56 protein-coding genes are annotated in these 57,539 nt (G+C 55.3%); 36 read left to right on the top strand and 20 right to left on the bottom strand.

What is annotated here, in order from left to right; all coding sequences use genetic code 11:
* The coding region (locus VGK48_09865) for a LysM peptidoglycan-binding domain-containing protein (protein ID HEY2381470.1) at positions 1 to 335 on the bottom strand (335 nt) is incomplete at its 3' end.
* A 70-nt stretch (positions 336 to 405) separates the two neighbouring features.
* On the opposite strand from VGK48_09865, the gene cysK reads away from it, so the two are divergent.
* The 27 genes from cysK to galE all read left to right on the top strand — a co-directional run bounded on the left by cysK (position 406) and on the right by galE (position 23,613).
* Positions 406 to 1,350, top strand: coding sequence for a cysteine synthase A (gene cysK / locus VGK48_09860; GenBank protein ID HEY2381469.1), 945 nt, complete (start codon positions 406 to 408; stop codon positions 1,348 to 1,350).
* Position 1,351: 1 nt separating this feature from the next.
* Complete coding sequence (locus VGK48_09855) at positions 1,352 to 2,722, top strand: type I 3-dehydroquinate dehydratase (protein HEY2381468.1); 1,371 nt, start codon at positions 1,352 to 1,354, stop codon at positions 2,720 to 2,722.
* A 6-nt stretch (positions 2,723 to 2,728) separates the two neighbouring features.
* Positions 2,729 to 3,640 carry a homoserine kinase gene (thrB, locus tag VGK48_09850; GenBank protein HEY2381467.1) on the top strand — a complete coding sequence of 304 codons (912 nt, stop codon included), beginning with the start codon at positions 2,729 to 2,731 and terminating at the stop codon, positions 3,638 to 3,640.
* The gene (gene asd, locus VGK48_09845) at positions 3,640 to 4,695 is read left to right on the top strand and encodes an aspartate-semialdehyde dehydrogenase (protein HEY2381466.1); all 1,056 of its coding nucleotides are present in this window, start codon (positions 3,640 to 3,642) and stop codon (positions 4,693 to 4,695) included. Before thrB ends, asd begins: the two co-directional genes overlap by 1 nt.
* A 4-nt stretch (positions 4,696 to 4,699) precedes the next feature.
* Positions 4,700 to 5,782, top strand: coding sequence for an ATP phosphoribosyltransferase regulatory subunit (hisZ, locus tag VGK48_09840; GenBank protein HEY2381465.1), 1,083 nt, complete (start codon positions 4,700 to 4,702; stop codon positions 5,780 to 5,782).
* Entirely contained in the window at positions 5,773 to 6,417 is a 645-nt protein-coding gene (gene hisG, locus VGK48_09835) for an ATP phosphoribosyltransferase (protein ID HEY2381464.1), read from the top strand. Before hisZ ends, hisG begins: the two co-directional genes overlap by 10 nt.
* Complete coding sequence (hisD, locus tag VGK48_09830; protein HEY2381463.1) at positions 6,414 to 7,703, top strand: histidinol dehydrogenase; 1,290 nt, start codon at positions 6,414 to 6,416, stop codon at positions 7,701 to 7,703. The genes hisG and hisD overlap by 4 nt, the downstream gene beginning before the upstream one ends.
* Complete coding sequence (gene hisC, locus VGK48_09825) at positions 7,666 to 8,742, top strand: histidinol-phosphate transaminase (GenBank protein HEY2381462.1); 1,077 nt, start codon at positions 7,666 to 7,668, stop codon at positions 8,740 to 8,742. Before hisD ends, hisC begins: the two co-directional genes overlap by 38 nt.
* On the top strand, positions 8,743 to 9,327 hold the full coding sequence (gene hisB, locus VGK48_09820; protein ID HEY2381461.1) for an imidazoleglycerol-phosphate dehydratase HisB: 585 nt from the start codon (positions 8,743 to 8,745) through the stop codon (positions 9,325 to 9,327).
* 100 nt (positions 9,328 to 9,427) lie between these two features.
* A complete protein-coding gene (gene hisH, locus VGK48_09815) occupies positions 9,428 to 10,024 on the top strand; it encodes an imidazole glycerol phosphate synthase subunit HisH (GenBank protein ID HEY2381460.1) in 597 nt (198 codons plus the stop codon).
* 4 nt (positions 10,025 to 10,028) lie between these two features.
* Positions 10,029 to 10,751 carry a 1-(5-phosphoribosyl)-5-[(5-phosphoribosylamino)methylideneamino]imidazole-4-carboxamide isomerase gene (hisA, locus tag VGK48_09810; GenBank protein HEY2381459.1) on the top strand — a complete coding sequence of 241 codons (723 nt, stop codon included), beginning with the start codon at positions 10,029 to 10,031 and terminating at the stop codon, positions 10,749 to 10,751.
* On the top strand, positions 10,741 to 11,496 hold the full coding sequence (gene hisF / locus VGK48_09805) for an imidazole glycerol phosphate synthase subunit HisF (GenBank protein ID HEY2381458.1): 756 nt from the start codon (positions 10,741 to 10,743) through the stop codon (positions 11,494 to 11,496). Before hisA ends, hisF begins: the two co-directional genes overlap by 11 nt.
* The gene (gene hisIE, locus VGK48_09800) at positions 11,493 to 12,119 is read left to right on the top strand and encodes a bifunctional phosphoribosyl-AMP cyclohydrolase/phosphoribosyl-ATP diphosphatase HisIE (GenBank protein ID HEY2381457.1); all 627 of its coding nucleotides are present in this window, start codon (positions 11,493 to 11,495) and stop codon (positions 12,117 to 12,119) included. Before hisF ends, hisIE begins: the two co-directional genes overlap by 4 nt.
* Positions 12,120 to 12,121: 2 nt before the next feature.
* Positions 12,122 to 13,564, top strand: coding sequence for an anthranilate synthase component I (trpE, locus tag VGK48_09795; GenBank protein ID HEY2381456.1), 1,443 nt, complete (start codon positions 12,122 to 12,124; stop codon positions 13,562 to 13,564).
* On the top strand, positions 13,561 to 14,118 hold the full coding sequence (locus VGK48_09790; GenBank protein HEY2381455.1) for an aminodeoxychorismate/anthranilate synthase component II: 558 nt from the start codon (positions 13,561 to 13,563) through the stop codon (positions 14,116 to 14,118). Before trpE ends, VGK48_09790 begins: the two co-directional genes overlap by 4 nt.
* Entirely contained in the window at positions 14,115 to 15,122 is a 1,008-nt protein-coding gene (trpD, locus tag VGK48_09785; GenBank protein ID HEY2381454.1) for an anthranilate phosphoribosyltransferase, read from the top strand. Before VGK48_09790 ends, trpD begins: the two co-directional genes overlap by 4 nt.
* Positions 15,119 to 15,910 (top strand): indole-3-glycerol phosphate synthase TrpC, encoded by a 792-nt coding sequence (gene trpC / locus VGK48_09780; GenBank protein HEY2381453.1) that lies wholly within the window; start codon positions 15,119 to 15,121, stop codon positions 15,908 to 15,910. The genes trpD and trpC overlap by 4 nt, the downstream gene beginning before the upstream one ends.
* Complete coding sequence (locus tag VGK48_09775) at positions 15,907 to 16,548, top strand: phosphoribosylanthranilate isomerase (GenBank protein ID HEY2381452.1); 642 nt, start codon at positions 15,907 to 15,909, stop codon at positions 16,546 to 16,548. Before trpC ends, VGK48_09775 begins: the two co-directional genes overlap by 4 nt.
* Complete coding sequence (gene trpB / locus VGK48_09770) at positions 16,545 to 17,720, top strand: tryptophan synthase subunit beta (GenBank protein ID HEY2381451.1); 1,176 nt, start codon at positions 16,545 to 16,547, stop codon at positions 17,718 to 17,720. The genes VGK48_09775 and trpB overlap by 4 nt, the downstream gene beginning before the upstream one ends.
* Positions 17,707 to 18,504: a tryptophan synthase subunit alpha gene (gene trpA / locus VGK48_09765; protein ID HEY2381450.1), complete on the top strand. Its 798-nt coding sequence runs from the start codon at positions 17,707 to 17,709 to the stop codon at positions 18,502 to 18,504. Before trpB ends, trpA begins: the two co-directional genes overlap by 14 nt.
* Complete coding sequence (gene pheA, locus VGK48_09760) at positions 18,501 to 18,773, top strand: chorismate mutase (protein HEY2381449.1); 273 nt, start codon at positions 18,501 to 18,503, stop codon at positions 18,771 to 18,773. Before trpA ends, pheA begins: the two co-directional genes overlap by 4 nt.
* 101 nt (positions 18,774 to 18,874) lie before the next feature.
* Positions 18,875 to 19,648 carry a prephenate dehydrogenase/arogenate dehydrogenase family protein gene (locus VGK48_09755; protein HEY2381448.1) on the top strand — a complete coding sequence of 258 codons (774 nt, stop codon included), beginning with the start codon at positions 18,875 to 18,877 and terminating at the stop codon, positions 19,646 to 19,648.
* Entirely contained in the window at positions 19,645 to 20,349 is a 705-nt protein-coding gene (locus VGK48_09750; protein HEY2381447.1) for a CoA transferase subunit A, read from the top strand. The genes VGK48_09755 and VGK48_09750 overlap by 4 nt, the downstream gene beginning before the upstream one ends.
* Complete coding sequence (locus tag VGK48_09745) at positions 20,346 to 21,011, top strand: CoA transferase subunit B (GenBank protein HEY2381446.1); 666 nt, start codon at positions 20,346 to 20,348, stop codon at positions 21,009 to 21,011. Before VGK48_09750 ends, VGK48_09745 begins: the two co-directional genes overlap by 4 nt.
* Before the next feature lie 24 nt (positions 21,012 to 21,035).
* A complete protein-coding gene (locus VGK48_09740) occupies positions 21,036 to 21,341 on the top strand; it encodes a hypothetical protein (GenBank protein ID HEY2381445.1) in 306 nt (101 codons plus the stop codon).
* A complete protein-coding gene (locus VGK48_09735) occupies positions 21,338 to 22,639 on the top strand; it encodes a UDP-glucose/GDP-mannose dehydrogenase family protein (GenBank protein HEY2381444.1) in 1,302 nt (433 codons plus the stop codon). The genes VGK48_09740 and VGK48_09735 overlap by 4 nt, the downstream gene beginning before the upstream one ends.
* Positions 22,636 to 23,613 (top strand): UDP-glucose 4-epimerase GalE, encoded by a 978-nt coding sequence (gene galE / locus VGK48_09730; GenBank protein ID HEY2381443.1) that lies wholly within the window; start codon positions 22,636 to 22,638, stop codon positions 23,611 to 23,613. Before VGK48_09735 ends, galE begins: the two co-directional genes overlap by 4 nt.
* Here galE and VGK48_09725 read toward each other — a convergent pair.
* Genes VGK48_09725 through VGK48_09705 form a run of 5 tightly spaced genes read right to left on the bottom strand, consistent with a single transcriptional unit; the run spans position 23,591 to position 28,848 of the window.
* Entirely contained in the window at positions 23,591 to 24,025 is a 435-nt protein-coding gene (locus VGK48_09725; GenBank protein ID HEY2381442.1) for a hypothetical protein, read from the bottom strand. The genes galE and VGK48_09725 overlap by 23 nt on opposite strands.
* Before the next feature lie 32 nt (positions 24,026 to 24,057).
* Positions 24,058 to 25,620 carry a DHA2 family efflux MFS transporter permease subunit gene (locus VGK48_09720; protein ID HEY2381441.1) on the bottom strand — a complete coding sequence of 521 codons (1,563 nt, stop codon included), beginning with the start codon at positions 25,618 to 25,620 and terminating at the stop codon, positions 24,058 to 24,060.
* Positions 25,620 to 26,828, bottom strand: coding sequence for an HlyD family secretion protein (locus VGK48_09715; GenBank protein ID HEY2381440.1), 1,209 nt, complete (start codon positions 26,826 to 26,828; stop codon positions 25,620 to 25,622). The genes VGK48_09720 and VGK48_09715 overlap by 1 nt, the downstream gene beginning before the upstream one ends.
* Positions 26,828 to 28,234 carry a TolC family protein gene (locus VGK48_09710; protein HEY2381439.1) on the bottom strand — a complete coding sequence of 469 codons (1,407 nt, stop codon included), beginning with the start codon at positions 28,232 to 28,234 and terminating at the stop codon, positions 26,828 to 26,830. The genes VGK48_09715 and VGK48_09710 overlap by 1 nt, the downstream gene beginning before the upstream one ends.
* Entirely contained in the window at positions 28,234 to 28,848 is a 615-nt protein-coding gene (locus tag VGK48_09705; GenBank protein ID HEY2381438.1) for a TetR/AcrR family transcriptional regulator, read from the bottom strand. The genes VGK48_09710 and VGK48_09705 overlap by 1 nt, the downstream gene beginning before the upstream one ends.
* A 181-nt stretch (positions 28,849 to 29,029) precedes the next feature.
* Between VGK48_09705 and VGK48_09700 the strand changes: the two genes are divergently transcribed.
* The gene (locus tag VGK48_09700; protein HEY2381437.1) at positions 29,030 to 29,689 is read left to right on the top strand and encodes a hypothetical protein; all 660 of its coding nucleotides are present in this window, start codon (positions 29,030 to 29,032) and stop codon (positions 29,687 to 29,689) included.
* A gap of 93 nt (positions 29,690 to 29,782) precedes the next feature.
* Here VGK48_09700 and VGK48_09695 read toward each other — a convergent pair whose 3' ends face one another.
* Both VGK48_09695 and VGK48_09690 read right to left on the bottom strand, forming a co-directional pair.
* Entirely contained in the window at positions 29,783 to 30,421 is a 639-nt protein-coding gene (locus tag VGK48_09695; GenBank protein ID HEY2381436.1) for a fibronectin type III domain-containing protein, read from the bottom strand.
* Positions 30,422 to 30,900: 479 nt separating this feature from the next.
* On the bottom strand, positions 30,901 to 31,065 hold the full coding sequence (locus VGK48_09690; GenBank protein ID HEY2381435.1) for a hypothetical protein: 165 nt from the start codon (positions 31,063 to 31,065) through the stop codon (positions 30,901 to 30,903).
* A gap of 347 nt (positions 31,066 to 31,412) precedes the next feature.
* On the opposite strand from VGK48_09690, the gene VGK48_09685 reads away from it, so the two are divergent.
* Positions 31,413 to 31,952 (top strand): four helix bundle protein, encoded by a 540-nt coding sequence (locus tag VGK48_09685; protein ID HEY2381434.1) that lies wholly within the window; start codon positions 31,413 to 31,415, stop codon positions 31,950 to 31,952.
* 308 nt (positions 31,953 to 32,260) lie between these two features.
* Here VGK48_09685 and VGK48_09680 read toward each other — a convergent pair whose 3' ends face one another.
* The 8 genes from VGK48_09680 to VGK48_09645 all read right to left on the bottom strand — a co-directional run bounded on the left by VGK48_09680 (position 32,261) and on the right by VGK48_09645 (position 41,852).
* Positions 32,261 to 32,827: a hypothetical protein gene (locus VGK48_09680; protein ID HEY2381433.1), complete on the bottom strand. Its 567-nt coding sequence runs from the start codon at positions 32,825 to 32,827 to the stop codon at positions 32,261 to 32,263.
* A gap of 37 nt (positions 32,828 to 32,864) precedes the next feature.
* Positions 32,865 to 37,511 carry an RHS repeat-associated core domain-containing protein gene (locus VGK48_09675; protein ID HEY2381432.1) on the bottom strand — a complete coding sequence of 1,549 codons (4,647 nt, stop codon included), beginning with the start codon at positions 37,509 to 37,511 and terminating at the stop codon, positions 32,865 to 32,867.
* A gap of 8 nt (positions 37,512 to 37,519) precedes the next feature.
* On the bottom strand, positions 37,520 to 38,266 hold the full coding sequence (locus VGK48_09670; GenBank protein ID HEY2381431.1) for a hypothetical protein: 747 nt from the start codon (positions 38,264 to 38,266) through the stop codon (positions 37,520 to 37,522).
* 3 nt (positions 38,267 to 38,269) lie between these two features.
* Complete coding sequence (locus VGK48_09665; GenBank protein HEY2381430.1) at positions 38,270 to 39,556, bottom strand: fibronectin type III domain-containing protein; 1,287 nt, start codon at positions 39,554 to 39,556, stop codon at positions 38,270 to 38,272.
* A gap of 536 nt (positions 39,557 to 40,092) precedes the next feature.
* On the bottom strand, positions 40,093 to 40,242 hold the full coding sequence (locus VGK48_09660; protein ID HEY2381429.1) for a hypothetical protein: 150 nt from the start codon (positions 40,240 to 40,242) through the stop codon (positions 40,093 to 40,095).
* 163 nt (positions 40,243 to 40,405) lie between these two features.
* Positions 40,406 to 40,861 (bottom strand): hypothetical protein, encoded by a 456-nt coding sequence (locus VGK48_09655; GenBank protein ID HEY2381428.1) that lies wholly within the window; start codon positions 40,859 to 40,861, stop codon positions 40,406 to 40,408.
* An 11-nt stretch (positions 40,862 to 40,872) separates the two neighbouring features.
* Positions 40,873 to 41,670, bottom strand: a complete 798-nt coding sequence (locus VGK48_09650) for a hypothetical protein (GenBank protein HEY2381427.1) — start codon at positions 41,668 to 41,670, stop codon at positions 40,873 to 40,875.
* Positions 41,671 to 41,678: 8 nt separating this feature from the next.
* Positions 41,679 to 41,852: a hypothetical protein gene (locus tag VGK48_09645; GenBank protein HEY2381426.1), complete on the bottom strand. Its 174-nt coding sequence runs from the start codon at positions 41,850 to 41,852 to the stop codon at positions 41,679 to 41,681.
* A 163-nt stretch (positions 41,853 to 42,015) separates the two neighbouring features.
* Here VGK48_09645 and VGK48_09640 point away from each other — a divergent pair, with 163 nt between their 5' ends.
* From VGK48_09640 to VGK48_09615, 6 genes are all read left to right on the top strand, one after another.
* Positions 42,016 to 42,357, top strand: a complete 342-nt coding sequence (locus tag VGK48_09640) for a helix-turn-helix transcriptional regulator (GenBank protein HEY2381425.1) — start codon at positions 42,016 to 42,018, stop codon at positions 42,355 to 42,357.
* A gap of 94 nt (positions 42,358 to 42,451) precedes the next feature.
* On the top strand, positions 42,452 to 43,867 hold the full coding sequence (locus VGK48_09635; GenBank protein ID HEY2381424.1) for a hypothetical protein: 1,416 nt from the start codon (positions 42,452 to 42,454) through the stop codon (positions 43,865 to 43,867).
* Positions 43,868 to 44,445: 578 nt separating this feature from the next.
* Entirely contained in the window at positions 44,446 to 45,384 is a 939-nt protein-coding gene (locus VGK48_09630; protein HEY2381423.1) for a hypothetical protein, read from the top strand.
* A gap of 669 nt (positions 45,385 to 46,053) precedes the next feature.
* Positions 46,054 to 46,437 carry a hypothetical protein gene (locus VGK48_09625; protein ID HEY2381422.1) on the top strand — a complete coding sequence of 128 codons (384 nt, stop codon included), beginning with the start codon at positions 46,054 to 46,056 and terminating at the stop codon, positions 46,435 to 46,437.
* Between the two features lie 124 nt (positions 46,438 to 46,561).
* Positions 46,562 to 47,665: a HEAT repeat domain-containing protein gene (locus tag VGK48_09620; protein HEY2381421.1), complete on the top strand. Its 1,104-nt coding sequence runs from the start codon at positions 46,562 to 46,564 to the stop codon at positions 47,663 to 47,665.
* A 23-nt stretch (positions 47,666 to 47,688) separates the two neighbouring features.
* Complete coding sequence (locus VGK48_09615) at positions 47,689 to 53,466, top strand: putative Ig domain-containing protein (GenBank protein HEY2381420.1); 5,778 nt, start codon at positions 47,689 to 47,691, stop codon at positions 53,464 to 53,466.
* A gap of 382 nt (positions 53,467 to 53,848) precedes the next feature.
* Here VGK48_09615 and VGK48_09610 read toward each other — a convergent pair whose 3' ends face one another.
* From VGK48_09610 to VGK48_09595, 4 genes are all read right to left on the bottom strand, one after another.
* Positions 53,849 to 55,147: a hypothetical protein gene (locus VGK48_09610; protein HEY2381419.1), complete on the bottom strand. Its 1,299-nt coding sequence runs from the start codon at positions 55,145 to 55,147 to the stop codon at positions 53,849 to 53,851.
* 248 nt (positions 55,148 to 55,395) lie between these two features.
* Positions 55,396 to 55,890: a hypothetical protein gene (locus tag VGK48_09605; protein ID HEY2381418.1), complete on the bottom strand. Its 495-nt coding sequence runs from the start codon at positions 55,888 to 55,890 to the stop codon at positions 55,396 to 55,398.
* Positions 55,887 to 56,261 carry a helix-turn-helix transcriptional regulator gene (locus VGK48_09600; protein ID HEY2381417.1) on the bottom strand — a complete coding sequence of 125 codons (375 nt, stop codon included), beginning with the start codon at positions 56,259 to 56,261 and terminating at the stop codon, positions 55,887 to 55,889. The genes VGK48_09605 and VGK48_09600 overlap by 4 nt, the downstream gene beginning before the upstream one ends.
* Before the next feature lie 551 nt (positions 56,262 to 56,812).
* The gene (locus VGK48_09595) at positions 56,813 to 57,040 is read right to left on the bottom strand and encodes a hypothetical protein (protein ID HEY2381416.1); all 228 of its coding nucleotides are present in this window, start codon (positions 57,038 to 57,040) and stop codon (positions 56,813 to 56,815) included.
* Between the two features lie 31 nt (positions 57,041 to 57,071).
* Here VGK48_09595 and VGK48_09590 point away from each other — a divergent pair, with 31 nt between their 5' ends.
* Positions 57,072 to 57,500, top strand: a complete 429-nt coding sequence (locus tag VGK48_09590) for a recombinase family protein (GenBank protein HEY2381415.1) — start codon at positions 57,072 to 57,074, stop codon at positions 57,498 to 57,500.
* The last annotated feature ends 39 nt before the right edge of the window (positions 57,501 to 57,539 follow it).

Genomic DNA, 57,539 nt, shown 5'->3' with positions numbered 1-57,539 from the left:
TTGGCTTCGACCAGAGGAGTAACCGGCCGGATCAGAATTTTGTCATCCGGATAAATCCAGTGCGGATTGATGATGTGTTCGTTCTGCTCCCAGAGCTGAGGCCAGAGCCTCGGATTCTTCAGAGCCTCAGCGGCAATTTGCGATAGCGTCTCACCCTGCTTGACAACATGCACCTCGAACTTATCGGCATCCTTGGGATCACCGTTCGCGCTGACGCGCCCATCCGCGTGAACCGTCAGATCTTTGGGCGGTGCGCCCTGTTCCGGAACCGGTTTGGTTGGAGTTTGGGCCCAGACGGTCGATGCAACGATCAATATGGCAAAGAAAGTCCGCATAGTCCGCTATTACTAGCAGATGCGCATTTGAGCGTCAACTAAATGTGGGGGAAGTAGTTAGAGGCAAGATATGGTATCCTCGTTTATTTCCATGCACGACGGGATTTATGACAACATTTGCCAACTCATTGGAAAGACGCCGGTCGTGCGACTGAACAGGATACCGCAGAACAACTGGGCGGAGATGCTGGTCAAGCTGGAGTCCTTCAACCCGGGTGGCAGCGTGAAGGACCGGATCGGCCTCAGCATGATCGAGGCGGCGGAACGCGAAGGAAAACTCAAGCCGGGCGGGACAATTGTCGAGCCGACCAGCGGAAACACCGGGATCGGCCTCGCCATGGTTGCAGCAGCAAAGGGATATAAGGTCATTCTGACGATGCCGGAAGAATACAGCGTTGAACGCGTCACTTTATTGCGGGCTTATGGCGCGCAGGTGGTGCTGACTCCGCGCGATCAGGCGATGCAGGGCGCCATCGACAAGGCGGAGGAGCTGGTCCGGCAGAATCCCGGCTACTTCATGCCGCAGCAATTCCGAAATCCGGCGAATCCCGAGATTCACCGCAAAACGACAGCCGCGGAAATCCTCGCCGCGTGCGGCGATCAGCTGGACGCGTTGGTGGTCGGGGTCGGAACCGGCGGCACGGCGACCGGTACCGCCGAGATCCTCAAACAGAAGATCAAATCGATCCAGGTCTTTGCCGTGGAACCGGCAGACTCTCCTGTTTTCTCCGGCGGCAAAGCCGGGGCACACAAAATCCAGGGGATCGGTGCAGGTTTCATTCCTGAAATCTTCAACCGGAAAGCCGTCGATCGCTTTATCCCGGTTTCGTACGATGACGCGCGCAACGGCGCTCGCCGTCTGGCGGAGCAGGAAGGAATTCTCTGCGGAATTTCTTCGGGAGCGATTCTTCACGCCAGCTGCATTGTTGCCTCGGAGCTCGGCCGCGGAAAACGCACACTGTCGATCCTTCCGGATACCGGCGAGCGGTATCTCAGCACGGAGCTTTGGTCTTGAAATGGTCAAGCCAGGCGCGCTGTGCGTTTCTCTTACTCCACGGAGTTTGGACGAAGTCTTTTCCTCGGACTTAGCGGGAGCCGACTGCGCCGAAGTTCGCTTCGACTATCTGAGCAACCCTCGCGATTCGCTGACCGCGCGGTGGGACCGCCTGCCCATACCAGTTATTGCAACCTGCCGGGGAAAAGAACGCGGCGGGAAGTTCGAGGGCTCGGCCGCGGAGGAAATCCGGCTGCTCCAACAGGCCGCCGAAAACGGCGCCCGCTTCGTCGATCTGGACTACCGCATTGCCGAGCCGATCGCCGGAACCGACGTCATTGCGTCATTTCATGATTTCGAAAAAACGCCCCGCGATCTGACTGCACTGGTGAACGAAATAGGCGCGAGCCCAGGCCGGATCGGAAAAATTGCCACGATGGTGAACTCCTGGGACGACAATCGCAGGCTGTTTGAGCTGCTATCGAGCAAGGCGCCGAAACCCATGATCGTTATCGGAATGGGCGATATGGCCCAGATCACGCGCGTTCTCGGCCCGTCGCGCGGCTCGTTCCTGACCTATGCCGGTTTGACTCCAAATGCGGCGGCTCCGGGGCAGCTTTCGCTGCGCGAGATGAATGATGTGTACCGTTTCCGCAGCCTGAAGGCATCCACCCGGCTGATCGGCATTATCGGCAACCCGCTCGGACATTCGTTTTCGCCGGTCATCCACAACAAAGCCTTCGCGGCAACGGGACTCGATTTCGTTTTTGTGAAATTCCCGGTGGCCGATGTGAAGGACTTTTTTGAAAACGTCCGGGCCCTGGGAATCGAAGGACTTTCGGTGACGATTCCGCACAAGACCGCGGTGATTCCCTTGCTCGGAAAGTTGACGGCTGAAGCGGCTGAGATCGGGGCCGTCAATACCGTTTCGCTGCGCGACGGCATCTGGACCGGTGATAACACCGACGTCGACGGCGTGCGCGCCTCGCTCGACTCCGCCGGTTTCGATCCCAAAGACAAGGTCGTCGTGATTCTGGGAACCGGCGGAGCTTCCAAGGCGGCGGTTGCCGCCGTCAAGGGAGCGAAGAGGATCACTACGTTGGGACGCCGTGAAGTGCCTGAAGCCAGCCAACATCCTTGCGATTTATTGATCAATGCAACCCCCGTCGGCATGTTTCCGATGGTGGATGCCGCTCCTTTCCAGGGGCCGATTCCGGCGGATGTCGTTATGGATATGGTCTATAATCCACCAATAACGCGCCTGTTGAGATCCGCTCGGGACCAGGGAAAGACGGTCATCCAAGGCACGACGATGTTTCTGGCACAGGCGGCCCGCCAATTTGAAATCTGGACGGGGCATCGCCCTCCCTCAGAAATCTTTGAAGAGAAGTGACCTGACATGAGCCGAAACTATTCATTTCGAGTTCCGGCCGGCACCTCCAATTTAGGAGCCGGTTTCGATGCACTGGGCCTGGCGCTCGAAATCTACCTGCGCGTACGCATCGAAATGGTGCCGAAAATGGAAATCGTGGCGCTCGGAGTGGACGCCGGCGAAATTCCGACGACCTCCGACAATCTTATTCTGCGGGTGGCACGCCGTGTGGCCGAGCGCCGGAACCGCGAACTGCCGCCGTTCCGCATGACGATCGCCAATGAAATCCCGCTGGCGCGCGGCCTCGGCTCGAGCGCGGCGGCGATTATCGCCGGCATCACCTGCTACGAACTGGTGACTCAGGACAGGCTGACGGAGCCCGAAATCTTCAAGTACGCTTTCGAGTTCGAGACGCACCCCGACAATCTTTCGCCGGCGCTTCGTGGCGGACTGATTGCGGCATGCCAGGGCGCCGACAGCGAAGTGTTCATTGCGAATTTGAAGGTGGCTCCCGGCGTCAAATCGGTGATTGTGATTCCCGAATTCGAGATCTCGACGGAAAAGGCGCGGGCCGTTCTACCACAGACGTATTCACGCAAAGACGCGGTCTACAATCTCCAGCGCTCGGCGCTGATCATCGGCGCGCTGACAACCGGTAATTGGACGTTGCTCCGCGAAGCGATGAACGACCGTATTCACCAGCCGTATCGCGCATCTCTGATACCGGGATTTGAAGACATCCTGGCGCTGCGCACACCCGGCATGTACGGAGTGGCATTGAGCGGCGCGGGCCCGACGATATTCGCTCTGGCGGAGCCTTCGAAGGCCGACGGCGTTGGCTGGGACATAACCGCCGCATTTCAGAAGTACGGCGTGAAGGCGCTGCCTCACGTCGTGAATATCGATACTGAAGGAAGGGTCATAGGAGAAGGTTCGTAATGGCAAAGCTTAAGGTTGGAATACTCGGTGCGACGGGGACTGTGGGCCAGCGGATGATTCAATTGCTGGAACAACATCCCTGGTTCGAAGTTTCTGCTGTCGCTGCATCGGACAATTCCGCGGGAAAAAACTATGCCCAGACCACGCGCTGGATGCTCGAGACCGCGATTCCCGCGGCCGTTGCGCGCATGACCGTGCAGTCCTGCCAGCCGGGGCTGGATTGTGATTTCGTTCTGTCGGGCCTGCCGTCATCCGTCGCGGAAGATACGGAATTGCAGCTGGCGAAGGCGGGAATGCCCGTCCTGAGCAATGCATCGAGTCACCGGATGAAGGCCGACGTGCCGCTCCTGATTCCCGAAATCAATCCCGATCACCTCGATGCCCTGACGATGCAGAAGCAGCGGACCGGCAGCCGCGGATTCATCGTGACAAATCCCAACTGCTCGACGATCGGCCTGGTGTTTCCGCTCGCCGCGCTCGAGCGCAAGTTCAAGCTGGAAGCAGTGCACGTCGTGACCATGCAGGCGCTGTCCGGCGCGGGTTACCCCGGTGTCGCATCGCTGGACATTATCGACAATGTTCTTCCTGCCATCGACATGGGAGGCGAAGACCACAAAATCGAGACCGAGCCGTTGAAAATTCTCGGCAAATGGCGCGATGGGAAGTTTGTGGACTCCACGGCGCGGATCAGCGCCATGACGCACCGAGTGCATGTGCGCGACGGGCATCTCGAAGCGGTATCGGTGAAGCTCGCGACAAAAGCGTCCCGGGAGGAAGTCGAAGCGGCGATACGGAACTTCAGTTCTCCGATCGACGAGTTGCAGCTTCCGTCGGCTCCCCGGCCGGCAGTGATTCTGGAAACTCACGTCCAGCGGCCCCAGCCCCGGCTGGATCGCGATCGCGGCAATGGCATGGCCGTCGTGGTCGGCCCGATCAGCCCATGCGCTGTCCTGGATTACAAGTTCCGCGTCCTCAGTCACAACACGATTCGCGGAGCGGCAGGCGCCGCAATTCTGAATGCGGAGTTGATGTATCGGAAAGGCCTTTTAGGTTAACGGGATGAAATCCTATACACAGATTCCTCCGGGGACGCAGATCCTCATCGGCGGCGCGGCGCACCGCCGCCGTCTGCTCGAGCGGGCGATCTGTTCGGTCTTCGAAGGCTGGTCGTATGAAGAAATCATCCCGCCGATCTTCGACTATTACGATGTCTTTGCGAAAGGCATGGGTACCGGCCAGGAAGAACACATCTACCGGTTCATCGATCGCGAAGGCAATATCCTCGCGCTCCGGCCCGAGTTCACCTCGCTCGTCGCGAAGACGGTGGCAACCCGGCTTGCCTCGGCGCCGAAACCGATCCGGCTGTTTTATTCAGGCGAGGTGTTGCGTTTCGAAAAGCCGAAAGGAGGCCGCCAGCGGGAATTCGCCCAGATCGGCGTCGAGCATTACGGCGGCACTCATAAGACGGCCGACGTGGAGATCCTGCTGATCGCCGTCGAAACATTTCAACGCCTGGGCGTTCAAGGTTTCCAGATCAACCTCGGAAGCGTCGACTTCTTCGGCGGAATCGTCGATCGCATGGAATTGCCCGATGATCAGATCGCGGCCATCAAAGATGTTCTCAACATCAAAGACCAGTCCGGCCTCGAAGTTCTGCTTCAAAAGTTGCCGCTCGACGACCGGCGAAAGAAGACCCTGCGAGCCGTGCCCCACCTTACCGGAGGAAAATCCGTGATCACGGAAGCTCGGGCGCTCGTAAAGAATGCAAGGTCCGTAGAGGCGCTCGACCACCTTGAGGAAATTTATTCGATTTTCGAGAAACTGGATCTTGCACAACATCTGACGATCGACCTCGGCGAGATTCGCGGGTTCGATTATTACACCGGAATCCTGTTCCGCGCCTATGTGCGCGATCTTGGTTTCGAAGTCGCCAGTGGAGGCCGCTACGACGGACTGCCTGCCGCCTTCGGCGAGGATATGCCGGCGGTGGGTTTCACCTTCATTCTCGATCGTCTCGAACAGATCGCGACTCCAAACCTGGACATGGGGAATGGAAACCCGACGGCGATCGATGTACAGCAGGGTTTTGCCAAAGCGCTGCAGCTCCGGCAGGCCGGCAAGGCGGTGAAGCTGTGCTTGTGATTGCGCTCTGCAAGGGACGTTTTCTGGAGCCGTCGCTCGAACTGCTGGGGCGGGCCGGCGTTCAATTTACCGATGACGTCTCGTCGTCGCGAAAGTTGATTTTCGAATCGACCGATAAAAGGTTTCACGCGGTGCTCGTCAAGCCCACGGATGTGCCGACCTATGTCGAATATGGCGCGGCGGACATCGGAATCGCCGGCCTGGACGTGCTTCTTGAATCGCATGCGGATGTGCTGCAGCCCCTGGATCTCAATTTCGGTTATTGCAGGATTGCTATAGCCGGCCCGGCGCAGGCGCAGGCTGAAACTCGCGACTACATCGGGCGGTTCGACAGTCCGACGGTTCGCGTGGCAACGAAATACCCGCGAATCACGATGGATCATTTCAACAGTCGTGGAATTCCGGTTGAAATCATTCCTCTTTCGGGATCGATCGAACTGGCGCCGCTCATCGGCCTGGCCGACCGCATTGTGGATCTGGTGGAAACAGGCCGCACGTTAAAGGAGAACGGTCTCGAGATCCTGGAAGTCATCGCGGAAAGTTCTGCAAAACTTCTGATCAATCGCGCGGGCTATCAGACCAAACGGCAGGAAGTTCTGACATTCATTCAAGCACTGGAGAGTGCACGCCGATGAGAGTCATCGATCTCACTACGGAGATGAACCTCGACGAAATCGATGCGCTCCTGGCGCCCGGCGATGTGGAACAGAATGTCGAACAGTCTGTTGCCGGCATTCTGCAGGACGTCCGGCGGCGCGGCGATGCCGCGGTCTGTGAGTACACGAAGCGGTTCGACGAATTCAATCTGACTCCGGAATTGATGCGTGTGCCGGAAGATCAGCTCCGAAGCTACGCGGAAGGCGCCGATGACGAACTCGTCGAAATCATGCGTAAGGCGGCCGGCAACGTCAGGGATTTCCACGAACAGCAGATAGAAGAGTCCTGGGAATATTACGCGGGCGACGGCGTCCGCCTGGGATTGCGGCGTACCCCGCTTGCCAGCGCAGGGCTCTACATTCCCGGCGGAAAGGCGGCATATCCCTCATCCGTGCTCATGAATGCAATACCGGCGCAGGTTGCAGGCGTCGAGCGCATCGCGGTGGTGACTCCTCCGCGCTCGCTGGAGGAAAATCCGCTGGTTGCCGCCGCTCTGAAGATGCTCAATCTGACGGAGGTCTATCGGATCGGCGGAGCACAATCGATCGGCGCGCTCGCATACGGGACGAAAACAATTCCACGGGTTCAGAAAATTGTCGGCCCGGGCAATCAGTATGTCCAGTCGGCCAAGCGGCAGGTTTACGGCGCAGTTGACATCGACATGGTGGCGGGCCCCAGTGAAGTCGCTATTGTCGCCGACGAGACATGCGAACCGTCGTGGATCGCAGCCGATCTTCTTGCTCAGGCCGAACATGATGAAATGGCCGGCGTATGGTTGATCACCTGGTCCCGGGAGCTCGCCGTTGCCGTATTCGATGAGGTTCAGACGCAGCTCAAGTCGCTCGACCGCAAATCGATTGCGAGCACGGCCATTAAGAACAAAGGAATCGCGTTCGTCGTCGCGGATGAACGCGACGCCATCCGTCTCGTGAATCACATCGCGCCGGAGCACGTCGAAGTGCTGATGGCCGAGCCGGAGCACGTCTCCGATAATATTCAAAACGCGGGCGCCGTTTTTATCGGACGGTACGCGCCGACGGTTGTGGGGGACTATTTTGCCGGGCCAAGCCACGTGCTGCCGACAAATCGGACGGCGCGTTTCTTTTCTCCGCTTGGTGTTCCGGATTTCCTGAAACGGACGAGCATCATCCGCTACTCAGGACGTGCCATCGAACGATTCGGCGAAATGATCGAAAAATTCGCCATTGCTGAAGGACTGACCGCACATGCGAGATCTATCACCATCCGGCGTCATAAAGCCTGAGGTCCGCGGCCTCGCCGCGTACACACTCAAGCACTTTGAAGCCGACGTCAAACTCGATCAGAACGAGAATCCGTACGAATTGCCGGCGGACCTCAAGCGGGAAATCGCGGAGCGCGTCCTACGGCGGCCATGGGGACGTTATCCGGCATTCGTGCCGGCAGGTGTCATCAAAGCGCTCGCGACATTCGCCGGCTGGATCGAGGACGGAATTCTGGTCGGCAACGGATCCAATGAATTGATCCAGGCTTCGCTGAGTGTCGCGCTGGGTCCCGGCCGGCGGCTGGCCGTGCCGCAACCGACGTTCACACTCTACAAGCTGATGGCGACAACGCTGCAGGCGGACATCGAACAGGTATTGCTCGACTCCGAAAACATGGCGTTCGACGCGGACAAGCTGATTGCGGCCTCTCGAACCGCGGACGTCATTGTGATCTGCACGCCGAACAATCCGACAGGCACCGTGCTCGACCGCGATGCGTTAACGGCCGTGCTGAAGAGTGCGAAAGGCATCGTGATCGTGGACGAGGCGTATCACGAATTCAGCGGACAAACCGCCGTCCCGCTGCTAGCCGGGCACCGGAACCTTATCGTGCTCAGAACATTCTCCAAAGCGATGGCTATGGCCGGCCTCCGCTTCGGCTACATGATGGCGCACCCCGAAATCGCCCGCGAAGTGAACAAATCCAAGCTGCCGTACAACGTGAACATTTTCACGCTGGCGGCCGCGGAAGTGATCATCGAAAAACATGACGTGCTCAACGCCGGCATAACGGCATTGATACGGGAACGCGAGCGCGTCTTCTCGGAACTGCAGAAACGGCCGGAAATCCGCGCTTTTCCGTCGCAGGCGAATTTCATTTTGATACGGACCGCGAAGTCGGCGCGCGAGCTCTTTGACGCTCTATACAGTCACGGCGTACTGATCCGCGATGTGAGCGCTTATCCCTTGCTCGAGCGCTGTCTGCGGATTTCGATCGGAACTCCGGAAGAAAACAACCGGTGTCTGGCTGCGCTGGACCAGGTCCTGGAGAACAAATAAATGGATGCACGAACATCGATGAAGTCGCGAAAAACGAACGAGACCGATATTCGCGTCAATCTCAATCTCGACGGCACCGGGGAACACCAGCTGGCGACGGGCATTCCGTTTTTTGACCATATGCTCGCCCAGCTGGCGCGGCACGGACACTTCGATCTGGAAATCCATGCCAAGGGCGATCTCGAAATCGACGGTCATCACACCGTGGAAGATGTGGGGTGGGTTCTGGGACAGGCGCTGCGCGAGGCTCTCGGCGAGCGCCGGGGTATCACACGGTTTGGTCACGCCTACGTGCCTCTCGATGAGGCTCTGACACGCGTTGTCGTGGATCTTTCCGGAAGGCCGTACCTCGTCTACAAGGCCGATTTCAAGGCGACGAAGCTCGGCGATCTGCAGACCGAACTGATTGAAGAATTCCTCAAGGCGTTCGTCCAGGAAGGACGCTTCAACCTGCACGTCGAAAACCTGTACGGCAGGAATCAGCATCACATTGCGGAAACCATTTTCAAAGCCACCGCGAGGGCGCTCCACACCGCAACGCGCGTCGGACACACGCAGATTCCGTCGACGAAAGGCGTGCTGTGATGCGCTTTGCACGAACAGTGCTTGTGAGCGACCCCCTGCCGGCCGCGAAGCGGCCGGCAGGGGGTCGCTCACACACCATGTTGAGACGGAGCGGTAAATTGTGATCACCATTGTTGATTACAAGCTGAATAACCTACGGAGCCTGGAGAACACGCTGCGGCGGCTGGGACACAATGTTTGCGTCACATCGAATCCGGATGACATCCGGGCGGCCACCAAGCTCATCCTTCCTGGTGTAGGCGCCTTCGGCGACGGTATGCGTAATCTGAAAGAGCTGGGCCTGGCTGCGCCCTTCATTGAGAAGGCGGAAGCGGGAACCCCCACTCTCGGGATCTGCCTGGGGATGCACCTGCTCTTCAGTGAGAGCGAGGAATTCGGCAAGCATCAGGGCTTGGATATCCTTCACGGTTCGATCGTGAAACTGCCGGCGCACCTCCGAGTGCCGCATATGGGCTGGAATCAGCTGCACCTGAAGCGGACGAATGGCTTGACTGCGGGCGTTACCGAGTGCAGCTTCGTTTATTTCGTCCACTCGTATTATGCGAAGCCTGCATCCGACATCACGCTGGCGACGACAGACTATGAATTGGAATTCCCGGCGATCGTCCACCAAGGAAATATTTGGGCGACACAATTTCATCCGGAGAAGAGTCAACGGATAGGAGAACGGCTGCTGGAGAATTTCGCGCGGTTTTAAAAGTATGAAGGTTTATCCCGCAATCGACATTCTTGGTGGAAAGGCTGTCCGGCTGAAACAAGGCCGGAAAAGTGACGCGACTGTTTACGGCGATCCGTTGGAGATGGCGAATAAGTGGGTCGGCAAAGGCGCAGACTGGCTGCATGTCGTCGATCTCGATGGGGCGTTTGAAGGCGTGCCGAAGAACCTCGCGGTCTTGCGCGAAATGGCGGCTGCGGTTCCCAATGCAAAGATCCAGCTCGGCGGCGGAATCAGAAGCATGGCGGTCATTGATACATTACTGGATGCCGGCATTCAGCGGGTGGTGCTGGGGACCGCGGCGGTTCAGGACCAGGAATTCGTGAAGGCCGCTTTGACGGCCCAGCCGCATAACGTTGCCGTTGGCATCGACGCGCGCGACGGAAACGTGCAGATCGCCGGCTGGACGGAAGACTCGCACATCGCAGCCATCGATCTCGCCCGCCGGCTTCAGAATCTCGGCGCCCGGCTGGTGATCTACACCGACATTGCGCGCGATGGCGTTCTCGAAGGACCCAATATCGAAGCGATGAAGGAAATGCTGGACCACACGGAGCTGTCCGTCATTGCCTCGGGCGGTGTTTCGTCGATCGCCGATGTTCGGCAGCTTGCGCGTCTCGATCACAAGAGACTTGACGGCGTGATCATCGGCAAGGCGCTCTACGAAGGCCGCTTCGAAATCGAGGAGGCCATGGCAAATGCTCGCTAAGCGAATCATTCCCTGCCTCGATGTGAAGGGGGGGCGCGTCGTCAAAGGGATCAATTTCGTCAACCTTCGCGACGCCGGAGATCCCGTGGAAGCGGGCCTCCGATATTCCGAAGAGGGCGCCGACGAACTGGTTTTCCTCGATATCACGGCATCTTCGGACAGCCGCAATATCGTGGCGGAAATGGTCCGGCACGTTGCGGATACCATCAACATTCCTTTTACGGTGGGCGGTGGCCTGAGAAATGTCGGCGATATTCAGGAGATTTTGCGCAGCGGCGCAGACAAAGTTTCATTGAACACTTCTGCGGTCAACGAACCATCGCTGGTGCAGAAAGCGGCGGAGCGCTTCGGCAGCCAGTGCATCGTTGTCGCCATCGATGCCCGGCGGGAAAACAACGGCAGCGCGAAAGTCTATACGCACGGCGGGCGCGAACGGACCGAACTCAACGCGGTCGAATGGGCGAAAACTGTCGCCGGTCTCGGCGCCGGTGAAATTCTGCTGACCAGCATGGACGGCGATGGAACCAAGCACGGCTACGATCTCGATCTGACAAGGAGAATTTCGGAGGCCGTCAACATTCCGGTCATTGCTTCAGGCGGCGCCGGCAACCTTCAACATTTGTACGAAGGCTTGACCGAAGGCGCAGCGAGCGCCGTGCTGGCCGCATCGATTTTCCATTTCCGGGAAGTCACGATCGGCGAAGCGAAATCCTACTTGCGCGAACGGGGGGTCGTCGTCCGATGAACGATATCCTCAAGAATGCCAGATTCGGCGCAGACGGGCTCATTCCCGCAGTGATGCAGGATGCGAGAACCCGCGAAGTGCTCACGGTTGCCTACATGAATAAGGAAGCTCTGCAGCTCACCCTCGAAAAAAAGGAAACCTGGTTGTGGAGCCGCAGCCGCCAGCAGCTGTGGCACAAGGGCGAAACATCGGGCAACTCGCAGAAGGTTACGAAAGTCAGTCTGGATTGCGACAATGATGCTGTCCTGGTCGAAGTCGAGCCGCTGGGACCGGCGTGTCACACCGGTGCGTATTCATGTTTTGGCAGCGAACCGGAGATCGAAGGTGTGCTGCAGGAACTGTACGCCGTCATTGAAGAGCGCAAAGAGCAGCGTCCCGAGGGAAGCTATACGACCTACTTGTTTAATAGCGGGCTGGACAAAATTCTGAAGAAGGTCGGAGAGGAAAGCGCGGAAACGATTATTGCCGCCAAGAACCCCGATGCCGGGAGGCTGGTTTCGGAAACCGGCGATTTGATGTATCACCTGCTCGTCTTGCTGGTCGAGCGGGGTATATCGCTGGACGAGATCAGTCGTGAATTAAAAGAAAGAAGATCGGCCACACAAGGCCCAAAAAAGACATAGGTATGCAGCCAGGTCTCGAAGACGTCAAAAAACTTCAAACGCAGGGGAATGTAATCCCTGTCTATAAGTCGGTCATCGCCGATTTTCTGACGCCGGTGTCTGCGTTTCTGAAACTCGAGAAGGACCGCTCGCATGCGTTCCTGCTTGAAAGTATCGAAGGCGGAGAAAGAATCGCACGCTATTCCTTCCTCGGTGGAGATCCGTTCCTGATCAAGCGATACCGGGACGGCCAGCCCGCGAACTTCATGGACGATCTGCGCGCCACGATGAACCGGTTCAAGTCGGTCAAGTTGCCCAACCTGCCTCCCTTCACCGGGGGCGCGGTCGGCTATTTCGGGTATGACATGGTCCGGACGATTGAGGACATTCCGCAGTCCAGCGTGGATGATCTCGGCGTCGATGATGCTGTTTTAATGTTCTACAAGACCGTGCTGGCCTTCGACCATCTGCGGCATCAAATCCACATCATCTCCAATGTGATTGTCGAAGATTCGGGTGAGTCTGTCGAAGAACAGTACAGGAAGGCGATTGAGGAAATCGAGCATATCGAAACACTGCTGCGCGCGCCGCTGCAGATTCCCCCTGTGACACAAAACGCAACAGACGTTACGGTGAGATCGAACTTCGATAAGCAGGACTATCTCGCCGGCGTCGCAAAGGCCAAGGAATATATCGCGGCCGGCGACATATTCCAGGTCGTTCTCGCGCAGCGCTTCGAAGTGGATCTCCCGACTTCCGCTTTCGAAATTTACCGCGCCCTCCGGATTGTGAATCCCTCGCCGTACATGTACTTCCTCAAGATGCCGGAAACCTCGATCGTCGGTTCGTCTCCCGAAATGCTGGTACGGGTTCGCGAACAGGAAATCGAATACCGGCCGATCGCCGGAACGCTTCCTCGGGGTGGAAACGAGGCCGAGGACGAAGCGAATGCCGAAAGACTGCGTCATGACGAGAAGGAACGGGCGGAACACATCATGCTGGTCGATCTCGGCCGCAATGATCTCGGCCGGGTTTCACAGTACGGTACTGTGCGCGTCGAAGATCTGATGTTCATCGAACGTTATTCGCATGTCATGCATCTCGTTTCATCGCTGCGTGGGAAGCTGCGCGACGGCGTCGATCGCTGGGACACCCTGATGGCCTGTTTTCCGGCCGGCACGGTTTCGGGAGCACCCAAAGTCCGCGCCATGGAAATCATCGACGAACTGGAACCGACAAAACGGGGAGTTTACGCGGGCGCCGTGATGTACGCGGATTTCAGCAATAACCTCGATTCGTGCATTGCCATTCGAACGCTGGTGGTGCGAGGCGATAAAGGATACATCCAGGCGGGGGGCGGCATCGTCGCCGATTCTGTTCCTGAAAATGAATACATGGAGACCGTGAACAAGTCGCGTGCCCTGATTCGCGCGATCAATCTTGCGCAGCGCGGGTTCGAACTATGATTCTGGTTATCGATAATTACGATTCCTTCACCTACAACCTCGTGCAGTATCTCGGCGAGCTGGGTGAGGAGCTGCGCGTTTTCCGTAACGACAAAATCTCGCTTGAAGAAATCGAACGCATGAAACCCACGCGGATCGTGATTTCTCCGGGACCGGGCACGCCGGCGGAGGCGGGAATCACGGAAGATCTCGTCCGCTACTTCCACAAATCGACGCCGATTCTCGGTGTTTGCCTCGGACACCAGGCGATCGGAGAGGTATTCGGCGGCAAAATCGTGCGGGCGCCGACGCTGATGCACGGCAAGGTCAGCGAGATTTTTCATGACAGCAAGGGCCTTTTCGCAGGTTTGCCTCAGGGATTCCCGGCGACACGCTATCACTCCTTAATGGTCACTCAGGTGCCGACGTCGCTCGAAATCAGCGCCGAAACCAAGGATGGCGTGGTGATGGGATTACGGCACCGGGATTATCCGACCGAAGGCATTCAGTTTCACTGCGAATCGATTATGACCGTCGTAGGCAAGAACCTGCTGAAGAACTTCCTCAAATCATGATCGGCGAATTGATCCAGAAGATGATCGACCGCATCGATCTGACCGAGCAGGAAGCGCGGAGCGCCATGGAAGAAATCATGGCAGGCCGCGCGACGGAAGCGCAGATCGGGGCTTTCCTGATTGCACTACGGATGAAAGGGGAGACCGCACCGGAATTGATCGGCTTTGCGCGGGTGATGCGTGAGAAAGCGGAGCCGCTGTGGCAAGGAGAAACCCTGGCGGTTCTCGACACTGCAGGCACGGGCGGCGACCGCTCGGGCACATTCAACATTTCAACCGCGGCGGCGTTCGTCGCGGCGGCGGCCGGCGTCCGCGTGGCGAAACACGGGAACCGCTCCGCATCGAGCAAGTGCGGCAGCGCGGACGTGATGGAAGCACTCGGCGTCGATATCCAGATGCCTATGGACCGTCTTCGCTCGGCAATCAAAGATGTCGGCATCGGTTTCCTGTTCGCGCAGCGATTCCACACCTCGATGAAGCACGTCATGCCGGCGCGTACACAGCTGAAGGTCCGGACCGTTTTCAATATTCTGGGGCCACTCGCGAATCCGGCGGCGGCATGTTTTCAGGTCGTCGGGGTGTCATCACCGGAGATCATGGAACTGATGGGGAATGCGCTTTGCGGCCTGGGCCTGCGCCATGCATTTGTAGTGCATGGCGCGAACGGGCTTGATGAAGTTTCCATTGCGAGCCGCACCTACGTGGTCGAGTTGCGCGACGGCGAGCTTCGGCAATTCCTGATGACGCCCGAGGACTTCGGCATGACGCCTGCGAAGGTTGACGCCATCCTCGGCGGCGATGCCGCGGAGAACGCAAAAATTATCGAAAGTATTTTCCGCGGAGAACGCGGCGCGCGCCGCGACGTCGTGTTGCTGAATGCGGCTCCGGCCCTGGTAGCCGGCGGCGCGGCGAAAACCTGGAAAGAAGGGGTCCGCCTGGCAGGCGAATCGATCGATTCGGGCGCCGCACTTAAAAAACTCGACGAACTGAGGCAGCTTTCTTGAAAGAACTGGATAGAACACACATCCTTGCGCGCATTGTGGAAGCCAAGCGCAAACGGCTTGAGGTCTCCAAATTGCGCGTGCCTGAACCGATCGTCAGGCGCATGGCCGAGACGGCGAAACCGGTTGCGTTGTTCCGCGAGGCGCTCGACGGAGGGGGCCCGGTGCGCATCATTGCTGAAGTAAAGAAGGCGTCGCCCTCGAAAGGTGTCCTCAAAGCCGATCTCGATCCGGCGGCCCAGGCGCGCGCGTACCGGGATGCCGGAGCATGCGCAATCTCTGTCGTTACGGAAGAGGACTTTTTCCAGGGCGACCTCGGCTGGGTCGGAACCATACGCGAAGCGTCGAGTCTGCCGGTTCTTCGAAAGGACTTCGTCTACGAGCCGTTTCAGGTTTATGAAACGCGGGCGGCGGGGGCGAGCGCCATTCTTCTCATTGTCGCCATGCTGGAACCCGGACGCCTCAAGGATCTGATCGGTCTCGCTCGCGATCTGAAGCTCGATGCTCTCGTTGAAGTTCATGACGAAAGCGAACTCGGCGAGGCGCTGAACGCAGGCGCTGCTCTCATCGGCGTCAACAATCGCGATCTGAAAACGTTCAATGTGGACATTCAGACCTCCGTTCGGCTGGCAAAGATCATTCCGGACGACCGGTATTTCGTTGTCGAAAGCGGGGTCAACAGCAAGGCCGACATCGATCTTCTCTTGAATTCCGGAGCGGACGCATTCCTCATCGGGGAACACCTGCTCACATCCGCCAATCCCGCCGCGGCGCTACGGAGGTTGTCGTGACCCGAGTGAAGATTTGCGGCATCCGGGAGTACGAAGATGCCCGCGACGCAGTGCTGCTCGGCGCGCACGCCATCGGGTTGAACTTCTATCCAAGCAGCCCCAGATACATCGAAGCTTCGCGAGCCGCGGAAATCATCGAGAAACTGCCTCCGTTTGTGACGGTGGTCGGCATCTTCGTAAATCATCCGCACCCGCAGAACCTCGAGGATTTCGCGCTATCGATCGGCCTGCACGCGGTTCAGCTCCATGGCAACGAGACTCCGGATTATTGTTCGATGATTCAGCGCGTCAAGGTGATCAAAGCGTTTCGCGTCGATTCGAATTTCCGCGTCGATACGCTGCGCAGCTATGGCAGTGGAACCTTTCTGCTGGACGGATGCGCGCCTGATCAGTATGGCGGAACCGGAAAATCTTTCGATTGGGAGCTTGCATTCGGAGCAAATGCGTTCGGTTCGATTGTGATCGGGGGCGGTTTGAATCCCGAAAATGTGTCTCAGGTCGTCACTTCCCTGCATCCTTTCGGCGTCGATGTGGCGAGTGGCGTGGAATCCAGACCAGGCAGGAAGGATTACGAAAAAATGCGGCGGTTTATTGAAGCGGTCCAGCGGGCCGACGTCGCGTTGATGGGTGCTTTATGAAAGGTCACTTTGGAGACTACGGCGGCCAGTTTGTTCCGGAAACGCTCATGCACCCGCTCGAGGAACTCGAAGCGGCATACGCGGAAGCGCAGCGCGATCCGGCCTTTCAGGCGGAACTGGATGACTTGTTTCATAACTACTCCGGGCGCCCGACGCCCCTGTATTTCGCCAAGCGCCTGACGCAGGCCTTCGGCGGCGCAAAGATCTATCTCAAGCGCGAGGATCTCAATCACACGGGCGCGCACAAGATCAACAACTGCCTCGGCCAGGGACTGCTCGCGCGCCGTATGGGTAAGAAGCGCATCATCGCCGAGACCGGCGCAGGCCAGCACGGCGTCGCTACCGCTACCGTCTGCGCGTTGCTGGACCTGGAGTGCGAAGTCTACATGGGCGAGGAGGATATCCGGCGGCAGGAACTGAATGTCTTCCGGATGAAACTCCTCGGCGCGCGCGTGGTGCCGGTTTCGGCGGGCAGCCGGACATTGAAAGACGCGATCAATGAATCGATGCGCGACTGGGTCACGAATGTCCGGACAACCTACTACATGCTCGGAAGCGTGCTTGGGCCGCATCCGTATCCGGTAATGGTTCGCGATTTTCAATCCGTGATCGGAAGGGAAACTCGGGCGCAGATTCTGGAGAAAGAAGGGCGCTTGCCCGACGTCCTGGTCGCCTGCGTTGGCGGCGGGAGTAATTCCATCGGGCTGTTCTACGACTTCGTCAACGATAAACAGGTACGGATGATCGGCGCGGAGGCCGGAGGCCGAAGCCCTGCGCCGGGCGACCACGCCGCCCGATTTTCAGGCGGCAGGCCGGGTGTGTTGCATGGCACGTTCTCGTACATCCTTCAGGATGAATTCGGCCAGGTGGTTCCCACACACTCGGTTTCGGCGGGTCTGGATTATCCGTCGGTCGGTCCGGAGCATGCTTTGCTTCATGACACCGGGCGCGTGGAATATACCAGCATCGACGATGCGGAGGCGATGGCGGCATTTCATGAATTGAGCCGTCTGGAGGGAATCATTCCGGCGCTGGAGAGTTCGCACGCGATCGCCCAGGCGAAGAAGCTGAAAGCCCCGAAGGGACAGATTGTGGTGGTGAATCTTTCGGGGCGTGGAGATAAGGACGTGACTGAAGTGATGCGGTTGATGGGGAATAATGACTCGTATTGAAAACACATTCGCAAAGCTGAAGTCCTCCCGGCGCAAGGCGTTCATTCCTTACATCACCGCAGGGGATCCGAGCCTCGACGTAACTCTCGATCTCGTGCTGGCACTGGACAAAGCCGGTGCGGACATCATCGAGCTGGGAGTTCCCTTTTCCGATCCTATCGCCGATGGGCCCGTCATTCAGCGCGCGACCGAACGGGCTCTGCGCAACGGCGTCCACCTTCCGGCAATCCTGAGGCTAGGCGCAAAAATCCGGGAAAAGTCCGAGATCCCGGTTGTCCTGTTCAGTTACTTCAATCCGCTATACAGCTATGGCCTTGGAAAGCTGGCTAACGCCGCCGCAGAAGCGGGCTTCGATGGCGTCCTGGCGAGTGACCTGACGGTCGAAGAATCCGAATCTTTCACTCGCGCAATGCGTGACTCTGGATTAAATACGGTGTTTCTGGTCGCTCCGACGAGCTCGCCGGAGCGCATGAAAAAGATTGCCGAGACATCGAACGGCTTTCTGTATGCTGTGTCGCGAACGGGCGTGACGGGCGAACAACAGGAATTGGCGGCGGATCTGAAGACGTTCTTGCAGACGCTGCGGTCACACACCGATTCACCGATCGCGGTGGGTTTTGGCATTTCGCGTCCGGAACATGTCCGGGCGGTGTGGCAGGAGGCCGATGGAGCGGTTGTCGGCAGTTCGATCGTCAAAGAGGTCGAACAACACATCGGCAAACCGGATCTGGTACAACGGGTGGCCGCGTTCGCCGCATGGTTGAAAGGCTCTGATTCGCAATGAGCATCGATGATTGGCGTCTTAAAATCGATGAGATCGACAAGAAGCTTGTGGAGTTGCTGAATGAACGTTCGCGCTGCGCAATTGAGATCGGGAAGATCAAGCACGACCTCAATCTGAGAGTCTACGATCCGGCGCGGGAGCGCGAGATTCTCCGCCGGATCAAAGAATCCAATCCCGGACCACTCGACAATGAGGGCCTGCAGCGCCTTTTCGAGCGTGTGATCGACGAGTGCCGGCGGATCGAGCGGCTCGAGCGCGAAAAGGATTAAGGATAAAGATTAATGGTAGTGGTGATGCAAGAAGGGGCGACATTGTGCGACGGCGCGCAGTCCCTTTATCCGGCGCAGTTCCGCGTACTGATGTCTCACGAATGGAACGCGTAACCATTATCGGAACGGGCCTGATCGGCGGTTCGATGGCCCTCGCGCTCAAACGCGCGTACCCCGGAATTCAGATTTCCGGAGTGGATAAACCGGACGTCCTCGAACGGGCGAAGCAGCTCAAGATCATCGACCGTGCCGGATCGCAGCCCTCGGACCTCGCCGTCCTGGCAACGCCTGTCGGAGACATTCTCAAACTTTTGGATCAGTTCGTTACCGGACACGCGCTGGTTACGGATGTCGGCAGCACCAAAACGGCCATTTGCCATAAGGCTGAACGCATGGGCGTGCTGTTCGTCGGCGGACATCCGATGGCGGGCCTCGAACACTCAGGACCCGAATCGGCAAACGTCGATCTCTTCCAGAATGCGCCTTACTTTCTCTGCCCGGTGAAATCGACGCCCGACGGAGCGCTCGCGCGGATGCAGGACATTGTAAAGGCCATTGGCGCGGTGCCGCACGTCATCGAGCCGCCGGATCACGATCGTCTGGTCGCGCAGATCAGCCATCTCCCGCAGATCATCTCCAGCCTGCTTGCCGCCCAGACCGCGGAGCACAAAGACCTGGCAGGGCCGGGCCTGCGATCGATGACACGCCTCGCCGCAAGTCCGTTTCAGGTCTGGCGTGATATCTTTAAAACTTCAGGGTATCTACCGAAGGAACTTCAGTCTTTTATCGAACGTCTGCAAGGGATATCGGATTCTATTGAGGCTGGAAATTTCGATGAAGTCGAACGCTTGTTCAAAAGCGCAGGCCCGGAATGAATAAGGTGGTGGCCGGCGCCCGCGAAGCCGTCGCCGACATGAAGGATGGAGCCACCGTGATGCTGGGCGGCTTCGGGCTCTGCGGCATTCCGGAAAATCTGATCACCGCGCTCCGTGACAAAGGAACCAAACATCTCACAATTATCAGCAACAATGCCGGCGTCGACGGTCGTGGCGCAGGTCTCCTTCTGGAAGCCCGGCAAATCAAAAAAGTAATCGCGACATATGTCGGCGAGAACAAATTGTTCGAGGAACTGGCGTTGTCCAGACAAATCGAGGTTGAACTTGTTCCTCAAGGCACCTTTTCCGAGCGTATGCGCGCCGGAGGCGCGGGTGTCGCGGCTTTCTTCACTCCGACTGGTTATGGAACGGTGGTGGCCGAAGGTAAAGAGACGCGCGAATTCAATGGCAGGATGCATGTGCTCGAGCGGGGGCTCACCGCAGACTTTGCATTCGTCAAAGCCTGGAAAGGCGACAAGTGGGGCAATCTCGTCTATCGCAAGACGGCGCGAAATTTCAATCCGGTAATGGCGACGGCCGCTCGCGTCACCATCGCTGAGGTGGAGCAACTGGTGGACGTCGGCGAACTGGATCCCGATATGGTACACACGCCGGCCATCTATGTGCAGCGGATATTCCAGGGACCGCACTACGAAAAGCGGATCGAGAAACGCACCGTCCGAAAGAGAGACACACGATGAGCGGCGTTCCGAAACGCGAAGTCATTGCCCGGCGCATTGCGCGCGAATTGAAGGACGGATTCGCTGTGAACCTCGGAATCGGCATTCCGACTCTCTGCGCCAACTACATTCCCGCCGGAGTTGAAGTCTTGCTGCACTCTGAAAATGGCTTGCTGGGTATCGGCCCGTACCCGTTCGAAGGCGAGGAAGATCCTGATCTGATCAACGCGGGGAAAGAGACCGTCACCGCCCTGCCCGGCGCATCTTACTTCTCCAGTTCCGATTCCTTTGCAATGATCCGAGGTGGACATATCGATCTCGCCGTACTCGGAGCGATGGAAGTCGACGAACGCGGAAGCCTGGCGAATTGGACGATTCCGGGGAAAATGGTCAAGGGGATGGGCGGAGCCATGGATCTGGTGGCCGGGGCCAGACGCGTGATCGTCGCGATGGAACATGCAACGCGCGAAGGCAAGCCGAAGATCCTGAACAAATGCTTTCTTCCGCTGACCGGCGTCGAAGTGGTGAACACGATCGTCACCGAACTTTGCCTGATCGACGTCACAGACAAAGGACTGGTATTGCGCGAGGTGCGTCCAGGTGTGAAGATTGACGACGTTCAGAAGCTGACGCAGCCGAAACTGATCCTGGAAGGCGAGCCGAAATGGATGGAGTTGGCCTGACCGCGGATCACGCGGGTGGCGCAAATGAAACTGAATTCGATCGTGATTGTGAATCTTCAGGGGCCGCATGAGCGGTTCTTCGGGCGGCTGCTTGATATTGCGCCGCACGGTATCACGGTACGGGGAATTGATCTGAATGCATTCAGCGACTGGATGAATCATATTTCACATCGGGAAGAAGCCGGCGTGCAGCCGACGACGGTGTTCTATCCCATCCATCGCATCGAGAAGATTATTCTGGACGAAGGCATCGGCGCGATCCCATCGCTTTCCGACACTTTCCTGACAAAAATCGGTTCGGCGGTTTCGGAGTATCTGGAGTCCGAATGAATATAGGCGTTATCGGAACGGGTTATGTCGGGCTGGTCGCAGGCGCCTGTCTTGCGGAGAGCGGAAACGATGTCACCTGCGTGGACAGCGACGCGGCAAAGATCGACAGCCTTAAACGGGGCAATATTCCGATTTACGAGCCGGGATTGCCGGAAATCGTCGACCGCAACCTCCGGGAAGAACGGCTTACGTTCACCACCGACATGGAAGGCGCCGTCCGGAAGTCGTTCGTCATTTTTGTCGCGGTCGGCACGCCGACCACGCCGAGCGGAGCCGCCGATCTCACCTCCGTGTTTCAAGTCGCGGAATCCATCGGCCGGGCGATGGACCGTTACAAAGTCATCGTCGTCAAGTCGACCGTACCGGTCGGCACGAGCGAAAAGATCCGCGAGGTCATCAAGAAACAGACCACCCATCCTTTCGACCTGCTTTCGAATCCGGAATTCCTCAAACAAGGCGCGGCGGTCGAAGATTTTATGAAACCCGACCGAGTGGTTGTGGGCGCGGATGACGTCCGCGCGGCTGAAATTCTCCGCGATCTATATGCACCATTTGTCCGGACCGGCAGTCCGGTGCTGCTGGTGGACGTCCGAACGGCCGAACTTCTCAAATATGCCGCCAACGCGTTTCTCGCGGCCCGCATTTCATTCATGAATGAGATCGCGAATCTCTGCGAGAAAGTCGGCGCCAACGTCGATATGGTGCGTAAGGCGCTTGCCTCGGATTCACGGATCGGACCCGCGTTCCTTTTCCCCGGTGTCGGATTCGGCGGAAGCTGTTTTCCCAAAGACATCAAGGCTCTGATCGAAACCGGACGGCAGCACGATTACGAGATGGCTATCCTGGAGGCTGTCGATGCGGTGAACGTGAATCAGGCGCTGCGCTTCGTCGAAAAAATCCGGGAGCATTTTCAGGGAAATCTCCGGGACAAGCGGCTTGCCGTGTGGGGCCTGTCCTTCAAGCCGCGCACGAACGACATGCGGGATGCCCCCTCGATTAAAATCATCGAAAGTCTTCTGGCGGAAGGCGCAGCGGTCTCCGCGTACGATCCGGAAGCGATGGACGAAGCCAGACGGATTTTCGGCGGACGCATTCAACTCTCGTCCAACAATTACGGCTGCGTCGAGGGTGCGGATGCCCTTCTCCTCATTACCGAGTGGCAGGCATTCCGGAATCCCAATTTCGAACGGTTGAAGACCATGATGCGCCAACCGGTGATCTTTGATGGCCGGAACATCTACGAGCCCGCGCACCTGCGCCAACTCGGCTTCACTTACTACAGCGTCGGACGAGCATGATACTGGTCACCGGCGGCGCCGGATACATCGGAAGCCATACAGTCCTGGCGTTGAAGTCCGCCGGATTCCAGCCTTTGATCTTCGACAATTTTTCCACCGGTCATCGTTTTTTTGTAAAAGACACGCCGCTATTTGAAGGCGACATCTGCCGGCCGGAAGACCTCGAGCACGCATTCCGTCAGCATCGTATCGACGGCGTGCTGCATTTTGCGGGCAGAGCTCTTGTGGGCGAATCCGTCGAACATCCGGAGATCTATTACGAGACAAATGTTCTCGGCGGCTTGAATCTCCTGAATGCGATGCGGACGGCTGGAGTGAAGTATCTGATCTTCTCATCCACGTGCGCCACTTACGGGGTGCCGCAGCGCGTCCCCATCGACGAAGAGCATCCGCAAAAGCCGATCAATCCCTACGGCGATACCAAACTCGCATTCGAGCGCGCGTTGCAATGGTTTCATGAAGCGCATGGACTCGAATATCTCTCCCTGCGCTACTTCAACGCGGCGGGAGCCGACGTCAATGGAACCTTCGGCGAAAACCACGTACCCGAGACGCACCTGATCCCGCTCGTGCTGGGCGCCGCCGCGGGTTTGCGTAACGATGTCCGGATTTTCGGCGCGGATTATCCGACCCCCGACGGTACATGCCTCCGCGATTACATTCACGTCTCGGATCTGGCCCGGGCGCATGTGATGGGTCTACGGAAATTGATGGAAGGTGACGTTCAGTCGCAGGCTTTCAATCTCGGCACCGGGCACGGGTATTCCGTTCGCGAAGTCATCGAGGCGGCCCGGCGGGTTACGAGGAAGGACTTTCGGGTAATTGAAACGGAACGCCGGCCGGGCGATCCGCCGGAGTTGGTGGCGGCGGTGGACCGGGCGCGGAAACGGCTGGAATGGACGGCTGCGGAAAGCGGCCTGGAACACATCGTCGAAACCGCGTGGAAGTGGCTTACTCGTCGCGGGACTGCATAGCTTCGAAAGCCTTCGTCAGCCCGGCCGCAAATGCGGCCGCGGAAATTGCAGGCTTCACGACGGTCTCCTGCACCCTCTCCGCATTCGTGGTGATCTGATCTGCAACTTCTTCCAGTTTCGAATCCACCTGCGCAAGAGACCGATTGAAACTCTCCTCAGCCCTTGCAAGAGCGGGTTCAAGCTCAGCCATCCGATCTTTTGTGGCCTGGGTCACGACGATGGCTTGCGCGGAAGCGGTTTGCATGGAGTCGAGCCACTCCCGCATCTCGCTATTCTTCTCGAATGCCGATACGGTGGCATCGACCTTGGAGGTCAGGCCGGAAAACGCCTTGCAAGCGAACAAAATCAAACACGTGTTCGTTACCACGGTAGCGCAAGTGAAGAAGAGAAATACGAGTATGCGAACTTCCATTGCGCCTATATAAACATAAAGGCGAACGGGTATCAATGCGCGGACGCAACAGGCTGGCCTCCTTTCGGGCGGCGCATGATGAAGACCAGCGGCACGACAATCGCAAACACCAGCGCCAGGATGCGGAAAACCTGAACGAACGCCACCATCACGGCCTGCTGACTAACCATGCCGGAAAGCGCGTTATAGGCCGCCTGCGTCGCGGTGGAAAAATCCATCCCGTGCGACATGAACCCCGCGCGGATCTGTTCCAGCATGGTCCGAACCCGCAGGTCGAAGCCGCTGACGTGTGCCCCCAGGATGTTATATTGCGTCTGGGTGTTGCGGCTGAGCATGGTCGCTGTCGCGGCGATCCCGATACCTCCTCCCATATTCCTCATGAGATTGAAGATGCTTGTCGCATTCCCCATTTCTTCGCGCGGGATGAGGCTCATTGTCACCGTCGTCAACGGAACGAAGATCAGTCCCATTGAGAGACCTTGAAAGAACTGAGGCCAGAAAATATCCCAATAGCCGATCTGCAGATTCAGTGAACCCAGCATGTAAAGCGTCACCGCGCCGCCCAGCAGCCCGACAACCAGAAGCTTGCGGGCATCGATTTTGGCGGTGAGGAATCCGACAATCGGCATCGCAATAAATGAGCCCAGCCCGCGCGGCGCCATCGCAATGCCTGCCTGGATGGCTGGATATCCGAGTACAGTCTGCAGGAAAAGCGGCAGGAGCACGAGACTCCCATAAAGGACGAAGCCGAGCGTCGTCATGAGGAATACGCCCGTGGCGTAGGTGCGTTCTTTGAAGACGCGCAGATGCAGCACCGGCTCACCGGTCCACAATTCATGAATGATGAAACCGACCAGCATAATCGCGGCAACAACGGTCAACGACAATATCCAGTGCGAAGAAAACCAGTCTTCCTGCTGCCCTTTGTCGAGCACGATCTGGAGCGCCGCGATTCCGACGGCCAGCATGCCGATGCCCCACGTGTCGACCTTCGTGCTGGTCCGGCGGATATATGGCGGATCAAAAATGAAAAATCTCGTCATGATGATCGAGGCGATGCCGACCGGAATATTGATGTAAAACACCCAGCGCCAGGAGTAATTGTCCGTCAGCCAGCCTCCAAGCACCGGCCCGAGCATCGGCGCAACGACGATGCCGAGCCCCCAGAAGCCCATCGCCTTACCCCGCTGCTCAGGCGGGAATGCCTCGAGCATCACGGCCTGCGATACAGGCTGCAGCACGCCTCCCGTCAAACCCTGCGTGACCCGGAACACGATAAGCCACGCCAGATTCGGCGCAAAACCGCACATGAAAGAGGATGCCGTGAACCCGACGACAGCCGCCATCAAGAGCCGCTTCCGTCCAAAGTAATTCGCCAGCCAGCCGGTAATCGGAAGAACGATGGCATTGGCAACGAGGTACGAAGTCAGCGCCCACGTGGCTTCTTCGGGCGTGACGGAAAGACTGCCCGCGATGTGCGGCAGCGAAACGTTCACAACCGTGGTGTCCAGCACTTCCATGAATGTGCCGAACATGACGGCAACCGCGATCATCCACGGATTGACATATGGGACCGATGGGACTTGCTCGGACATTACTTCACCCGGACGTCCACAGTTACGGAAAGTCCCGGCCGCAGCCTTTCGATCTGTTCGTCCTGATCGAAAACGATTTTTACAGGAATCCGCTGGACGACCTTGACATAGTTGCCCGTGGCATTCTCGGGCGGCAACAGGCTGAAGCGCGCGCCGGTCGCCGAGGCGATGCTATCGAGCCGGCCTTTGAAATTCTGACCGCCGAGGGCATCGACCGAAACGGTAACGGATTGGCCGGGATGCATGTTCGCCAACTGGGTTTCTTTGAAGTTGGCCGTCACCCAGATGTCATTTCGTGGAATGACGGCCATGAGCGGCTGACCCGATTGAACCACCTGCCCCGGCTCGACGCTCTTCTTGCTCACGATTCCCGAGACCGGCGCCTTGATGGTGGCGTACTGGAGATTCAGGCGCGCCTGGTCGAGCGCCGTTTTGGCCAACTTGACGCGAGCATCGGCCGATTCCGCCTGAGCGCGTGTGATGACGATCTGCTGGGGAGCCGTCTTGGCGCCTCGCGCCTCCGCCTGCGCCTTGGCAAGGTCCGCCTGGGCCTGGGACGTTTTCGCCTGCGCAGCGGCGACTTCCTGCTGAACCTGATTTACTCCGGCCTGAGCGGAGTCGACCGCAGCGTTCGCCGCTTCGGCGGCGGTGACTGCGGCGTCATACTGTTGCTGCGAGATCTCGTCCTTGGCGACCAGCTGTTTCATGCGCTCCAGATCCTTCGCCGCTTTCGTGGCGTTCGCCTGAGCTTCGCGTACACGCGCCTGAGCGGAACCCAACCCGGCGCGGGCGGCGGCCAGGTCTTTGCCCGCAACCTCGACTCCGCCTTTCGCGCGCTCGGTTATCGCTTCGGATGAAGTGATCTGCGTACCGGCGTTGCTGGTGGCGACCGGAATATCGGCCCTCGCGCCGGCAGCCGCGGCCTGCAACTGTGCCAGTTCCGCTTCGGCCCGCTCGACGGCAATTTCGTAATCACGCGGATCGATTTGTGCCAGTACGGCCCCGGCTTCGACCGGCTGGTTGTCCACCACGCCGACGGAAAGAACGGTGCCGCCAACCCGCGCGTTCACCGGATAGATATCCCCATCCACCTGCGCGTCGTCGGTGGTTTCCCATTGAGAGAAGTACTTCCAGGCCGCATAGCCTCCGGCAACCAACACAAAAAGAACAGGGATGAGCAGCCACTTGGCGCGCAAAAGCTTCGCCATTACTTGCCTCCAAAAAACGATTTGATGGACTTTTCGGCCGTTCCCATCGCGCGAGCGAGCGAAGCTTCGGCCACATTCAGGTTAAAAAGACTCGATATGTAGTTCTCGTCGGCGGTGGCGACGGATTCCTGCGCCTGTGTCACCTCGAGCCCGTTGGCGACGCCCGCAGAGAAACGATCCTGCGCCTGCGCAAGTTGCTGCTGCGCGAGGTCGCGGGCCTGCCCGGCCACTTGAACCTGGGCGGCGGCGGTCCGGATATCGAGGTCCGCAGTGCGCAATTCGTATTCGATGCGTCCCCGAAGGTTCCCTTCTTCGGCCTTCCGTTCGTCGAGCTTCGCCCGCGAGTCCAGGATCTCGGCCTGAGTGCGGCCTCCGGTATAGATCGGCACGAAAAGCGTTCCTTGAACGGTCATTGTGCCGTGGGATGCCGTAGGACGCTCGCCGATGTCTCCGTAATCCGCATAGAAGCCCACCGACGGAAGCTTCCGTGCGTTCGCGGATTTGAGCGTTTCGTCGGCAGCACGGACGAGCGCGGCGGCACGCCGGTAGTCCGGCCTCGAATCCAGTGCCGAACTCAGGGCCTGATCCAGTGGAGGAATCGCGGCTGTCGTCGTTAAAAAGGTGTCGCTCTGCGTAAAGGATTGCCCCTGCGGTAAACCGATCGCGCGGGCCAGGTTGAGTTTTTCCTTCGCCAGATCGTTCTGTGCGGCCAGCAGACGCTGTTGCTGCTCGCGCAGCTGGACCTGGGCCCGGAGCAGATCGATGGCGGGAATCACGCCGCTGTCCTTCAGGTTCACGGCTCTGTCATAGACGGCCTGCGCAGTCTTTAATTGCGCCTGTACCGCCTCGACACGGCTGGCGCTGCCTACGGCCTCCAGATACAAATCGGTGGCGACCAGGACGACCAACTCCCGCACATCCTGCTGGGCAAGGCCGGCGGCCGTGACTTTTTCGGACTGCGAATGCAGGTCGTGCTTCAAACGCAGATCGAGCGCCGGCTGCGAGTAATGCGCGCGCGCATCGAATACGTTAAATGGCCCGACAATCGTGTTGATACCGGGAAAGCCGGTGAAGCCGAAAGCCGCCAAGTCGATCTGTTCTACGGTGTCGCCGGCCGTCACACTGATTTTCGGCAGCAAGTCCGAGAGAGCACGCAGCCGGTCAGCTGTCGCTTCCCGCGTTTCCTGTTGAGCAATCAGCGCGCCGAGGTTGAATTTCAGCGCCCGGTCGATGGCGTCCGAGATCGAGAGCGGAATCGTTTCCGGAGTGGGATTGCCCTGAGTCACGCTGCCGCGCACGTTCTGGGGGACCGAGGTGTCGCGTGTCTCCTTGTTAACCTGGGCCTGCGCGAATGGAGAAAGCAAGAGAGTGCACAGCAGAACTGCAGATCGGACGAAAACTCTCATTAAGCGGCAATTCCTTTCCAGATCAGATCAAAAATGAAGTCGACATCCTGGCTGAGTTTGGATTTCGACCAGCCCATGACACGCTGCGTCACCACACCGCGGATCACGTCGGAAATGGCGAAGGCCGCCTGCTCCGCGCGCAGACCGCGAAGAACCTTCCGGCGCGTCCCTTCCTTCAGGATGGATTCGATGACCTTCGCCTGATCGAGATAAAGCGTCGTGAATTCAGGATCGATCGCCCCGGGATGGATGCAGAGGTTGCCCAGTTCGGAGTAATAGATCTTGAAGAAATCGCGGTTCTCGTCGAAGTAGCCCAGCTTGACGGCGATCAGCGCCCGCAGCTTGCCCTGTGGAGTGGATTCCGCCTTCAGCTGCTCGTCGAGGGCTGCATACATCTGCCCGACGCCGAACTTCAACGCGGCGAAGTAGATGTCCCGCTTGGAACGGTAATAAAGGTAGACGGTGCCCTTGGCGACGCCCGCGGCATTGGCGATGTCATCAACCGTCGCCTCGCTGAATCCCTTCATCGCGAACACGCTGCGCGCGGCTTCGAGGATTCCGGCCGTCCGGAATTCGGTGACCACGTCTTTCTTGGTTTTGGTGATAGTACCCATAGTCCTCCAAACTGACTACTCAGTCAGTGTACTATTCTGACGGGCTATGCGCACGGAGTTTTGGGGAAAATGGGGCGGCGCAACCTGGCGAGTCGGAATGCTGCCCCTCCGGACGCTCATCCGTCATACTGATCTTGGCAGTTTTGCCACTCATCAACGTCGCGGAAAGGAGCACATCTATATGAAATGGATTGAATCCGTCCTTCGGCGCCGGTCATTCATCGCCGGGATCGGCGGCGCAGTCGCATTGGCGGGCCACGGAAGCACCTTAGAGGCGCAGCCTTTGGCGGCAGCCGGCTGGGAACCGGCCCACGAAGCAAAAGACGAGTGGTTGGACAAGGTACCCGGCAAGCATCGGATGATGTTCGACAGCACCACTCCGGACGCGTTCGGTTCGGCCCTGATGTATGCGGGTAATTATTACCTTGCGAACCGGGATGGTTACGGCCTTCAGGATTCCGATCTCGCCGTAGTCATCATTGCCCGTCACCACGCCACGCCGTTCTCGTTTAACGACGCAATGTGGTCCAAATACAGCGCAACGCTCTTCCGCCTGTCTAACTTCATGGATCCAAAAACGAAACAGGCTCCCGTCCGGAACGTCTACATGGGAACCGGCGGCTCTCTGGACGGATTAGTCGGCCGCGGACTTCATCTCGCTGTCTGCCAGATGGCCACCCGTGAAATGGCCGGTTCTATGGCCCAGGATGCCGGAACGGATGAAGACGCCGTCTTCAATGAGTTATCCCGGAATCTGGTGCCGAACTCGCACCTCGTTCCGGCCGGCATCGTCGCAGTCAACCGCGCCCAGGAACACGGCTACGCCTTCGTGAATGCATGAGGCCGGATTTTGAACGACGACATAACGGTCGAAGCCGCCGGGCGCAAAAAAATGCCGAAAGCCCGAGGGAGGGCTTCCGGCTCGATGGTCAAACTACGTGCACATCATTGTGACGGAGTTGCTCCAGTCGGAATATCCGGCCTTGTCCATGGCACGCGCCTGAAACGCGTAAACCGTGCCTGGCGTCAGACTGGATAACGTCACCGGCGTTTTCACGCCCGTCACGATCTGGCTAGTCCATGTCCCCGGCGCTCCGTTTGTCTCCGGGGCGAAACGGAGTTCATAACTCAGCGCGCCTGAAATGGCTTTCAGCCGAATTACGATTTGTCCGCTAAGCTTGCCGTGATCGACACTGCGGAAATTCGAGGACAAGACGACTTGGAGCGTTCGGACGCCCGAAGTCGGAGTCAGGCCGCTGGACGAAAAGATCGCCATGTCGCCATCAGCGATCTCCTCGACATAGCGCCCGATCAGCCGCAGGTCTTTCACGACGACCTTTCGGGCCTTATTCTTCTGAGCAACGGCCTTCTTCCCGCCGTCCTGGGCCGCAACAATAGCCGCGCCGAAGTTATCGGCGTCAGCCTTGAGCACTTTCGGATCGACGGTCGGAGCGGGCAAACTCGAGTTGTTCGTCAAATTCGCCGCCACCGTTTCGCCGAGCGTCTGGACATCCGCGTCTTTCATGGAGCCATAGTCCTCGGCAGGTTTGATCTTCTTCATTTTCTCTGTCATACGTTCTCCTTTGAATGTTGAATTTAGCCCGCATTCGCGAGCCGCACATATAGTGGCAGTTTCGCTGCCAAAAGATCCGAACAGAACCGAACACAATATTTCAACAGGTTAGGAAACGGACGACGAGGGAGGAGTTGGATTTTGTCTACAAGCCGTAGACAAGTGTCTACTCGAGTATAGACAAAACACGGAAAGCGACATATCGGGGCGTCGATCAGACGGATCGGCGCCCCGATTCCGGTTTCGACGCCATGCTGCGCATATCGAAACAACGAAATCCGGTTCGGCCGAAGGATGCGTCCCATCGTTCGAATCATCCGGGTTTCGTAGCCGCGATGCGCTCGATCCGGGTCCCAAAATCTGGTTTGTTCAAACTATGCGGCTCACTGTTCGCCCAATCCCGGTTTCGGCGCGCCGATGCGTCCCATGTCCGCCACGAAATCCGGTCCGGCCGAACGATCCGCCCCATCGTTCCACGATCAAAGTTTCGGCGCCCCGATATGCCGTCCCCGGGCGCCGAAATCCTGTTCCGCCGAACCATCGGCTTCATCCTTCGAACAATCCGGGTTTCGGCCGGATGATTTGCCTGATCGGGCCGCCGAAACCTGGATGGTTGAAACGATGTGCTCCATCGTTTCAACCATCTCGGATTCGTTTCGGCCATGCGGTTTATCGGCGCCCGGAAGTCGCAATCTTTTGCCCGATCTGCCTTATCTGTGAAACCATCTGACCTTCATGGCGGCCGTGCATCCCATCGGCCCTCCAAAATGCTGCTCGGCCGACCGATGCGTCTTATAGTTCGAACAATTGCAGATTCGTGACGCCCATGCGCCGCATCCGTTGCCGGATTCCAGAAACCTCTGATGAGCGGTTTCTTAGAGTCTTTTGCCTCGGTCATCTGGGGCGTTGGCGTTGTCCTGTTTGCAGGCTTCGACCTGGGCCAGAGACGGTCCCGGCTTCCAATGAGGAGCTTACCGAAATCGCTTCGAGGTTGGATCCGCTCAGTTCCGTGTGCGCAAACCTCAACAAGCCAGATAAACCAGTACTGAATCATCATTTTGTCCACGAAAGAGCATCCGACCGTTTCGGCTGGCACCACAAGTGCTCTCCGCAGCTCATGGCGTCGAACCTCACAGCCAACACGTTGAAAGATCGTCTTGTTCGGTTCGCGGTGGATATCGTGAGACTCACTGGGCAGTTGCCGCAAAACGCAAAGGCTAAGCATATAGGAAATCAGATTCTGCGGTCAGGGACGGCGGCCGCGACCAATTATGGGGAAGCTCGGGCGGCAGAAAGCCGGGCGGATTTTATTCACAAACTCAAAATTTGCATCAAAGAGCTGAACGAAACGGCGATCTGGCTGAAAATCCTTCAAGCAAGTGTCGCGGTTAATTCGGATTTTGTGAGGCGATTAGTCGCGGAGAATACGGAGTTGTGCAGGATTCTCGTCGCGTCGGTTAAGACGGCGAGAAGAAACAGCTCGGCAAACCCGATGAGACCAAAGGCAAAGGACGGGCCGGTTGAGAATTGAAAATTTATTAATGAGTACTGAGAGTTGTCGTTGTCAAAATCGGCCGATTTGCCGACTTTCCGGGAACAATGGTCACTGGTCACTAATCAATTTTCAATTCTCCAATGGGAAGCGGAGAGGGGGGGATTCGACCTGTCGCTGCTTTTTTGTCATCCGCAACTTGCAGATTGTACGTTCCCGTCAATGCCTTCAATGCCACCGTTGCCATGCAGCATTGCCCGGTATTGCCCGCTGTTGCGAAATCGGCTGGACGTCGCTACAACTGGAACCTGAAGACGCGGATATGAAGCTAATTTCTTCACGGCTTCTCACCTAACGTCTCTCACAGTTGAATCACTGACCTGTATCCAGCCGGCCGAGACCCCCAACACAACGTGAATCCACCACTCCGTTTTCGGTTCAGTTAGGACGTGGAGCTTCGGGTCATGATCCGTTGGACATAACGTGTCCAGTACTTCACCATCTATGCCAAGAAAACAAGTCCCTTCGGCGCGATCCTGTATGTATTCGATGATCATCTTGGGCTGAAGTTCGCGCTTAAAGGTCTTGAACTTGTTCGAATTGTAGTCGCTTCTCGTCAATCGATTTACCTTCCCGATTACGCGACCATCTATTTCCGAAGGTTGCAGAACCTCAATGCGCCCGGCCTCAACTGTACGATACAACGTATCGTCGAAGTCCACATTTTGACCGGGTAGCACCGCCACGGTGCTTACTATTCTGGAGGAAGTTAATGGAAGTTCGTGCAGCATCAATTCCTTCGATACGGCTTCAAATCTCGGGACGCCTTCACCTGGCCAAAGATCGATTTCGAACACCGGGGCGCGCGCCTGAAGCATGACGGTTAAGAACAACATTGAGAAGATCACGTTCATAAAAGCTCTTTCAGGCCGTGGTCACACGCACACTGTCTCAAAATGTTTTGCCCCTGTCATCTGCAGCGTTGGAGTTCTGGTCTGCGCAAGCCTGAATCTGGTATTGAGACGGCCCCGTACCCCAATTGGGTAGCTGGAAGTGATGATCCTCTATCTTCGAATAGGCCCCTCCCCAGACCAATCCCGCTAGTTGCATCACTCTCTTGATCTCCGCAAAGTTAGGATCCTTTTGATTGACATCAATCGCCATGCCGGCAAGGTGCCACGATGGGTGCAACGGATTATTTGAGCCACCTTCCCGCGCGTTAAGGACTGGGTCTCTATATCCGGCGGTTATCATCGGGACAATTCCTTCGTTATTCAAATATTCGAATACCTGCGACAAGACTGCCGCCATCAAGGGGGCGAAGATCGCATGTATCGGTGTCGCACTGTTCGGATTAACTGTAAAATGTCCTGCAGGCCTCTCTAGCGGACAAGGCCCTACACTATTATCAATTAGTAGTGCTGCAATTGCGAACGAACCAGTTTCCCCGGCCACGCAGATAAACAAGTAGCTGGAATTAAAAAGGTTACGAAAGCAGGGATCTCCTGGGTCCGGGGCGCCAGTGAACCCTAGAGTCGCGGTGGCATAGGGGTCATCTCCGTTCCCGCCGTCATCATCGCATAGGTCGAAGTCCCACGAATCGTCACAAATGTCTTTCCCGGTCCGATCCCTAAAATTAATTGGATCGTCAGCGGTATATATGTATCGGTTTAAGGACGAAGGCATGTAAAAGTGCGGTTTACCCTGGTCGGGGCTCTGGAAGCGCCCGTAGTTATTTGCCATGTAACGGTTGCCGGCATAGTCGAGTCCAGATTCTTCGTCTCTCGTGTAAGTTGTGAACTTCTTATCGTTGGTCGAAGGCTGCCCATTGTCCGTTGACGACCATGCTTCACCAAACGGTAGAGTGCGATTGTTTTCGATTATCGTCCCATTTGCGGTCGTCACCAACACTGCCGATTCGAGCCTGTCTGCGGTGTGATAAAAATACACATCCGTTCCCGTTGTGGACGCCTGCGTTTTGGTGGCAATTGTGTTGGAGGTTGTGAATTCGGATATGATCCCACCTCGTCCGTAAAACGTGTAGGTCGTCTCCGAAGATGTCACTTTCTTCATGCGATTGCCGTCTCCATCATACGCATAAGTCGCTGCGCCCGCATCCATCGAAACAATCTGATTCTCGGCATTAAACGTGTAATTGTGCAGCCCGTCATTGGTCTGATTGCCCGCCGAATCGTAAGTATTGGAATTATTCCGATTGTTGGTGTAGCCCATGGTCTGGCTACCGATGTTGGAAGCGACAATCCCCAGTGGTGTCTGTGCCACCCGGTTGCCCCACACATCGAAGGTCCAAGCGATGCCCCAACTCGTTGTCGAATCACCAGATGCAACGGCCGCTAAACGGTAGACCGAATCGTAGGAATAGCTGGCGGTGTGTTCAGGCTGAATAGCATCGGTGCGCGAGAGCACCCTCCCGGTGTCCGTACTGCTCGAACCGTAGTTGTAGCTGAAATCCATCAAGGACATTCCGCTCAGCGCAGCACGGATGGACATTTCCTGCCGACGATTATTGTATACATAGCTTAGCACGATACCATTACCAAGCGTGCTGTTCAGCGGGTCGCCGCCGGCATCGTAATTCATCGTGCTATTGACCGTCGTGCTGCTTGTCTGATCCACGACCGATGCCAAACGCGAGTTGCAACATCCGTTGCCCGTGGCGTAAGTGAAATTAACAACGCGACCACTCGGGTACGTCATCGAGGTGATGTCGCCCTTAAGATTGTAGCCATAGCCTGTCGTAAATGTCCCGCTAACGCCGGTGATCGTGCGAGTTTCCAGGGTAAGACGACTCATGGAGTCGTAGTCGTAATTCAGAGTGCCGATACTATCGGTCATCGATGTCTTCAAGCCGGCATAAATACCGGCGTCATACCCGATTGTCACCAGTCCCGCACCAGGGCTGCCACACGAACCCGAGTACATTTTAGCTGTCAATCGCCTGAGGGAATCATAACAGTAAATCACGGACATCGGTCGCGCATCGGTCTTTGAACTCATATTACCGTCAGCATCATAGACAAAGGTTGTCGTTCCCGACTCTGGGAATGTTTGGCTCGTGATCTGACCCAGCCAATTACTAACAAACGTCCGAGTTTGGCCAGACTGGGCGGACTGGTAAAGCTCCCCAGACACGTAGTATGAGTATGTCGTTATTAGGGGCGTAGCGAGCAATGGGTTTGGCTCCTCGACCATGGTCAACTTACCGAATGCGTTGTGGGTGTATCGCCTTTGATTACCAGCTTCATCAGTCACGGTCGTCTGAGCATTTGTGTATACGTATCCTTTACTTGAGCTGTCAGGCGCTTGGATTTGTTTAGGGCGATCGAGTTCGTCGTACATCGTTGTTGTCCACGTCGGTGTCTCGCTGCCAAAGCGGTACGGGTTACTGACCTGGGTCTTCCGCCCCTTATCATCGTAGACGGTATCAACTGCGATTTGACCTTCCGGGTCGTTGGTACGCGTTTCTGTGACTCGATAGAATTGATCGAAGTAAGTCTGAACCACACCGGGATTCGGGCTGGAATCGACTGTCACCGTTTTCGTTGTGATTCGGTTCGTATCGTCATAGCTGTAACTGGTGACTTTGCTATTGGGTTCAGTGACCGAAGTGACACGGTTCATCAGATCGTATTTCGTTTGGGTCGAGTTCAAACGCGCATCGATAGCGACCGCTGGCAAGCCTGTGTTGTAGTCGAACTTGGTCGAGGCCGATTGCCCTAGAGGATTTGCGATCTGGGTCGGAAAAGCGTATGTAGAGTGACCACTGGTGTTTGTGCACATGCCGGCCCCGTTGAGGGTACAGAAATTGTCGGTGAAATCGATATTGACCGTATTGTTGAGCGCATCGGTTTTTTGGACAACGTTACCGAGATTGTCGTAGTGCCTGTGCTCCGATACGAAGTTCGATGCGTCTTTGTACCGTTTAGTGGTGGTGAGATTGCCCAGATTTGATGAGCTTGAAGGAGGAGTACTGCTTGGTACACCAGAACGCGTATACATAAAAGAGTACTCGTCATAGGCGTAATCCGTCCGGCCTTGCTGCACGAAATTTCCCGTCGCCGGATCGATAGCCGTTAAGATTTCCGAGGACTTCCGAGTGACATTCGTTACATTTGGAACAGCAATTGTCGTATAGGTGACATCCTTTTCCGCGATGGTTGCAGGACCTGTCGCAGCCCATTGCCAGTCGGTCACTTTCTCTTGCGTGACATTCATATTCGCGTCGTACGTCAGAGTCTGCTGCGATGCCTCGCCTCCGTCGAGAATCGTCGTAATTGTGTTGACCTGCGGATTTTGCGGCTGCCCGTTGGACAAAACCGAAGCTTGGGTCCACGAAGAAGTTACCGTCTTCAGTGTCGTTCCCGTCGAGGTTTGCCACTGGGTTTGCGTTTCCAGACCTTGCGCGTTCAGTTGATGAACGACCTTGTCGCCTACGGGACTCGTGACTGTAACTGTTCGAGCTGTTGGGCCGCCACCAGCACCTGCATACCCACTGTACGACCACGTCTTTTCACCGTTCAGGGTGCCGTCAAGACTGACGAAACGCTGCACGACTTCGTCATAATAGGCGGGCCACGTGCCACTCGGCGGCGCTGCATAGATGTACCGCATATAGGCACCTGACGGCAGCGTGACTTTGGTCATGAAGCCTAGGCCATTGTTGTGTGAACTGTCGTATTCGAACAGATACGATTTACCGTTCGGCAGTGTGATCGAGGAAATCTTCTGGTGCGACACATAGTGCCAACAACCCTGCCAAGTGGGCCACCACCACACGTACTCATAGAACGGATCGCAATCGTTTTGGAAAGTATACCCAACAGTATAGGTTTGCAATGTTCCGGTCGAGTCGGTGATCTTGTAGAGGACCGAATTGGAGCCGTTCGATGTCTGAATTGTCCGACCCAGCGTGTCTTCAGTCGGCAGACCGCAGGTAAACATCTGACTGCAACCATTCACTTGCGGGGAGATGGTGTTTCCATTTGCTGTCGCGAAAGCCGGCAACACAGACATATAGCGCCGACTACCATCAGGAAACGAAATGTATGCGCTGCTCCCATCGCCCGTACTCCAATAGGTGCCTGTGAAAAACACAGTGCCATCGGAATCCGCGCTCGGAATGCTCTGATTATCGGAGATGGTGCCGTTAGAATAGTACCGCCTCTTCGTTCCTGAACCGTCGATCCAATAGATGCTTCCGTTATAAAGCGTTGGCATTTGGCCGTAGGGGGATAGGTCCAGCTGCCATCCTCCAGTATAGTAACCACAATCGTAAGGGCCAGCCCCATCGTCACAGCTCTGGGCTTCCCATTTTTGAGAGTTGTATGTAAAGCCGACCTTCATGGGGATTTCCCGCCCCGGCAGGCTAAAAAGAGAAATCGACATACTGAGGTTCCCATTGAAAATGCCGATGCTGTCCAGTTCGCTTTTGAAATAGGAGCCGTAGACCTGTTCGCCCGTTTGCGCTTGAGGCGCGGTGTCGTACTGAGCTTGTCCAAAGGACAACGGTGCCGCCGCCATCATGAGGCAGATCATCAAAAATAGAATTAGACCTAAGGTCGACGCAGAAGAGCGCATGGAGACTCCTAATTGCGAAACAAATCGGTTGTAAAAACAGGGTTCAGTTGCACGGTATCGACGATGAGCGTGTCCTGTAGCGCTCCATCCGCGTGGCGCTCAATCTGGAATGGGAAGACCAGCCCGTTCACGGTGCGGAAGTCCGAAAAGACGTATGTGCGCTGAAACGTGTGGTCGAGATTCTGTTCGGCCGACAATACGCGGGAAATGCCGACGACGAGCCCGGTTGCTGCGTCGATCTGGATTTCCGCTTGATCTGGAAGAACGCGAGAGTAATACGTTTGCTTTCGGCCGCTTACCACCTGCAGCCGAGTGACCGGTCGCCCGTTCAGGGTCGCACTACCGACATTTGCGACCTGTGCTTCGACGCCCGTAAACGGTTGAATGCCCAAAACAGAAAGCATATCCAACTGAGCAAACAGACCGACGAACCCCTGCTTGTTACGGCGATTGCCGTTGGAGAGCTCATAGGGTGCGACTCCAGATTTCACACCTGGAACAACTTCGGACCGTGTGACGGGCTGGCCGTAATCAACCCGGAATTCGCCGTCCGTTACATTTGCCGATATCTTGACCGACTCCGTCGCGCCCCTGACCGTATGGTGCGCCAAGATCTGAATCGTCCCAACAGCGGCGGCAGCGGCTCCGCCATGCGCCGCGATGACTCCAGAGAGCGAAGTCGAAGTGTTTACGGTTTGCGCGAACAGCGAATCAGAGAATGACAACAGCGTCAAGGTCAGTATCAGTGATCGCATACTCTATTGCTCCAGAGTGAAGTTATCGACCATGTCATCGGTTCCAGGGCTCGTGGACATATATGCGGCAATTCCCACGTATCCACTGTTCCCACGTGCCATGTTCGTTTCGGTGAAACTGATCTGTTGAACCCCATTAACGCTTACCGTGATTAAGCGGCTGGAGTCATTGGCTTGGACGTTGACTACCCACGGTCCAGATCCGGTTAGGGCGGCAGCGGCGATATAGGACTCAGTGTTGGAACTATCGAAGTAACTCAGACGAATCTGAGAGGGGGGATTTAGATATACCCGGTAGCCGGCATAGCCCGACATCCAGAAAGTCAATCCCACATAGTTGTAATAACTAGGCGCATAGAGGAGCGCCGTTGCGCTCACGTGAGTCTGCGATACGGCTGCAACGGCGAAGGCCCAGCCAGCCCCGTGAGTGATGGCGTAGGATGTTGGAAGATCGGCTCTTCCACCGGAAATCCCCCAATAGGGACCGCCGTTTCCAGACCAGTTCGAATTGTTCAGCGTTCCGGACGCATCTGACCGGTTGAAGTTGTCACTGAACACCAACACACGCGGCGTCGTGAATGAAATCATTGCGGAACCGGAGACGTTTCCGGCGACGTCGACCGCCGACACTGCGTAGTTGTAGGTTGTTGCCGCTGACAATCCGGTATCGGTCAGTAAGGTTGCAGTAGGGCTACCGATGAGCGTCCCATTTCGATATACGCGATAGTTGGCTAATCCTGAGCCGCCGGTATCCACCGAAGGGTTCCAACTCAATTGCACGCTGGACCACGTTAAAGACTGTGCTTGAAAAGCTGTCGGCGTGCTTGGTGCTGTCGTGTCGGCCGGAGCCGCTAAGGTTGTAGTGCTGACGCTAGTGCTAGGCGCGGAGTGGTTTTCCGCATTGTCATATGCGACGATCGTCCAGGTGTAGCTCGCAGAGGGCGTCAGCGGCTGATCGACAAAGCAGGTGCCTGTGACGGTACCCACAGGCAGGCTCGCACCGCTACCCTGCTGCCGATAGACTTTATAGCCAGCAACGCCAACGTTGTCGGTCGATCCGGTCCAACTCAACTGCACTGTCGTTGGCGTCACACTCGCCAGTAATGAATTACATGTGGTTGACAGCGCGAGATTCGTCGGTGCGGTAGGAGCCGTTTGATCCGTCGGTTGTGGCATCACCACGGCTATCTCTTTGCCGCCAGGGCCGTTATAGATGTGATCTTTCTTCCAGTAGATCGTTTGCGCCGAAATCGATGCGGCGACAGACATGAAGAGCACAACCCAACACAAGCGCCGAGACATAGGAATCCTCCTCAGTTCTTAAAAGAGCACACGGCAAGGAAGTGGTTAGGGCAATACAAGACAACACTTCTCGCCCAGCTCTCCGCAGAGCTATTCGCTACCTAACGAGCCATTCCTAATCAGGCTAAAAAGTGGCTATTTGAAAGTCTTTTTCAATCTTCGCCACGGAGTGATAGCAGATCCATTATTGTTATTCGCGGCGGACTGTACATTACATGTAAGCTATCGCGCAAGATATTTTTTTGTGAACGCCATGTAAACGCTAAAACACCAGCAACCCGTCGCTTACATAGCACAAGCCGCCAGGCGCACATGTAAGGGTCGCTGTAAAAGAGATCCAGAAGAATGGCGCACTGCTGTCCACGACATCGAAAATAAATTTAAGATCCACATATGTAATCCGATGTTTGAACGCACCAGCTATGTTCCCGGCAGGCAGGCCACTATTATAGGTGGTCGCCGAACCCAAGCGAGTTCCTTTCGAAGCGCTTGAACAGAGAGGGTGCGGCTCGGCATACATCACTTCACTTCGATTCAATCGTGATCTCGTATCCATGATGCACGTCGGCCACGTAATGGACAATCGTGCCTTCAATTTCTTTATTCGACAGAATGAGAAGCGCCGGTGCATGCAGCCGGAGGAGTTCTTCGAGCTTTGGTTGGGTTGTAGTCAAAACTCGAAACGAGTGGGCGGGTAACTCCCGATGTCTCCTTCTGTGTTGAAATCGATGAGATATTTCGCAGTGGCAAGCCGTTGAATGTTCCATCCACAGTCCCGCATTATCGTGCAGCGACGCAGTCGGGTAGATCCTGAAGATTTACCCGACTGCAGGTTGCCTAGAACGTGGATTTCAGGTTATCCGCGACCCTCTGTGTTTCTGGCTGATTTACTTTCGGATCGCTCCACGGCTCCGTCGTTAACAGTTTCTTCCGTTTTTGATCGGTGACGACGACTCTCACCGTCGTGGCTGTGTCGGTATCTTTGATGAGCGTCAACATGAGCCGCGTTCCGGTCTGGCTATATCCGCCGGTAATTGTCATGGCCGTACTGATGAGGCCATTCTCTTTGTCAGCAGATTCGATCGTGTAATCGGCGCGCTTAACCCAGTTGAGCAGGACGTCGTACGATTCCGCATACGATTTCTGCACCTGGAATTTCACGCCGCCGGCCACATTTTTCGGTTTGGCCGATTCGGCAAGCTGGGCCTCCTTCTTATCCTTTCTGTTTTGCGGAAGGGCGGAGATGGAGAACAGCACCAGCAGGCACGCAATGAGTACGTATCCAATTCTCATCGGGTTTCCTTTCAATTTGCGCAAAAGTCGCCGCTATAACAGAGCGTTACCGGAACTGTTGTGGAAGCCGTACCGGTGAACCGCAGGCCGATAACATAGGGTGTCGGTCCCGCGTACTGATGGAGCGGCAGAATAGAGACGGTGCCGACGAAATTTGCCGGTAACGTCACCAACTGGTTGAGAAATGTCGCTGTCTGCCCAAATGCCGGCAGGGTGACCGACGCCTTATTGACAAAATTTCCGGCACTATCACGAATCGTCAGAATGAAAACGCCAGCCCTCGTGTCGGGATTTGCGATCGCCATGCCAAGTTGCGCACCTTCTCGCTGATCAACGACCAGTTGGGCTGCAGGCGCATTCGAGTCGAGGACCGAAGGAAATACCGCCGCTTCCGAGTACTTCACACCCGTCGGACTGTAGAAGCTAAAGAGAAGGTAGGACGTCCAGTCCACGCCATCGCAGCCAACGCCGATAAAGCCGGTGCTGATTGGATTGGTACCCGCAGATTTGAATACCTGCGAGCGGAGACTATTGAGCGTAAACGGCAGTTCATTCGTCGTGCTGAGCGTGAAGACCTGTCCGGTTGCATTCGTGAATTTCGGCGTCGGCACACCGTACGTCCATATCGCGCAGTGTTGCGTAAAGATCGAGTCGCTGCTCTGAACGATAACGGTCGAGCGGTAGAAGCTGCCGTCCGAGAATGTTCCGTCAGCAAATTGCGGAAAGACGACGGTAAAGCCCTGTCCGAACAGCTGAGACGGACAGTGCACCAGGAGAAAGAGTACACAGGCGAGGTATTTCGTTTTCATATTCCTGCCTACTTTCTCTTTCTATCGCGGTCATTCCGGCCGTGACGGTATCCCTGTTTGTACTCGTCGAGCCGGTCTTTATCGCCCTTCGGATAGCTCGTGAAGATGCGTTCTTTTACCGGTGGGTTATACGTGTATTCCCGGCCGTCGCGACGGCCGCGGTTGTAATCTTTGTTGCTCATATTCGGTCCCTTGGATTTGTCTTGGCTGCCATCCGTGCAAGTACTCAAGACACTGAATGGGTGTTAGGCAAACCAGTAAATACCATTAATACGCGGTTACGGCAAGCGATATAACCGCGAATCCGATGTGTTGTGCGGTCTTCCTGTTGCGTATACGTGGTATGTGCGAAATGTCGTCAAGACTGTCGGAGCGACCATTCGGGCCACCCGCGAGGCCCAGAAGCTTTCGAGGGAAATATTGGCGGAACGTGCCGGCCTGCATCCGAATTACATCGGCGCTGTCGAGCGCGGTGAGATGAATCCGGGCATTGAGAACATCGAGAGAGTGGCACGGGCCCTCAAGACACCGGTGTATAAGCTATTTCTTCGTGTCGGAGAAAAACCGGACCCGAGTGCAGACGAGCTATTGGCCACCATCGAGAGCGCGGACGAAAAGACGCGACACCTTATGCTTGCCCTTGTTCGAGCTATTCAGGACTGGCGTAAGGATCACGTTCAGCGATAAGGATCGATCCTTCCATAACAAAAATGTTCGCAAATCAAACGCGCGGGTGATGCGATCGGCAACAGCATCGCATTGAGATTAGAATGTCTCTCGTATGAGTGAAGAGGCACTGAATAAATTCGGAGATGCTATCAAGCCGTTCCGAAACCTCTGGCGATCAGTGCGGGTTGCGGCGTTGGCAGCCCGGCGAAACGAACGTTGGGTTTCCATTGGTCTCCGCGTCACCCTCGGTGAAGGCAACCCGCGAGGGGTGGTACACGTGATAAGAGAGATCGAAGAATTCCTAGCATTCGATATTGAGCTGCCATTTTCGGAGATGGGAAATATCGTGCGGAGTCTAGTCGTAGACGGACACGTTCCCATCATCCTGCAACCCACGGCCGTAATTCCGGAACCGATTTTTCTTTCAAAGACGCCTGAAGGGCCCGTTGCTTCGGTTGCCCCGCTCCATTGGGATGCTCCGTTCCGGTCCGAACGTCTCCAATCCAAGCAGTACTACAAGATTGATCGGACCTTCATTCGAACCTCCGCCACGTTAGACCGGATGTATGAGATCCTCCCGGCAGATGTCGCACAACGGATTAACTGGCGCATCGGTCAAGAAACGGAGTTTGAAAACCTTGACGACCTGGGCCGCACGCTTATTCCTGGATGGACGGCATCCTCAGATTCAAAGAATGCGGAGATATTAGCGCTCCTGCCCTTCGACCTTGCAAGCGCTTCGCCAGGGCGAATCAGTATCCGAGCTCCGGCCAAGGCCTTCGCGAACGGTCTCGACTTGAAACTCACATTCAAGCCAAACGGACGCGCCCAAAGAGCAAAGCTTCCAGAAAACACGTCCCCTGAGCAGGATGGAATGACGTGCGCTGAGTATGTGTTCGATTGGCCTGACGGAGCGGAGATCGTAAAGGCATCTCTTTATTTCGCGAACCAAATGGTGGATTCCAATGAGGTAGGCCGATGGGACGATGCCGCGACGGCACGTCTTGCACTGAACAGTTATTTCGATCCCGGCCACAAGTACCTCAAGGAGTTTCTGTCGGGAAGCGAGCAAAACAGAGGAAAGAGCCGACAAGAGCTTTTTGAGATTGGCGTAATGCGTCTTTTCGGGCTCTTCGGCGTACCGGCTGTTTGGTACGGCGGGGGCGGTTCCTTAGATCAACGTCCCGACGGCTGCGCGATAGTTCAAGACAACCAAGGACATAGACACGTCATACTTGTTGAATGCACCACAGACAAACCACTCGACAAACTGACCGCAATCAGTGCGCGTTCGGTGGAACTCTCGGCACGCCTGGGGAAGGAAGTTGATGTCATTCCGATCGTCTTTTTGCAATGCGAGCCACTTCCGCCAGAAGTTACCCAGGCCGAAGAAAGCCACATTGCTCTCATCGGAAAATCAAGAATTGAGAATCTGATTTCACTTCTTGATAGACATTGGATAAGGGTTGACGAACTAATAAAGATGTTGTCAGATTCCCGATACCCGAATCTGTTCCGGACCTTTTGACAAGGTTTATGACGTCCGCGCTGGTTTGCAATATCAGGACATTGGTTTCGCCCTCTCAGACGACATTGGCTTGGCTGGTAGGCGACAAGCAACTTGGTCTTTTCTTCGCAATTCGTGCTCATCCTGAACCTCGCGCAGATCGCTGAGTTATTTTTTCGCATACCATTGAACGATGACGTGTCCGGGGTGCGGATTCGGAGGTATCGGTAAGGCCAGTATGGATTGGGAGGATCTGCTGTGGATTTTACTTCTTCATTCTCCGCGGCGCTGTCAGCGGTGCCGAGTGAAATTCCGCGATTGGTTTTGGAGAGTGTGACCGAGCTTCCCCATGACACCAGGTAGTCGATGTCACGAAATGGTCGGTGGGATTGCTGGTATTGCACGGCCATAGTGATTCCACATGTTGCCTCTGACCTATCACCTTCAGTCCGCATCATAAATTATGTGTTGACGAAAAGACGATCCACAGGTACATTTCCGCGCCAGTTCCCGCTAAGTTTATCCAATTTCACTTTCGGCGGTCGCAAAGTGCTGACGCTGAGAGCAACTGCCGTCAAACAGCTCACAAGGAGGAATTAATGCCAGACAAAACCCGCAAACCCCCTCAAACCGGCTATTCTGAGAATCAGTACCTATCACATGTTGTGCGAACAGTCGTAGTCGCCTTGGCGATTATGTTGACGATTGGCAGTCCTGCTTACGCAGATGTTGTGACGTGGAACCTTGTAGGAAACTATCTATTCGGATATGAAGTGGACAATGGTAATTACGGTTTACCGATGGATATTACGTCCATGAATTCCCTTACTGGCACATTTACCGCGACCACAGTACCGGGAGGGAGTATTTCAGGGGGTCTTGTCCAAGGATCACAAATCAGTTTCGTTAACAGTAGCGATAGTGGATGTTGCTCCGCATACTTCGAAGGTATGATTGCTCCGGACGGAACGATGTCAGGCACCCTTGCCGACAACAACGGTCACGGGTTGTTCGGTGGTTTTTGGTACACCATCTCGGGTAACGCCACGCCGGTAACCTTACCGGACTTCCAGCTGTTTGAATATACCGGCAGCGCCAATTGCCCGAACCTCCCCGCTGGCGATACCGGCTGTTTCGATTTCGTGAACAATACACACAATTACGCGGTTACCGGGTTCGATGTTGGTAACTCCAATGCCCTGTCCGACAGTACAACACGGACCAACTGGGGTGCAGATATAACTTCGATCAATTATGGAACAGGTCCCGAGTCGACATTTGCATATTTCGACAACGGTGCGTCGAGCGCTAACCCCCTGGTCCATGGTTCCGACAGCAACTTCTTTTATACGACCGCAACGTCAGGGTCGCCGTTCGAAGTCTTTGCCGATGGCCCGAACGGCCCGGTGAGTTGCATCGGTACAACTGGCGGTGGATGCAATATTGTCACACCTGAACCCAGAGCCCTATCGCTGCTCGGGGCTGGGTTGGCAGCACTAAGCTTTACACTGATGGGTAGGTCCAAATCGAGGCGATAAAGCGAAGCGTTCTATAGGTGAACTGGCACTCCACTTTTTTGTTACGTCAAATCTGAATGTCAGGAATTTGAGTGGAATGTGGGGGTTTGAGTGGCGGTAGCCGCGGTGGAAGCGGGTTTGGTTGCTGCTGTGTACAGCGGTGGCGGAGGCTTTGTGGATAAGGGCGGTAAAGCAGGTTTCGAGAAGGGCGTCTATGAAGTCAGGAAGCCATTGCCGAAGACACCGCAAGGAGATTATTGAACGTCTTTTAAAGGGCCCGCAGGAACGCGTGTCCGCAAGGGGAAGGCGACAGGTGGCAATGTGCCATACGGGTATAAACGGCACGGCAAACAGTGGACGGCTGATACGGAAGAATCAAAACTTGTCCGAAGGATATTTGAAATGTCCGCGGAAGGGACAACAGCGACGGCAATCAGCGTGAACGGATATACACGCCGGAATGGGCGGCCATGGATTGCTCGGCAGGTTCTTGATGTCTTGCCGCGCCGAGATTTATACCAACGCGGAGAAATGCGCCTGAAGTGAAATCGGGGCCGCTTTGTAAAGGGGAACCGACAGCGACCGGCAAGCCGACAACAGAAAATCGGAATATCTGTGGATAACTCGCGTTGCGGCCTTTACGTGAACTGCTATATTTAAAGCGTTCCGTTAACCTAACTCGTTTTACATATGCTCCCTACGATACTGATAGTTTTTGTCATTGTTTTGATAGCTATAAACAGCCCAGCATCTACACGGTTTTATGAACGACGATTTCAAACAAATCAAAAAGCTTTTATAGTTGCAGGAATATTAACGTTTCTTTTGCATATCGCGGCCAATCTGTTGGCTGGTGGGTATTCGCCCCCGCTCAGTCACGTGCTCGGTGGTATACCACAACTCGTTTTGGGACTGACAGCAATCATTGTGCAACTAATGATGTGGATAGTTGCGCTGATTGTTGCAATCCAAGCTTTAAAAAAAAAGAACTATCAAAGCTTCATTCTGGGGCTCCTCGTATTTGCTCTTATTTCGATCCCGATATTGCTGCCACTACCTGCATTATTCCCCTAGACTTTACGGTCAAAGCTCGTAATAATTCCGCAGATTAAATGCAGCCGATGTGCGTGCTCAGTGGCATTGATTTCCATGCAATTTGTTCATACTTAGTTCATGGCACGGTTATCAGGAGGTCTGAATGAACGTTGGAGGTATCCATCGGAAACTCAATGTGCATTGCACTAAAGGAACGCTCATTCTGAAAACAAGGCCAAAAGTGTGGACGACGCCATTAATTCTTGCCAGCATATACATTCTTTTGCCAGCAATGGGATTCCTTTCGTTCTCGCAGGCACAACGAGTAGACAGTGCTCCTTCCGCATTTGTTAAAGGCGAGGCAACTCGACAAACTAAGATAGCTCAGGATTTGATCAGAAGGGGTAAGGGGGCGGTACCAGATGCCCTCTTGCTTCTCGATTCTCCGGATATTCAAATTCAGGCCGCCGCGTTAGTAGCTCTTGGGCGCATTGGCGACTCCGGGACATTATCTAAGGTTTCACGGAAGATTGCGAGTCCGAGTGCCTTGGTGAGGGCTACGGCTGCCGCCGCGTTAGGAGACTTGGGCGACAAAGGTGCGACTTCAGTTCTACTATCGACGGTGAATGACCCCGACCCATCTGTGCGTATCCAGACAATACTCGCCCTAGCTAAATTAAAGGTGCCTGAGCTCGAACCGGTAATGAAAGCTGAGGCCATTCGTGCGGAAGCAAGCGCTGGAGAGCGTCAGGCTGCAATTGTAGGCTTAGGTAACATCAAATCAATTCGCGCTGTAGGAGATTTGATATTGATAGCCACTAATGCAATTGAGCAAGAGCATACCCGCAGCGCAGCGATCGCAGCTCTCGGCGCAATCGGAGACAAACGAGCAGTACGGCCGATTGTGAAGCTACTCAACGATCCTTCAGATACAGTTCGATTTAATGCCGCAGCCTCATTAGGAACCCTAGGAGGCTCCGACGCCGAAGAGGGTCTGATTCGGCTTCTGCGCGATCCCAACCAACCAAACTTTATTCGAATTCGCGCTATTGGGTCGATTCGATCTCTTGGTACCGATGCGGGCACTCAAGAATTGTTCCGCATATCACGCGAGGAAGGTGAGTTTATCGCTATGCACGCTGTCCGAGCTTTGGTAATTACCGGCGCGCCAGGGGGCAAGGCAGCAGCTTTAGAGTTAAAAATGAGAAGTAAAGATGCGTTTGTCCGTTCAATAATGGATAGGCTTATCGTCGGCGATACACGCTAACGGTCCGGCTACCATAGCTAATAATGCGAGCATTACGCTGCTCTTTAATTATTCTGCTCTGGATGCTTACGGCTGTTAAAGCGTATGCACAGGATGACTCCAGGTTTCAAGTCGTAGAACCACTTAGCCCCGGCGATCTCGTCTATTCGGAGAGTGGTTCAATACCATGCCACGTGATAACTTTTTTCGGCTCCGATCCTTGTCATGTTGGCATCTACATCGGTGATGGCAGCGTAATAGAGGCTGGTTACAGCTTGCTAAATCCGTTACATGCAGTAACTACGACCACACTATCTGAGTTTGAAAGTCGAGGAACATATCCGGTTGGCTTTAGAGGCTCAAAAACAACACTTATCACGCCAACTAGTGCGCAGCGAAGCCAAATCGTAGCTTACGCACAGACGAAGGCGGCCAGAATTACAGATTATGATCTGGATCCTGCAGGCTACGGCTACGAACCACCATGCGGCCTTCTTTCGGTGTCCTTTGGAGTTTCTTCCTGTTACGATGCTTTCGATGACTATAATGTATTCGACTGTGTTGGGCTCGCGGAGCGAGCTTATGAATCTGCCGGGCTAGATCCAACTCCGGCGGAAGAAGGAGGGGACTTCTTATACCCGACGGATCAGTACTTCTCATCGCAAACTACTTATCCTTCCACGGCGATTTCCACTGACGCGGGATTTAGCACGACGGTAAAGTCAAAATTTTGGTCATACTTCGCTATTAACGTTCCTGCGGGCAAGTCATTCCTGAGAGTAACAACAAATGGATCTGACAACATCGATTTGTACATTGAAAAGAACGACTTTCCGACGCTTTCTTCTTATGCATGCGCAAGCAAATCCACCACAGGAAATGAAACGTGCCAAATTAGCAATCCTAGTGCGGGTGTTTACGGGATTGGAATCTATGGCTACGATAACAACACCGCAACACTTGGAAGCAAGACGCTGGGCTTTTCTCTCCTGGCATCGTACGAGCCCAACCGCATTTCAGTGCAGGCGACCCTGGACGGGAGCCCTATCGTCGGCCCAATACTCGCCAATTTTACTATCGATTCTCTCGATGGTTTAACGCATTTGACCGGAACGTCATTACCCAACTCTTTCGTTGATGGGCAGCCGACGCCCGTTTTGCCCGGTGCGTATACGTTGACGTACAAAACTGGTGGTCCAAACTCGTCGAGTGTCACGGTCTTGCCTAGCGCTCAACAGATTCTATGTTCGAATGGCAATAGCTGTCAGATATCGTTCACTATAGCCTTCACTTCGAATGGGAGCCTTTCAACAAACCCAGACTCGGTCCTTTCATTTGGAAATGTTGGGACGAACATGACATCTATTAAGACGGTTACTATTCAGAATAATGGAAGCGCATCGTTTCATGTCAATTCAGTCCAACTTAATGGCACCGGTGCATTTTTACTTGTTTCTCCGCCGTCGACTCCTGCAGTGGTCTTTCCAGGTTCGTCACTGCTCATTACCATTAAGTTTGCTCCGAACGCCCCTACGACTTATGCTGCGACACTCGCGATTGGAAACGATGCCACAAATGCTGGGCCCACAAGGAACGTGACTCTTAATGGCGCAGGGGTTCTCACAGTCAGCGCCCCCGCGGCTCCAGGATTAATTGGCCCTGGTGCCGCTAGTGCGCCGGGCCAACTGATTTCAAGCGCGACACCAGTGTTTTCATGGACCGAATCTTCCAATGCTGCCTACTACAATGTTTACGTCTCAGAGCCACCATATGGCGACGCTCACTTGGTCTACACCAGCCCCAATATCAGTTCCGGCCTTACCAACTTCCAAATTCCATCCGGACATTTGCAAGTGGGGGTGGCGTATCGCTGGAATATGTCCGCCACAAATTCTGTTGGGACAGCCTTCGCTCTGCCTCCGATCTATTTTGAAATTACTAATGGAGCCGTTAGTCCCACCATTACAGGTGTGTCACCCACAAATCTGGTGGCAGCTTCAAATTCTCAGACCATAACTTTAACTGGCATGAATCTCTCCAGTGCGGCTAGTGTAACGTTCAATGTCCCCACAGGAGCAATACAGATTTACCTCAGCAACCAGTTCCTGAACCAATCTGCTACATCTATCTCAGTATCCACACCGTTGAATGTGTCGGGACCGTGGTCGGTGGTGGCTTCAACATCAACTAATCAATCCTCAAACACGTTCCCTTTCCAGGTCACTGCCGCACCCCAAAAGCCTGGAACCTTCCAATTGACCGCAAGCCCACCCACTTGCAATCCACCGTCAATCCTTCCGATTGTCGGCATAGGTTGGACAGCTTCGGCCCAAGCGAATTCGTATGACATTTACCGAAATTCTTACCCAGTCGCAACCATCCAATCCAATGTGCTTTCCTGGACTGATCCCGCAAACTTGAGCGCTGGCGCGAGCTACAGTTATTACGTGATCGCAAGCAATGCGCAGGGAACGACTCTATCAAATGCCGTTTCTGTGAATATTCCGGCGAACGTCTGCTATTTGCAGCCCGCTGGGAACATTGTGCTCGGAATCAACGGCGGCGGATTCGCGCCGGCCTTCACGCAGGGCCAGTCACCTTCTTCTATCGGCTTGCCGATCAACGATGATTCCGGCAAACCAATGTTGGGCAGCGTCACGGCCAGTACTCAGTCAGGAGGCAATTGGCTTTCATTGAATGGTCAGATTGGATGGACTTCCCCAGCCACTCTGACAGTGACGTTCATCCCTACCGGATTGGCGCCAGGAGTTTACAATGGGTCACTCATCCTAAGCTCTCCTCAGGCATCAAACTCACCTCTTATCGTTCCTGTGGTCATGACAATTTCGGCGCCGCTAGTTATTACAACGTCGCCTAATCTGCCGGACGCATTTGCTGGACAGCCATATAGTGTGACTCTTCAGGCGAGCGGTGGCATTGGCCTTACTTGGAAGATCGAGGACGGAACGCTTCCATCAGGGTTGAGTTTGAATTCATCCACGGGTGTTATTAGCGGAACGACGGGGGCAATTTATGGGACTTCTCCTGAGTCGCTGAATATTAGCGTTCGGGACTCGGCTGGCCGGTACGTTTGGCAGGCCTTCACAATCAACTGGCGTCAGGGAATCACGGTCGGCACAACGGGCCCCACGACCTGGGTGGTGGGCACTCCCGTCCAAAATTTCGCGTTTTCGCTTGCCGCCTCAGGTGGAAGGGAGCCTTATCAATGGTCCGCAACAGGTTTGCCCGCCGGTGTGGTATTAAGTCCGTCGGGGGCACTGACTGGGGCGCCAACTTCTGCCGCAAATCTGTCGGTTACCTTTACTGCCGCTGATTCTATAGGCCTGACCGGTAGTCTCACCATTCCGATCAAAGTTATTCAAATACCGTTGCAGATTTACGGACCACCGACGGGTGGAACATCGCCATCAATGACATCAGGCGTCGCCGGAACCGCCTATTCCCAAGCCTACTTTTATGCGTCAGGGGGGACTCAAAACGCATATCAGTGGACGGTTTCAGGAACTCTCCCCTCAGGTATGACCGCAACTCAAGGCGGCGGGTGTAACCAATGCAGCCTGATAGTGTCAGGCACTCCGACTACTGCGGGCGTTTATCCCCTTACTGTTCAGGTAACCGATTCGGCAGCAAATACGCTGAGTGCTTTCGTTGTTCTCGTTATCAACAACCCTGGAAACGCACCCAAGATTACGGCCGCGACACTTCCGTTATCAACAATCGGTCAAAGCTACCAGTTCGCTTTTGCGGCGACAGGTGGAACAGGCCCTCTTACCTGGACAATCAATGGCCCCATATCGGATTCCACTGTTGCCTTGTCTACGGGCGGAGTGCTTACCGCTAATCCCAATGTTCCGAACGACTGCCAAACCGGTCCTGGGATTTACTTGCCGCCTCAATATGCTCCCTCCAGAGTATTTTTTGTCCAGGTTACTGACGCTGTGGGGCAAACCGACGTGATTCAATCCTGTCTGCCCGCTTACTACTCGCAACCAGAGATCCGAGCCCTTTCGCCGTCAGGTGCTGTGCCTAATGGCTCAAGTGTAACGATTACCTTGCAAGGGCAGAACTTTCTGCCAGGTTCACAAATTCAGTTCAGCAACACTGCGCAACCAACGACCTATGTATCGCCGACCGTCCTTCAGTTCTCACTACTGCCTGCTAAGTATGACGAATTCCAAATGCCTAACGGGGCTCAGCTACAAGCCTATAATAACTGGCCAATCAATGTCTTGTCGCCGTATACCTACCGGAGCAACACATTGCCGTTCGGGATCTATCTGCCGAAACCTACCATCACAAGCGTTCAGAACCACCTTTATAACTCTACGCGGCTGTGCATACCCAATCTAAACTGTCAGCTCGTCCTTACGGGTACCGGCTTTACCAGCGAAACTCAATTTCAAGTCATTGGCAATTCACAATATATAGATTACTTGGACACGACTTCAACCGTCGCTCCGTGGACCCAGGTTACGACCAGTAGCTTTTATGTGACAACGCCAGGAATTTATACAATTCAGGTGACCAATCCAAATCAGCCCGACGGCAGCTCCGCCACTGCTACTGCCACGTTTGACATTGTTTCCAACTTCGCTATCGTGCCCATACCAGCGAGTTTCAATCCAAAATTCACGCAGGGTGATTCCGGTTCCACCGCCTCCCTGTATATTGCACCTTCACCGGACGGTATAACCGGTACAGCCGTGGCCAGCACTCAATCTGGCGGAAATTGGCTAAAAGTTAACAGTCAACTCTCGGTTAATTGGACTACTCCTCAAACCCTTACGCTAAGCTTTGACCCATCAGGGCTCGCACCTGCAACCTATAATGGATCGATCACCCTGACCGGGCCGCAATCACCCAACTCGCCCCTCGTCGTGCCGGTAGCGATGCTGGTTTCCACCCCGTTGAAAATTACAACGTCATCGAGTTTGCCGGATGCTTATGGGGGGCAGGCTTACAATACTGCTCTTCAGGCAACCGGAGGAGTGGGGTTGATTTGGACTATCAAGAACGGCTCTCTTCCGGCGGGCCTAATTCTGAACCCTTTGACCGGCGTTATCGGTGGCACTGTTGGCTCCATAGGTTCGACCGCTACGCAATCAATCACAGTCAGTGTCGAAGACTCACTGAATCGATCGGTGTCGCAGACTGTTGCCATCACCTGGAAACCAGGCATTGTCATCCTTCCACCGAACTCAGGGTTGACCACGTTGGTTGTGGGCACGCTCATTCCAAATACTTCGGATTACAGCTTTAACGCCTCAGGGGGAACGACGCCATATCAGTGGTCGACTACCGGTTTGCCGGCAGGCATTACGTTAAGTACATCTGGCCAACTTGGTGGCACCCCAACCGCAAAAGGTAACTATTCGGTCGTTATCTCAGTGACTGACTCGATAGCGTTGAAAAGTGCACTTAGTATCCCCCTACTCATTTCACAACTGCCGCTGAAGATAGTTGATAACTCCTTTGGTAATTCACCACCGGTTGCTCCTTCCGGAACACTGGGAATCCAATATCAAGCATTTTTTATCGGGGGTTCCGGCGGCTCGCAAAATGGCTACCAATGGGCAACTAACGGCGGACTTCCACCGGGAATTAATGCTGGACCTCCTGCAAACTGCTCCCTACCCGGATGCGCATTGAGATTCTCCGGTACTCCCTCAAAAGCCGGTACCTACCCGGTAACCATTGTCTTGTCAGACTCGGCTGGAAATTCGTCTACGAATGATCTTATATTCGTGATTAGTGAAGCGGAGTTGGTCAAGAAAGTGCGCGGACAAATAACAAGCCAATGAAACTTGGAAACCCAGCGAATGCATGCGCCGTAGCCCTATCACGCTTGCCGACCTTGAAACAGGGAACAGCCTTCGTCTGACGATCAACCGCACAGAATGTCCACACATCACCAATTCTATATAGTCGGGTCTTCATCGGGTTGGATGTGCCGCTCTTTTTTACCAACGAAACAGCAAATATCATCAAGCTGGATATCGTCACAGGGGAGGTTACGCATCCGTTCATCAAGGATGCGTGCAGTTCGGGGCGAACGTTCGTGGCTGTGCCAGGACATTAGGACTTCAGGACTTTACATTGCGTCAGGCGAGGCGGTTTCCATTGGGAAATACCGCGAGCATCCTTCCCTTTATGCAGACCAATTGAAATCCTGAAGTCCTAATGTCACCCAGCCTGTTCTTCCGTCATCACCCCGAATCGCCCGAAAAGCGCTTGGATGCGGCCGTCCTCGCTTGGCAGAATTTCGAAGACACCGCCGCGCCTTCGAGTTCGGATATTCAATTGGCGGCGGACCACAAAACCCACACGTCTACTTGAAGCGAGTTCCTGAAAGTCATCTCGGTATTTTTCATTCAACTTCATTGTGATCGCCTTAAGCGGGAGTGCCTCACCAGTCCATAGTTCTTTGATGGCTTCCACGACATACTGTTCTATGTTCCCGCTCCGGTCGAGCGACAACTCCGCGCTGTATTCTCGGATAAGGCCGAGAATCTCATCGCGTTCGTCGTCGCCGACCACACTCAATAACGGTGCAAAGATTTGGCTGATCCGTGGCTCCAACAAGCCCTCGATATTCTCGGTAACGGAATACTGATGAAGGTTTCGGAACCGGAACATGAGCAACTTGTTGCGAAGCTTCTCTGCCTCCTCTTGAAAGCTTTCCGGCAAATGGAGCGGCATGTCGGCCCGTGGTCGATTCCGTCCCATGTCCTCCGAGATGAATCGGCTCTCTAGCGCAGGGTCATCATAGAATCCCCGCGTTGCAATGACCTTCGGCCCGAACACGGTATATGCGACAGGATTAAACACCTTGCCGTTTCCGGCCTGTTCACTCCGCAGCACCGGGAAGCCTTTGCTGTTTCCATTATTGAGAATCTTGGCTATGTCGCTTTGCTCATCCGAGTAACGGAAATCTCCTTCGTCGATAACGAGCGTTCCTCGAAAGCTATCGAGCATGCGAAACAAGGGCGAAGCCGTCGTCGCTCCGGCAAAGATAGCTCTAAAACACAAGGAGCCGACAACGGTAAGAAAGCGAGTTTTTCCGCTGCCGAAATCACCTCTCGCACGGAGGTACGGCAAGGTGGCAAAGCCGTCATATATCCAAGTCAGCAAAATGTAATACGCGGCAATGTTTTCAAAGACGGGTGAGATGGTGACGTACCGGTGCAGGTATGAACGGATTTCAGCAACGAGGGCTTCCTTCGTATCGTATTCGTCTGCGGCCGACGGAAAGAGAATGACCCGATTCCGTATCAGATTGTTGGTGGGTGGGTATGGCGTAAGCACTTCGGTATCACGGGATGCAAACGATGGCACATACTGCACTGTGCCGTTCCGAAACATCGCGAATAGCGTTTCGGCACGAGCACGCTTGTACACCGTCTCAAGGCACGTGCCCGGCACCGGCTCGCCGCCGATATACGGGATTTTACTAATTTTCGGTTTTTCATGATTTTGTTCCATCGAATTGCATTCGAGCGTCGAGACGTTTCTGCCGCAACGTCTCCAAAGCGGCGACGAACATATGGACACTGATCATCGGTTTTTCACAGTCGTATTCTTCATGCCACAGCTCTCGTTGAAACGAGTCCGCGAAAGCAAAATCTACCCGGCACTTGGTAGCATCAATTCCTGTGAGAATTACTCCTTTCGCAAAGAGGAAGCAGCCAAATATAAATCGTCAGTTCTCCAATAGTTGTTGGTATGCATGGTCATTCTTGTTGAGTAAGAAACGTTATGGCTAATGCGATGGCATCGAACATCGGAACTCGGAAGTCCTCCGGGTCTGAACGCCCGCGCGGTCGTGGCTGAAGTCCGCCTAATTCCGGGAACTCCCGAACAATTACTGCTCTGATGTTGTCCTTATTCGGACGTGCATCTCCGATGCGATCCTTAAAAGCGCTCACAATGTCTGTCAAACTGTAGCTCACTACCCCGAACGCGTACGTATTGACTGCACGATGAACCATACGCAACATCAGGTTTCGAACCGAACCGGATGTTCTCGTCGGTTTTGGCACGACCAGAACATCCGGTTCAAATCGATGGATAAGACGTTCGAACAGCGGAGCGGCGAATATTTCATTCCGTTCCCCGATCGGTTTCGATGTGAGGTCTTTTGACCCCCAATCGATAAGGGCTCTCCCTTCGAAAACGGCGTAGCCGATTTGGCGGGATTCGGGTTGTATCGCGAGAATGGTATTCATGTGATTGGATCAGTGCCGTCGCTATCACCGTTAACAATGACGGACAGCTTCTGGTACAGAAGTTTGGCTCTCTTCTCCAGGCGCCCTGACGTAACGAGGTCTTTTTCGAATGACCGCATGAAGCGCCGGATATTGTTATCGGCCCGCGCTTCAAATTCGTAATTCACATATGGCCAGAGATCTTCAAATCGTTTTTTGAAAAGAACCCGCAACGCAATCGACTCCTCAAGAGTCGGAATTGCGAGACCTCGCTCCCAGCGGGACACCATCTCCGGGGATTCCAGGCCCAAAATAGCCGCAATCTCGGCTTGACTGAGATCCAACTTCTTCCGACAGGTACGGAGATAGTTTTTGAACGTGCCACGAGTCATTGTGTGCATATGCTCCACGGTACCGAAGCTTGCTAACAACGTGCAGACGTGGAAATTCCACTACAGGTGGAAAAGGAGAGCCATCAATGTTGGGCGGATTGACAAGAGAATGGAAATGCTTAGGATAGCCCGAGGCAGAGAGTCTATTTCCGAAGCCGACGTGAGAATGTACGGCTCAACAAGGCCGCAATTAATCGCGCTGCTTCATGAAGCAGGAATCGAACCCGCTGCCTCTGCCGCATTATCAGATTAAGACGAGTTGTCTCTAGAGACAACTCACATATCCACATGTTATCCCCCACGATCACTTTTCAGAAAAGGAAGTATCACGTAATCTCAAGATTGCCGACGCTCCTCAAAGAGCGCGGGCGCAGTCAGCAAGATCTGGCTCAGGCAACAGGACTCGCCAAGGAACGCATCTCCCGACTTGTGAGTCATACGACGGTTGAAAGAATCGTTTGCTCATCGGCCGTAAAAATCTGTCTGGCATTGTCCAGATGGAAACGGTCACGAGACGGCCGCCGGGTATCTGTCCGATTCGATGATGCCTTTCAAATAAAGCGGGCACGATAACCTGCTACATTTTCCACTCTTTGTGGAATTTCCACGTCTGCTGTGGTTGTCCCCACCGGCAGTACAGTTGTCGGATGGAAGACCGGGACATTCTCATCGAAGCGCTTCAGGAAGACTACCCGATGCCGACCGAAGAACAGATCACCCGGTTGGATGCCGACCTGACGATGGTGGCCCACATTCTTGTTGATTACTTTATTCAGCAAAAACGCTGCGGCAAAAAGATCTCTGATCCATATGCAGGCAGCGAAGCACTACATGAAAACAGTAATTTACGTTCGAGTATCCGATCCGGGGCAGGTAGAGGGCACGAGCCTGGAGTCGCAAGAAAACGCGTGCCGTGAATATGCCGAGCGCAAGAAGGCGACAATCGAGAGAGTTTTCATCGAAAAAGGAGAATCGGCCAAATTTCGCGATCGTACGGAGCTTCTCAAGCTCATCGAGTTTTGCCGAAAGCGCAAGGATATCGGCATGTTGATTGTCTGGAAGGTGGATCGACTTGCGAGAAACGTCGGAGACCACCTGGCCATCAAAGCTGAAGTGGCAAAGTATGGCACCGCAGTCTGTTCAGTTACCGAGCCTATTGACGATTCGCCCGTGGGCAAAATGACGGAGATGATCCTTGCCGTCTTTGCAGAGTTTGATAATTGTAACGCGCCACGATAATTTGCGTCATCGCTGTCAGGGTAATTTGCCTCGAGATTC

The sequence above is a fragment of the Terriglobia bacterium genome (genome assembly GCA_036496425.1).
GTDB lineage: Bacteria > Acidobacteriota > Terriglobia > 20CM-2-55-15 > 20CM-2-55-15 > 20CM-2-55-15.
Note: the sequence above shows the minus strand (reverse complement) of the source record. Positions and strands in the feature narration are given on the sequence as shown.

Excerpts from the sequence above, each read along its gene's own strand:
- cysK (HEY2381469.1), top strand. The coding sequence starts at position 406 with ATGGTATCCTCGTTTATTTCCATGCACGACGGGATTTATGACAACATT.
- VGK48_09855 (HEY2381468.1), top strand. The coding sequence starts at position 1,352 with ATGGTCAAGCCAGGCGCGCTGTGCGTTTCTCTTACTCCACGGAGTTTG.
- thrB (HEY2381467.1), top strand. The coding sequence starts at position 2,729 with ATGAGCCGAAACTATTCATTTCGAGTTCCGGCCGGCACCTCCAATTTA.
- asd (HEY2381466.1), top strand. The coding sequence starts at position 3,640 with ATGGCAAAGCTTAAGGTTGGAATACTCGGTGCGACGGGGACTGTGGGC.
- hisZ (HEY2381465.1), top strand. The coding sequence starts at position 4,700 with ATGAAATCCTATACACAGATTCCTCCGGGGACGCAGATCCTCATCGGC.
- hisD (HEY2381463.1), top strand. The coding sequence starts at position 6,414 with ATGAGAGTCATCGATCTCACTACGGAGATGAACCTCGACGAAATCGAT.
- hisC (HEY2381462.1), top strand. The coding sequence starts at position 7,666 with ATGCGAGATCTATCACCATCCGGCGTCATAAAGCCTGAGGTCCGCGGC.
- hisB (HEY2381461.1), top strand. The coding sequence starts at position 8,743 with ATGGATGCACGAACATCGATGAAGTCGCGAAAAACGAACGAGACCGAT.
- hisA (HEY2381459.1), top strand. The coding sequence starts at position 10,029 with ATGAAGGTTTATCCCGCAATCGACATTCTTGGTGGAAAGGCTGTCCGG.
- hisF (HEY2381458.1), top strand. The coding sequence starts at position 10,741 with ATGCTCGCTAAGCGAATCATTCCCTGCCTCGATGTGAAGGGGGGGCGC.
- hisIE (HEY2381457.1), top strand. The coding sequence starts at position 11,493 with ATGAACGATATCCTCAAGAATGCCAGATTCGGCGCAGACGGGCTCATT.
- trpE (HEY2381456.1), top strand. The coding sequence starts at position 12,122 with ATGCAGCCAGGTCTCGAAGACGTCAAAAAACTTCAAACGCAGGGGAAT.
- VGK48_09790 (HEY2381455.1), top strand. The coding sequence starts at position 13,561 with ATGATTCTGGTTATCGATAATTACGATTCCTTCACCTACAACCTCGTG.
- trpD (HEY2381454.1), top strand. The coding sequence starts at position 14,115 with ATGATCGGCGAATTGATCCAGAAGATGATCGACCGCATCGATCTGACC.
- trpB (HEY2381451.1), top strand. The coding sequence starts at position 16,545 with ATGAAAGGTCACTTTGGAGACTACGGCGGCCAGTTTGTTCCGGAAACG.
- trpA (HEY2381450.1), top strand. The coding sequence starts at position 17,707 with ATGACTCGTATTGAAAACACATTCGCAAAGCTGAAGTCCTCCCGGCGC.
- pheA (HEY2381449.1), top strand. The coding sequence starts at position 18,501 with ATGAGCATCGATGATTGGCGTCTTAAAATCGATGAGATCGACAAGAAG.
- VGK48_09755 (HEY2381448.1), top strand. The coding sequence starts at position 18,875 with ATGGAACGCGTAACCATTATCGGAACGGGCCTGATCGGCGGTTCGATG.
- VGK48_09750 (HEY2381447.1), top strand. The coding sequence starts at position 19,645 with ATGAATAAGGTGGTGGCCGGCGCCCGCGAAGCCGTCGCCGACATGAAG.
- VGK48_09745 (HEY2381446.1), top strand. The coding sequence starts at position 20,346 with ATGAGCGGCGTTCCGAAACGCGAAGTCATTGCCCGGCGCATTGCGCGC.
- VGK48_09740 (HEY2381445.1), top strand. The coding sequence starts at position 21,036 with ATGAAACTGAATTCGATCGTGATTGTGAATCTTCAGGGGCCGCATGAG.
- VGK48_09735 (HEY2381444.1), top strand. The coding sequence starts at position 21,338 with ATGAATATAGGCGTTATCGGAACGGGTTATGTCGGGCTGGTCGCAGGC.
- galE (HEY2381443.1), top strand. The coding sequence starts at position 22,636 with ATGATACTGGTCACCGGCGGCGCCGGATACATCGGAAGCCATACAGTC.
- VGK48_09725 (HEY2381442.1), bottom strand. The coding sequence starts at position 24,025 with ATGGAAGTTCGCATACTCGTATTTCTCTTCTTCACTTGCGCTACCGTG.
- VGK48_09720 (HEY2381441.1), bottom strand. The coding sequence starts at position 25,620 with ATGTCCGAGCAAGTCCCATCGGTCCCATATGTCAATCCGTGGATGATC.
- VGK48_09715 (HEY2381440.1), bottom strand. The coding sequence starts at position 26,828 with ATGGCGAAGCTTTTGCGCGCCAAGTGGCTGCTCATCCCTGTTCTTTTT.
- VGK48_09710 (HEY2381439.1), bottom strand. The coding sequence starts at position 28,234 with ATGAGAGTTTTCGTCCGATCTGCAGTTCTGCTGTGCACTCTCTTGCTT.
- VGK48_09705 (HEY2381438.1), bottom strand. The coding sequence starts at position 28,848 with ATGGGTACTATCACCAAAACCAAGAAAGACGTGGTCACCGAATTCCGG.
- VGK48_09700 (HEY2381437.1), top strand. The coding sequence starts at position 29,030 with ATGAAATGGATTGAATCCGTCCTTCGGCGCCGGTCATTCATCGCCGGG.
- VGK48_09695 (HEY2381436.1), bottom strand. The coding sequence starts at position 30,421 with ATGACAGAGAAAATGAAGAAGATCAAACCTGCCGAGGACTATGGCTCC.
- VGK48_09690 (HEY2381435.1), bottom strand. The coding sequence starts at position 31,065 with ATGGTTGAAACGATGGAGCACATCGTTTCAACCATCCAGGTTTCGGCG.
- VGK48_09680 (HEY2381433.1), bottom strand. The coding sequence starts at position 32,827 with ATGAACGTGATCTTCTCAATGTTGTTCTTAACCGTCATGCTTCAGGCG.
- VGK48_09675 (HEY2381432.1), bottom strand. The coding sequence starts at position 37,511 with ATGCGCTCTTCTGCGTCGACCTTAGGTCTAATTCTATTTTTGATGATC.
- VGK48_09670 (HEY2381431.1), bottom strand. The coding sequence starts at position 38,266 with ATGCGATCACTGATACTGACCTTGACGCTGTTGTCATTCTCTGATTCG.
- VGK48_09655 (HEY2381428.1), bottom strand. The coding sequence starts at position 40,861 with ATGAGAATTGGATACGTACTCATTGCGTGCCTGCTGGTGCTGTTCTCC.
- VGK48_09650 (HEY2381427.1), bottom strand. The coding sequence starts at position 41,670 with ATGAAAACGAAATACCTCGCCTGTGTACTCTTTCTCCTGGTGCACTGT.
- VGK48_09645 (HEY2381426.1), bottom strand. The coding sequence starts at position 41,852 with ATGAGCAACAAAGATTACAACCGCGGCCGTCGCGACGGCCGGGAATAC.
- VGK48_09635 (HEY2381424.1), top strand. The coding sequence starts at position 42,452 with ATGAGTGAAGAGGCACTGAATAAATTCGGAGATGCTATCAAGCCGTTC.
- VGK48_09630 (HEY2381423.1), top strand. The coding sequence starts at position 44,446 with ATGCCAGACAAAACCCGCAAACCCCCTCAAACCGGCTATTCTGAGAAT.
- VGK48_09625 (HEY2381422.1), top strand. The coding sequence starts at position 46,054 with ATGCTCCCTACGATACTGATAGTTTTTGTCATTGTTTTGATAGCTATA.
- VGK48_09620 (HEY2381421.1), top strand. The coding sequence starts at position 46,562 with ATGAACGTTGGAGGTATCCATCGGAAACTCAATGTGCATTGCACTAAA.
- VGK48_09615 (HEY2381420.1), top strand. The coding sequence starts at position 47,689 with ATGCGAGCATTACGCTGCTCTTTAATTATTCTGCTCTGGATGCTTACG.
- VGK48_09610 (HEY2381419.1), bottom strand. The coding sequence starts at position 55,147 with ATGGAACAAAATCATGAAAAACCGAAAATTAGTAAAATCCCGTATATC.
- VGK48_09605 (HEY2381418.1), bottom strand. The coding sequence starts at position 55,890 with ATGAATACCATTCTCGCGATACAACCCGAATCCCGCCAAATCGGCTAC.
- VGK48_09600 (HEY2381417.1), bottom strand. The coding sequence starts at position 56,261 with ATGACTCGTGGCACGTTCAAAAACTATCTCCGTACCTGTCGGAAGAAG.
- VGK48_09590 (HEY2381415.1), top strand. The coding sequence starts at position 57,072 with ATGCAGGCAGCGAAGCACTACATGAAAACAGTAATTTACGTTCGAGTA.